We start from the raw sequence: 57671 nt of genomic DNA, 5'->3' as shown, positions 1-57671 counted from the left end.
CGCCATCTCGTCGACAACGCGCTTTGCCGTCTCAAGAACTGCAGGCGTGTCGCGACACGCTATGACGAGATTGCGGTCAATGTCCTGTCAGCGATGATTCTGGCGGCCATCATTACGTTCTGGATATGATTGATTCTGGAGTCTAGAAGAATTTTTGGCCACGGCGGCATACACTCCGGATACAGAGTGTTGACCACACGCCCCACCTATTCCCCTCACCCCACCGCCCGCCCACCCTCCGCCGTGGTGCGGAGGTAATCGCGCGGGCTGGCGCCCAGGATGCGGCGGAACATGGCGGTGAAGGCGCTGGGGCTGTCATAGCCGAGGTCGAGCGCGACATTGGTCACCGTTTCGCCCGAGGCGAGGCGCGGCAGGGCTTCGAGCAGGCGGATCTGCTGGCGCCATTCGGCGAAGGTGAGCCCGGTTTCGCGGCGGAACTGGCGGGTCAGGGTGCGCCGGGCCATGCCGCCCACCGCCGCCCAGTGGTCCAGATCGTGTTCGGCGGCCGGGTCTTTCAGCACCGCGCGGCAGATGCGCGCCAGGCGCCGGTCCTGGGGCATGGGGGCGTGCAGATCGACATCGGGCATGCGGGCCAGTTCGCCGATCAGCAGCTCGGCGATGCGCGCCTCGCGGCCGGCCAGATCATATTCATGCGGCGCGGCAACCATTTCCACGATCAGCGCGTGCAGAAGCTCCGACACCCGGAAGACGCGGCATTCGGCCGGCAGCGCGCCGCAGACGCTCATGTCCAGATAGAGCGTGCGCAGGGTGAGCGGCCCCCAGTTGCGCACCTGGTGCATGGTATGGGCCGGAATCCAGAGCGCGGTGCGGGTCGGCACCACCCAGGTGCCATGATCGGTGATCGCGGTCATCACCCCGGTCAGCGCGTATTCGATCTGCCCGCGCGGGTGATCGTGATGGCTGCCGACATTGCCGGCGGCAAACTCCGCCGCCATGCCGACCACCGGCCGGTCGATCGCCTGCAGGCGTTCCGCCGCAGACCGCGCGGCCAGATGGCCGACGATCCCGGTGACATAGGGTTCGGGCGACGGCAGGTCTGCCGCCGCGTCGAAAGCCGAAGATCCGGCATGTCCGAGCATATGGCCCATCCTCGACGATAAATGGCCCGGGACCCGGCGGAGGTCGGATGTGCCATCAGTATCCTTCGGGACGGCGCCGGATGCAACCGGCCCCCGAAAGGACGACCACATGCGGGAGCATCCATGCCCAAACTGATTCTGATCGGCGGCATCCTGGACCTCGGCTTCATGAAGGCGCCGCTGCTGGCGGCCGATCCCCGGCTCGACATCACCGTCTGGCCCGAGGATGACGGCGCCGAGGCCGACATCGCGGTCTGCTGGCGCCCGCCCGCCGGGCTGCTCGGCACCATGCCGAAGCTGAAACTGGTGCAGTCGATCGCCGCCGGCGTCGACGGCGTGCTGAACGATGCGGGCCTGGACCCCGCCCTGCCGGTGGCGCGGATCGTGGACGACAGCCTGCCGGCCGCGATGACCGAATTCGTGCTCTGGTCGGTGCTCTGGTTCCATCGCGGGCTGGACCAGGTGGTCCTGCGCGACCGCCCGGCGCTCCGCTGGCAGCGCCCGCCGCAGCGTGCCGCCACCGACCGCCGCATCGGCGTGCTGGGGCTGGGGGAGATCGGCGGCCGGGTGGCCCGGGCGCTCTCCGCACAGGGGTTCGATGTCGCCGGCTGGTCGCGCACCCCGCGCAGCCTGCCGGGCATCGCCGGCCATCACGGACCCGACGGGCTGGATGCCCTGCTGGCCCGCAGCGAAATCCTGGTCAACCTGCTGCCGCTGACGCCCCGCACCCGCGGCATTCTGGGGGCTGCAACCTTCGCGAAACTGCCCCGGGGCGCCGCCGTGATCAATGTCGGCCGCGGCGAACATCTGGTGCCCGAGGATCTGATCGCGGCACTGGACAGCGGCCATCTGCGGGGCGCCGTGCTCGACGTCTTCGCCGCCGAACCGCTGGACCCGGCCCATCCGCTCTGGACCCATCCGGGCGCGCTGGTGACGCCCCATATGGCGGCGATCGCCAGCGACGCGGCGGTGATCGGCCAGATCGTCGAGAACGCCTGGCGGATCGCATGCGGCCGTCCGCCGCTCAACCCGGTGGAACGCGACCGCGGCTATTGATCGGGCCGCGGACCGGAAATGGCCCGGACGCGACGAAAGATGGCCCATGCCGCGACGCGGGCCACCCGGGCCGGGCCCTACACTGATCGACGACAGAACGACAGGCCCCCGCCACGGGGGCAAACACGGCCGGGGAGGCCAGGGTGACGCCGGAAAACCGGCGCGCCGACGCATGCGGGACTATCAAGCCAAGGGAGTCAGGGCTCGCCATGAACCGTCGCGACTTCAACAAACTGATGCTGATGGCCGGGATCGTGGGATCGACCGGCATTCCGCTGGGCATCCGCCGCGCCGCCGGTCAGACCCGGGGCGGCACGCTGGACGTGATCATCCAGCCCGAACCGCCGGTTCTGGTGGCGGCGATCAACCAGCAGGCCCCGACGCTGACCGTCGCCGGCAAGATCTATCAAAGCCTGCTGAAGTTCAATTTCGACCAGACCCCGCGCCCGGGCCTGGCGAAGAGCTGGGAGATGTCCGACGACGGCCTGACCTATACCTTCCATCTGGAAGAGACGGTGAAGTGGCATGACGGCACGCCCTTCACCGCCGACGACGTGGTGTTCTCGACCACCAAGATCCTGCCCGAGACCCATGCCCGGGCGCGCGGCAACTTCGCCCGCTGCGACAGCATCACCGCCGCCGATGCCCATACCGTGGTCTTCAAGCTGAAGGAGCCCTTCGGCCCCTTCCTGCAATGCTTCGAAATGTCGTCCTGCCCGATCATGCCGAAGCACCTCTACGAGGGCACCGACTACCGCAACAATCCCCACAATGCGAAGCCGATCGGCACCGGCCCGTGGAAGTTCGCGGAATGGGAACGCGGCTCGCATATCCGGCTGGTCCGCAACGACGACTATTACAAGCCCGGCCAGCCCTATCTGGACGAGATCATCTATCGGATCGTGCCCGACGCCGCCTCGCGCGCGCTGGCGCTGGAGAACGGCACCGTCGATCTCACCCAATGGGGCGATGTCGAAATGTTCGACGTGCCGCGGCTGAAGCAGCTGCCCCATGTGGAGTTCACCACCAGGGGCTATGAATTCTACGCGCCGCTGCTCTGGCTGGAATTCAACAACCGCATCAAGCCGATGGACGACAAGCGCTTCCGCCAGGCGGTGATGCATGCCATCGACAAGGATTTCCTGGTCCGCAAGGTGCTGTTCGGCCTGGCCCGGCCCGCCACCGGGCCGATGTCGAAGGCGACGAAATTCTACGACCCCAAGGTCAAGATCTACGATTTCAACCCGGCCAAGGCGATCGCCCTGCTCGACGAAATGGGGCTGAAGCCCGGCGCCGACGGCAAGCGGGCGAAGATCACCTATCTGGTCCCGCCCTATGGCGAGGTCTGGATGCGCTTCGCCGAATACATCCGCCAGGCGCTGTCGAAAGTGGGCATCGAGGTGGTGCTGGAGGCAATCGACGTCGCCGGCTGGGCGACCCGGGTCGGCAACTGGGATTTCGAGGTCACCGCCCCCTGGCTCTACCAGTTCGGCGACCCGGCGCTCGGCGTGTCGCGGACCTATATCTCGTCGAACATCCGCAAGGGCGTGCTGTTCTCCAACACCTCGGGCTACAGCAACCCCAAGGTCGACACCCTGTTCGCCGAGGCCGCCGTGGCGGTCGACCCGGCGAAGCGCCAGGCGCTCTATTCCGAGGTTCAGCGCCTGCTGGTCGAAGAGGTGCCGGTGGGCTGGCTGGTCGAACTCGATTTCCCCACCATGTACGACAAGCGCTTCCATGATCTGGTGGTCTCGGCCATCGGCGTGAACGACGATTTCGACCAGGCCTGGTACGAGGGCTGAGCATGTACCAGGCCATCGCGGCGGCGGCGGCCCGGCTGGTGAAGATCGCGGTGATGATCCTGGTCATCGCGACCTTCAACTTCCTGCTGGTCCATGCCGCCCCCGGCGACCCGGCGGCCGTGATCGCCGGCCAGTCGGGCGCCTCGGATGAAAAACTGATCGCCCAGATCCGGGCCGAATACGGGCTGGACCAGCCGCTCCATGTTCAGCTGACCGACTATCTGGCCAAGGTGGCGAGCTTCGACCTCGGCTATTCCTACCGCCAGCGCCAGCCGGTTTCGGTGCTGATCGGCGAACGCCTGCCCGCCACCCTGCTGCTGACGGTGACCGCCTTCCTGCTGGCGCTGGCCATCGGCAGCCTGCTCGGCACGCTGGCCGGCATGCGCGCCGGCCGCTGGACCGACACGGTGATCTCGGTGCTGGCGCTGCTGTTCTATGCCATGCCGGTCTTCTGGCTGGGGCTGATGCTGGTGCTGATCTTCTCGGTTCAGCTGGGCTGGCTGCCGGCCTTCGGCTTCGCGACCATCGGCCCCAACCTCACCGGCCTCGATCTGGTGCTGGATGTCGCGACCCATATGATCCTGCCGGTCACCACGCTGGCGGCCATCTATCTCGCGATCTACGCCCGGCTGATGCGGGCCTCGATCATCGAGGTGGAGCATCAGGATTATGTAAAGACCGCCCGGGCCAAGGGAGCCTCGCGCGGCCGGATCATCCGCCACCACATGCTGCGCAACGCCTTGCTGCCGGTGATCACCTTCGCGGGCGTCCAGGCCGGCGCGCTGATCGGCGGCTCGGTGGTGGTGGAGACGGTCTTCGCCTGGCCCGGCCTCGGCCGGCTCACCTTCGATGCGGTGATGCAGCGCGACTATCCGGTGCTGCTCGGGATCTTTCTGGTCATGTCGGTGCTGGTGATCGCGATCAACCTGCTGACCGACCTGATCACCCGGATCATCGATCCACGGCTGGCCCGGGCCGGGTGACCGAAGACGGCCGGCAATGACAGCGCAGGACGGAAGCAGGACTGTCCGGCACTGTCATTTCAAGTACTCACACAACAATACCCACCGTCATCCCGGCGCAAGCCGGGATCCATGCAGGCATCTACGGGAATGAGCGGCTGATGTTCGGGGAGGGACGGGCCTGTCGGGCATCGCGGCGAATACCGCCATCCCGGCCGGACACCGCCTGTCCGACACCCTTTGTGCGGAGGCGAACCTGGATCCCGGCCTTCGCCGGGATGACGGTATCGGTGTCGTACAGAAGCCGGTCGGGACAGAACCGGACATGCGCGGCGCAGAACGGACCCGCCCTTTCGCCGGGATGACGGTATCGGTGTCGTACAGAAGCCGGTCGGGACAGAACCGGACATGCGCGGCGCAGAACGGACCCGCCCTTTCGCCGGGATGACGGTATCGGTGTCGTACAGAAGCCGGTCGGGACAGAACCGGACATGCGCGGCGCAGAACGGACCCGCCCTCGCCGCTGTCCGGCCCCATCATCCCGTCAGGCTCGGTGTCCGACATCCTCTGTACAACCTTTCCACCGTCATCCCGGCGAAGGTCGGCCAACAAGGTGAACAGAGTTTGGCAAGCACCGAATCAAAAACGAGGACTCGATAAACCCATGCGGGCCTTCTTCTCCGCCTTCTTCCGTCACCCGAGCGGGATCACCGGTGCGGTGCTGCTGGCGCTGGTGACGGGGCTCGCCCTCGGCGCGCCGCTGCTGTTTCCGGTCGATCCCTGGGAAATGGTCGGTGCCCCCTTCGAGCCGCCGCTGTCCGAAGGGCTGATCTTCGGCTCCGACACGCTGGGGCGCGACGTCGCCGCCGGCATCGCCTGGGGGGCGCGGGTGTCGCTGATCATCGGCATCGCCTCGGCCGTCTCTGCCGCCGGCATCGGGGTGATCATCGGCGCCGCCGCCGGCTATTTCGGCGGGCTGGTCGACGACGTGCTGATGCGGATCACCGAACTGTTCCAGACCATCCCGGGCTTCGTGCTCGCCATCCTGCTGGTCGCGATCCTCTCTCCCGGCATGGAAACGGTGATCTTCTCGATCGCGGTGGTCAGCTGGCCGCCGCTCGCCCGGCTGACCCGTGCCGAGTTCATGAGCCTCGCCACCCGCGATTTCGTCCATGCCGCCCGCTGCCAGGGCGAAAGCGCGCTGGCGATCATCATCCGCCACATCCTGCCCAATGCCGCCTCGCCGATCGTGGTTGCAACCTCGCTGACGGTGGCGACCGCGATCCTGATCGAAAGCGCGCTGTCGTTTCTGGGGCTCGGCGATCCCAACGACATGTCCTGGGGCTTCATGGTCGGTTCCGCCCGCACCGTGATCCGCCAGGCCTGGTGGACCAGCGTGTTTCCCGGCCTCGCCATCCTGCTGACGGTGGTGGCGGTCAATCTGGTGGGCGAGGCGCTGAACGATGCGCTGAACCCGCGCATCTCCCGCGCCCGCAGCACCCAGGGAGGGCAGTGACGGTGACAGAAACCTCCCTTCTCGACATTCGCGATCTTTCCATCGCCCTGCCCCGGGGCGGTGACCGGGCACGGGCCGTGGACGGGGTCTGGCTGTCGGTCGCCGCCGATGAAATCGTCTGCCTGGTGGGCGAAAGCGGTTCGGGCAAATCGATGACCGCCCATGCGGTTCTGGGCCTGCTGCCGCCCCGGGTGCGGCTGGCCGGCGGCGAGATCCGGTTTCGGGACAACGATATCGGCCGCCTGGACGAGACGGCGCTCCGCCGGATCCGCGGCGCCGATATCGGCATGATCTTTCAGGAACCGTTGAGCGCGCTGAACCCGCTGACCCGGGTCGGCGATCAGGTGGCGGAGGCGATGGTGATCCATGGCCGGCTCGACCGCGACGGCCGCCGCAACCGGGTGGTGGAGCTGTTCGCCGGGGTCGGCCTGCCCGACCCTGAGACCATCGGCCGGCGCTTCCCCTTCCAGCTGTCGGGCGGCCAGCGCCAGCGGGTGATGATCGCCATGGCGCTGGCCAATGATCCGGCGCTGCTGGTGGCGGACGAGCCGACCACGGCGCTCGACGTCACCACCCAGCGCCAGATCCTGGATCTGATCCGCGCCCAGCAGAAGGCGCGGGGCATGGGCGTGCTGTTCATCACCCATGATTTCGGCGTCGTCGCCGACATCGCCGACCGGGTGGTGGTGATGCGCCATGGCAAGGTCGTGGAGGCGGGCCCCGGCCGCACGGTGCTGGCCCGGCCCTCGCACGCCTATACCCGAAGCCTGATCGAGGCGGTGCCGGGCCGGGCCGGGCCGCGGGCCGCGGCCGATACCACAACCAAAGCTCCGGTTATTCTGGAACTCAACAACCTTCGGAAGCAGTACGCCAGCCGCACCGGCTGGCACGGCCGGCGGGTGGTGAAGGCCACCGACGATGTGACGGTCGCACTCCGTGCCGGGGAAAGCCTGGCGGTGGTGGGGGAAAGCGGCTCGGGCAAGTCGACACTCGCCCGCATGGTGATGGCGCTGACCCGCCCGGATGGCGGCGAAATCCTGTTCGAAGGCCGCAATGTCGCCGGGCTCGGCGGGGCGGCGCTCAAAACCTATCGCCGCCGGGTGCAGATGGTGTTCCAGGACCCCTTCGCCTCGCTCAACCCGCGCCACAAGGTGGGCGATGCCATCGCCCGCGGCCCGATCGCCTTCGGCACGCCCAGGGCCGAGGCGATGGCCATCGCCGCCCGGCTGCTGGAACGGGTGGGGCTCGACGCCTCGGCGGCGGCGCGCTACCCGCATGAATTCTCGGGCGGCCAGCGCCAGCGGATCTGCATCGCCCGGGCGCTGGCGCCGGACCCCGCGATCCTGGTCGCCGACGAGGCGGTTTCGGCGCTGGACGTCTCGGTCCAGGCGCAGATCCTGGCCCTGCTCGCCGATCTGAAACGCGAGCTGGGCCTCGCCATGATCTTCATCACCCACGACCTCCGCGTCGCCGCCGAGGTGTCGGACCACACCATCGTGATGCGCCATGGCCGCATCGTCGAACAGGGCCCGACCGCGGCGCTCTTCGCAAACCCCGCCCACGACTATACCCGCGATCTTCTGGCCGCCATTCCCGGCCGCACGATCTTCGCCGCCCGTCACGGGGCGGCATCGGATGCGCCATCCCCCGCTTGACAGGTACGCTCATGACCGCCTCTCCATACGATGTTCTCGACCCCGACATCGCGATCTTCGTGCGCCGGATGATCGCCGATGCCTCGGCCCACCCGCCCCGGGAACAGCTGACCCCGCCCGAGGCACGGCGGGTGGCCGAGATCGTCCGCAAGCCCTGGACCGAAGGCGGGCCGGTGATGGCCAGCCGCGAGGATCACATGATCCCCACCCGCCACGGCCCGGTCCGGATCCGTTTCCACCGGCCCGAAGGGCTGGCGGCACCGGCACCGGCGCTGATCTATATCCATGGCGGCGGTTTCGTGCTGTTCAGCCTGGATACCCATGACCGGCTGATGCGCGAATATGCCGCCCGCGCCCGGATGGTGGTGATCGGCATTGACTATTCCCTGGCGCCGGAAGCCCGCTTCCCGCAGGCGCCGCAGGAGGTGGTGGATGTCGTGCGCGCCATCCATGCCCGCGCGGCCGAATTCGGCCTCGATCCGGACCGGATCGCGCTCGGCGGCGATTCGGCCGGCGGCAACCTGACCGTCTCGGCCTGCCTGACCTTCCGCGATGCCGGCGAGGCGCCGGTTGCGGCCATGGTGCTGAATTACGGCGGGTTCTCGATGGATCTGGTGAGCCCGTCGGTGTTGCGCTGGGGCGGCGGCAACTATCTGCTGACCACCCATATGATGCTCTGGTTCCTGATGAATTACGTGTCGGACCCCGAGCAGCGCTTCGACCCGCGGCTGCGCGTGCTGGATGCCGACCTGACCGGGTTGCCGCCGGCCTGGATGGTGATCACCGAATGCGACCCGCTTTATGACGAAAACCTGGAGATGCGCGATCGTCTGGCGGCAGCCGGGGTGCAGGTGGGGGCGAAGGTCTATCCCGGCACGGTGCACAGCTTCCTTGAAGCGGTCTCGGTGGCGAAAGTGGCCGGCGAGGCGCTGGACGACACCGCGCACTGGCTGGGCCAGACGCTGGGCCTGAACTGACGCCCGGCCCGGGCTTTGAGGGAGACACCGCCGATGTACACCCCCGCCGCCTATCTGGAAGAGCGGCCAGAGGTCATCCACCAGGCGATGCGGGCCTGGAGCTTCGCCACCCTGGTCTCCACCGGCGCCGAGGGGCCGGTCGCCACCCATCTGCCGATGCTGGTGGACGAACGCCCGGATGCGCCGCCGCGGCTCGTGACCCATATGGCGCGGAACAACGAGCAATGGCGCCATTTCATCGACGGGGAAACCCCGGCCCTCGCCATCTTCCAGGGGCCGCACGCCTTCATCTCGCCGTCCTGGTACGAAGACCGGATGACCTTCCCGACCTGGAACTATGCCGCCATCCACGGCATCGGCCGGCCGCTTCTGGTGGAGGAGCCGGAAGAGATCCTGGCGGTGCTTCGCCGCACCGTCGCCCTCTGGGACACGCCGCTCGGCGGCCCCTGGTCGTTCGCGGCCATGCCCGACGCGCTGATCCTGCCCAGGCTGGAACGGATCGTGGCGCTCGACATTCCGCTCGACAGGGTCGAGGCGAAGTTCAAGCTCAACCAGGACAAAACCGCCGCCGACCGCGCCGGGGTGATCGCGGCGCTGGATGCCGCCGGTGACGATCAGGCCCGGGCCATGGCCGCCATGCTCCGCGCCTTCGAAACCGAGGGTGCCGACGCCCCCGGCGGTGCCACATTGTCGGGGCGATGAGCCCCTGATTTCCTCCTTCTCCCAACCTGCCGGAGGGTCCTTCATGACGACGGAGACATCACTGCCGACCACGCCGCTCTGGCAATGGGATGCGACCGATATCGCGGCCGGCATCCGCAGCCGGGCGATTTCGGCACGCGAGGCGCTGACCGCCTGTTTCGAGCGGATGGACGCCGTGAACGGCCGGATCAACGCCGTGGTGATCCGGCTGGACGAAAGCGCCTTCAAGGCCGCCGACCGCGCCGACGCGGCGCTCGCCGCCGGAGAGGAAGCCGGGCCGCTGCACGGCGTGCCGGTGACGATCAAGATCAACATCGATCTTGCCGGTTCCGCCACCACCAACGGCCTGCCGGCGCTGGCCGGCAATATCGCGGCCGAGGATGCGCCGGTTTCCCGCAACTGGAAGCTGGCCGGCGCCGTGCCCTTCGGCCGGACCAATGCGCCGGGCATGTCGCTGCGCTGGTTCACCGACAACCCGTTGCACGGAGCAACGCTGAACCCGCACGCCCCCGGCCGGTCGGCCGGCGGGTCGAGCGGCGGCGCGGCGGCGGCGCTGGCCGCCGGTATCGGGCCGCTTGCCCATGGCAATGATCTGGGCGGATCGGTGCGCCTGCCGGCCTTCTGCTGCGGGGTGACCGGCATCCGGCCGACTCTGGGCCGGGTGCCCGCCTTCAACCCGTCGCTGGGCGTGGAACGGATGATCGTCTCCAACCTTGCCGCGGTGCAGGGGCCGCTGGCGCGCAGCATCCGCGATCTGCGGCTTGGCCTGGGCGCCATGGCGGCACGCGATCCGCGCGACCCCTGGTGGGTGCCGGTGCCGGAACGACCCCGGCGGCATGCGGCCCCGATCCGGGTCGCCCTGTTCGTGCCTGAAGGCACCACCCCGCCGATGGCCGATGCGCTGCGCCTGGCGGCCACCTGGCTCAGCGAAGCGGGCTATGTGGTCGAAGAGGCGAGCCCGCCCAATTTCGCCGAAGCCCATCAGCTGTGGCTCGACCTGCTTGCCACCGAAAACCTGTTCGGCGCCCGCGAGACCGCCCGGACCTATGGCGATCCGGTGCTGAACAACATGGTCGACGCCATGGCGCTGGCCGGGCGGGAACTGGACCTGACCGGCTTCATCGCCGGCCTTGCCCGGCGCAACGCCATCCTGCGCAACTGGCTGGCCTTCTTCGAGCACACGCCCCTGATCCTGATGCCGGTGTCGCTGGAACCAGCCATGGACCGCGAGGCCGACCGCAGGCCCGCGGCAGAGCTTCGGCCGCTGATCGACGCCTTCGCGCCGCTGAACGCCACCGCCATTCTGGGCCTGCCGGGACTGTCGGTGCCGGTGGGCTTCATGCCCTCGCCCGACGGCAGGGGCCGGGTGCCGCTGGGCGTGCAGATCGTCGGCGGCCGCTATGAGGAGGCGACCATGCTGGATGCCGGTGCCGCGATCGAGGCCAGGCTGGGCCCGACCCTCCCGGTGGATCCTCTCTGAAGACGAGAGGCGGAGGTCGTTGAACTCTTCAACAAACCTTCCATACCTCATCTCCGAAATATTATGACGATGTGATGACGACACCGATTTCTTAAGACATCGCCCGCATTCTGTCTTCAGAGATGCCAGGCGGCCCGGCTCCCTCGGCGAAGCCGGGCCGCATGTCGACCTGGAGATGATCGGGATGTCCCTTTTCCGACACTTACGCCTGTCCGCCAGAATTCCCGGGCTGGTGGCCGCCGCCGCCCTGATCGCCGTCGTCGCGGTGGGAAGCGCCGGCTATCTCGCCGCCGCCTCGGCGGTGCGCCAGGCGGCGGAGGAAAAGCTCTCGGTCGCGGTCGAAGCGCGATACGACACGCTGCAGGCCTATCTCAGCACCATCCGGGAAGACCTTCTGCTGACGGCAGGCCAGCCGACCACGATCAAGGCGCTGAACGATTTCCGTTCCGCCTATGCCACGTTGAACGTGCGTGGTGGCGCGCCGGATCTGCTGCAGCGCCTCTACATCACCGACAACCCCTTCCCGACCGGCGAGAAGCAGAAGCTGGACGGCGCCAGCGACGGTTCGACCTACAGCTTCAATCATACGCGGTATCATCCGGGCTTCCGGGATTTTCAGCAGACCCGCGGCTATTACGACGTCTTTCTGATCTCGCCGCAGGGCGAGGTGGTCTATACCGTGTTCAAGGAGAATGATTTCGGCACCAGCCTGGAGCAGGGCCCGTGGAGCCGGACCGGGCTGGCCGGCGTGTTCCGCGCCGCCCGGGATGCCGGGGCGCCGGGACAGGTCGCCTTGGTCGATTTCGAAGCCTATGCCCCCAGCGCCGGGGCACCGGCCAGTTTCATCGCCACCCCGGTCTTCGACGGCCCGCGCCTGGTCGGCGTGCTGGCCTTCCAGATGCCGATCGGGCGGATCAACGACATCATGCAGGCCACCACCGGCATGGGCCGGACCGGCGAAACCTATCTGGTGGGCGCCGACGGCCTGATGCGGAGCGATTCGCGCTTCGGCACGACCTCGACCATCCTGGTGACACAGGTCGACAGCCCGACAACCCGGGCGGGCCTGGCCGGCAAAACCGGCATGGCGGAGATCATCGACTATCGCGGCCACGAGGTGCTTTCGGTTCATCGTCCGATCGATTTCGAGGGGGTGCGCTGGGCGATCATCGGCGAGGCCGATCTGGCCGAAGTGCTGGCCCCGGTCCATCGCCTGCGGGACCGCAGCCTGATCACCGGCCTGATCATCCTGGCCGTGGTGACCACGGCGGGCATCGCCGTCGCCCGCCGGATCACCCGGCCGATCAACGCCATGACCCTGGCGATGGACCAGCTGGCCGGCGGCCGCGACGATGTCGACATTCCGGGCACCGACCGGCGGGACGAACTCGGCGTCATGTCGAAGGCGGTGCGTGTCTTCAAGGACAGCATGGTCGAAGCCCGTGAACTGGCGGCACGCGAGGCCGAGGAACTGCGCCGGCGCGATGCCCGCGCCCGCACGGTCGAAGAGCTGATCGCGGCATTCGAGCGCGACATCGCCCGCGCCCTGGACACGGTTGCCACGGCCGCCGACGGAATGACCGCCACCGCCGCGGCGATGGCCGGCACTGCCGAAGAAACCGAGCGCCGCTCAGGCGCCGTGGCGGCCGCTTCCGAGGAAGCCTCGGTCAATGTCCAGGCCGTGGCCGGTGCCGCAGAGGAATTGAGCGCGTCGATCGCCGAAATCGGCCATCAGTCCGGCCATTCGGCAAGCCTGGCGGGCCGGGCCGTGGCCGATGCGACGGAAACCAGCCGGCGCATGCAGGAGCTGGCGGAGGCGGCGGGCAAGATCGATCGGGTGGTGGCGCTGATCAACGATATCGCCGCCCAGACCAATCTTCTGGCACTGAATGCGACGATCGAGGCGGCGCGCGCCGGAGAGGCGGGCAAGGGCTTTGCGGTGGTCGCATCCGAGGTGAAAGCCCTGGCCGGCGCCACCGCCCGGGCGACCGACGAAATCACCGGCGAGGTGACCGGCGTGCAGCAGGCCACCGCAAGCGTGGTCAAGGCGATCGACGGCATCGGCGGCACGATCCGGCGGATCGATGAAATCGCCACCGCCATCGCCTCCGCCGTGGAAGAGCAATCGGCTGCGACACGCGAAATCACCCACAATGTCGCCCAGGCCTCTGCCGGCACCAGCGAGGTTTCTACCAATATCGACGAAGTCGCCAAGGCCGCAGCCACCACCGGATCCGCCGCCGGCCGGGTGCAGGACGCCGCCCATGCCCTGTCTGAAGAGGCGCAGATCCTGCGCCGGCGGGTGGAAGACTTCCTGGCCGGCATCCGCGCGGCCTGACGCGGATCCCGGCCGGGAATTTTCCATGCGGCCACAAAACGACGCGGATGGGCGGATGGACGGATGGCGGCCGTTCGCCTAGCATGGGGCGAGTTCACCCCACGAACGGCACACCAGCTGTCGCGGAGCGGCCGATGATCGACCCGGATTCGCCTGATTTCGTCGCCTCCTTCGCCCGCGGCCTGAGTGTCGTGCGCGCCTTCGGTGCCGAGGCGCCACGCCAGACGCTGAGCGAGGTGGCCGACCGCACGGGGCTGACCCGTGCCGCCGCGCGGCGCTTTCTGCTGACGCTGGAGGCGCTGGGCTATGCCCGCAGCGACGGCAAGCATTTCGAGCTGACGCCGATGGTGCTGGAGCTGGGCTTCTCGTATCTCTCGTCGCTGGACATGACCGAGGCGATCCAGCCCTGGCTGCGCCGGGTGAGCGACACGCTGGGGGAAAGCTGCTCCGCCGCCGTGCTCGACGGGATCGACATCATCTATGTCGCCCGTGCCGCCGCCCGCCACCGCATTCTGGCGATCAGCCTGAATGTCGGGGCGAGGCTGCCGGCCTGGTGCACCTCGATGGGCCAGGTGCTGCTGGCCAATCTGCCGCCGGCCCGGCGCAACATGCTGCTGCGCGACGTCTCCTTCGAGCCGCGCACCCCCCATAGCCTGAGCGACATGAAAAGCCTGGGCGACCGGCTGGCCCTGGTCCGCGACCAGGGCTATGCCATCGCCGATCAGGAACTGGAGCTGGGGCTGCGCTCGATCGCCGTGCCGCTGCACGACCGCAGCGGCGTGGTGGTCGCGGCCATGAATGTCAGCGCCCAGGCGGCACGGGTGAGCGTGGAGATGCTGGAGGGCGAATATCTGCCGGTGCTGCTGGATGCCGCCCGGCAGTTCGAGGCGACGGAGCGGGTGCGGGGATGACCGCCGCCACGGCCCCGGCACCGGATCGCTTCCGGCTGTGCCGCAGCTGGCTGTTCGTGGAAGGCGCCTCAGAGGCCGCGATCGCGGAAGCGGCGGCCTGCCCTGCCGATCTGCTGATCCACGAGCTGGAAGATTTCACCCCGCCGGAGCGCCGCCCCGAGGCACGGACGCTGGCGCCTGCGGCCTATGACCGCTGGCGGGCGGCGGGCAAGCGGGTGGCGGTGCGGGTGAATCCCCTCGACGGCGACGGCATGGCCGATCTGGCGGCCGTGATGCGCGGCCGGCCCGACATCGTGGCCCTGCCCAAGGTGAGCGGGCCCGACGATGTGATCCGACTTGCCGAGGCCGTGGCCGCGCTGGAAGCGGCACATGGCATCGCGCCGGGTACGACCGCGCTGCTGCCCAATATAGAGAGCGCGCGGGCGCTGAGGCTGACCTTCGAGATTGCGACCGCCAGCCCGCGCGTCGCCGGCTGTGTGCTGGCCTCGGAAGATCTGGCCGCCGATCTGGGCGCCGAACGCGGGCCGGATGCGACGGAGCTGGACCATGCCCGCGGCCGCTTCCTGGTCGATTGCGTGGCGGCGGGGGTGATCGCGGTCGACTGCCCCTATACCTGGCACGACCCGGCCGGCGCCGAGGCCGATACCTGCCGCGCAAGACGGCTGGGCTATGTGGCCAAAAGCCTGGTGGACCCCGCGCATGCCGCGGTGATCAACGCCGTGCTGACACCTTCGCCACACGAGGTGGCCCGGGCGGAACGCGTGGTCGCCGCCTTCGAAGCGGCGCGGGCGCGCGGCGAGGCCCGGGTCATGCTGGACGGGATCGAGGTGGAACTGCCCCGCTACGGCAATGCGAAACGGCTGCTGGCCCGTGCCGCGGCGCTGGCATCTGCGGGCGGGTCCCGGCATAGTCCCGTGCCATGACCCCGCCCGTGATCCATATCGATGCCGATGCCTGCCCGGTGAAGGCTGAAACCTACAAGGTGGCGCAGCGCCTGTCGCTGAAGGTGCGCGTCGTCGCCAATGCCTGGCTGAACGTGCCGCAGGACCCGAGGATCGAGCTGGTCACCGTCAGCGACGGCTTCGATGCCGCCGATGACCGGATCGTGGCCGATGTCACGCCGGGCGATGTGGTGATCACCGCCGATATCCAGCTGGCCGCCCGCTGCCTGGATGCGGGGGCGGCCGTGATCGCGCCCGATGGTCGCGAATTCAGCCGGGCCAATATCGGCCAGGCGCTGGCGATGCGCGCCCTGATGGCCGATCTGCGCGCCGGCGCCGACCAGGGCGGGCTGAAGGGCCCGAAGCCGATGACCCAGCGCGACCGGTCCAATTTTCTGCAAACGCTCGACCGGGTGATCACGCGACTGATGCGGGGCTGATCGCCGTCGGGAATTCAGGGTTGAGGACAAGATTTTCTGGCTTCATTTCGAGTATAGGACTCACATTACCATTCAGAATAAAAACCAAAAATTAAACATGCGCCTCCGTTTATAAATCTCTCCACCCTGAAATTTACCTCTCCTTAAATCAATATACCCCAATGTCTTCTCGCACCGATCGTGTATCGGAGCCGGAAGCGTCAGGGTGCAGAATCTTTTCGTTCGATCGAAATGATCGCCCACACACCTCGCCCGCGATCCGGAGGAATCAGCACCCTGTGTCGGAAATACCCAATGATCGCGATCCACAACCTGAAGATATCCCGCAAGATCCTGATGATCATCGCCGTGATGGCGGTGGTGTCGATCGTCATCGCCCTGGTGGCGCAGTCCGGCATGCGCGACCTGATCGGCGCGACCCAGGCACTCAAGGAAGCAAGTCTCAACGTCCGCGATGCCGCCCGGTCGAACCAGTCGGTCATCGACATGAACCGGGCGGAGTACCGCATCGCCGCCGATGCCCGCACCTTCGACCGGTCGAAGGAAGAGGCGCTGGCCGCCAGGACGCGGTTCGAGACCCTTCTCGCCTCGACGAAATCCCGCGCCACCCCGGATGAGCTGGCGCTGATCCAGCGGGTGGAAGAACAGTCCCGGACCTATTACGACCAGCTGGACGGCACCTTCCGGGTGGCCGTGCAGGCCGGCGACCGCACCCTTTCGGCAGCGCAGACCGCCGTCGTCGACGAAGTCAATGCCAGTGGCGTGGCATCGGCGGAACTGCGCAAGCGGGTCTCCGCCCTGGTCGACGCCACCGTGGATCGCGCCGATCAGACCTATGAGATGGCCGAGGATCTGGGTCAGCGCACCACGATGATCCTGATCGTGATCGCCGGGGCCGGTGTCGTGCTGGGTATCTCTCTGGGCCTGCTGATCTCCAGCCGGGGCATCGTGCAGCCGCTGATGGGCACGGTGAAGGGGCTGGAAGGCCTGGCTGCCGGCGATCTCGGCATCGAGGTGCATGGCACCGAACGCCGCGACGAGGTCGGCGACATCGCCCGCACCATGCTGGTCTTCAAGCAGAACGCCATCGAACGCAAGCAGCTGGCCGATGCCGAGGCGGCGGCGGCTGCCGCCAAGGTGCAGCGCGCCGAGCACATCAACGGCGTGATCCGCAGCTTCGATCGCGACGTTGCCGCACTGCTCGGCGTGATGCAGCAGTCGGCGCAGGAACTGGAGGCGACCGCTCAGCTGCTCTCCGCCGGTTCGGAAGAAACCTCGCGCCAGGCGGCGACCGTCAGCGCCGCCGCGGAACAGGCTTCGGTCAACGTCCAGACCGTCGCCGCCGCCACCGAGGAACTGACCTCGACCGTCGCCGAAGTCGCCCGGCAGATGGAAGAGGCGCGGATGGTCGCGACCGACGCATCGGGCGAAGCCGATCGCGCCAAGACCTTCGTCAACGACCTCAACCAGGCCGGCCGCGCCATTTCGTCGGTCATCACGCTGATCAGCGAAATCGCCGCCCAGACCAATCTTCTGGCGCTCAACGCCACCATCGAGGCCGCACGGGCCGGCGATGCCGGCAAGGGTTTCGCGGTCGTGGCTTCCGAGGTGAAGAGCCTCGCCAACCAGACGTCGAAGGCGACCGACGAAATCCGCACCCAGGTCGACGGCATGCAGGGCAGCATCGACAAGGCGGTCGACGCCATCACCCGCATCGCCACGGTCATCTACCGCCTGAACGACATGGCGACCACCGTCTCTGCCGCCGTGCAGGAGCAGTCGGCGGCCACTGCCGAAATCGGCCGCAACGCCAACGAGGCGGCCCAGGGCACGACCCATGTCACCGACAACATCACCGGCGTGAGCAGCGCCGCCGAGACCACCGCCGACGGCTCCACCAAGGTGCTCCGCGCCGCCCGCGAGGTGTCGGAACGCTCCACCCGCCTGCGCAGCACCGTCGACGGTTTCCTGCGCGAAGTCTCTGCCGGCTGATCAAGCCGATCCCCCGACACCACCTGCGCGCTGCCCGAATCCCTTCGGGCAGCGCGTCTTTTTTGCGCTTCATAATCATCATCATTCTCTACTAAATCATGTTGCCATTTTTTCTCAGAAAAATTGGACATCGTTTTACCGTAATTTAAACAGCCGCTTGGATACTGAGCAAAAACAAGCATCGTCCTTACGAGGTTATCATTGCCATGCTCAGCCGGTTTGTCTCCAACCTGAAGATGACCCACAAGGTCGCATCGATCGTCATCCTGATGTCGGCCGTGACCGCGGCGATCTCGGTCGTGTCGTATCGCGGGCTGGTGGTCTGCATCGATGCAACCACCCGGGTCGAAGAGGCCGGGATGGAGGTGCTGGACGGCACGCTCGTGACCAAGGCGATCAGCGATATCCGCCGGGCCGAATACCGGCTGGCGGCCGATCCGCGCGAGCTGAATGCAGCGACCGCCGAGATCGAGGAAAGCGTGCTGCGCTTCCGCGAACTGATGGACGACATGACCCATCATGCCGAACCCGGCGATCTGCCGCGCATCGCGCTGATCGAGCAGCATTTCGCAGCCTATATCGGGGAAGTCCACCACGCCCTGGAGGTGGCGCGCCGCCATGAGGGCCGCGAGATCGACGCCGCCCAGCAGGCCGTGGTGGAAGAAGTGGAGCGGGGCCGCGCCACCGCCCACGCCCTGTCCGACGAGGTGGCGCATCTCGTCGAGGAGATCGAGGCCCGGGCGCATGCGGTTGCCGACGAGGCCCGGACGCTGGGCACCGAAACCGAGACGGAGATCGTGGCGACGGCCATCGCCGGCACGCTGATCGGCCTGGCCGCCGGCTTCCTGATCGCGATCGCAACCATCGCGCGCCCCCTGCAGCGCACCGTGCGGCGGCTGAACGGGCTGGCGGCCGACGATCTGGATGCCGAGGTTCAGGGCACCGATCGCCGCGACGAGATCGGCGACGTGGCCCGCGCCATGCTGATCTTCCGCGACAATGCGCAGGAGCGCCGCCGCCTGCTGGAGGCGGAGGCCGCGCAGGTGGCGGCACGCGAACGCCGCGCCGCCGAGGTGGCACAGCTGATCCGCGATTTCGACCGCGAGGTGGCCGAAATGCTGGCGGTGATGAGCAGTTCGGCCGTGGAGCTGGAGGCGACCGCGCAGCTGCTGTCGTCGACCTCGGAAGAAACCTCGCGCCAGGCCTCGACCGTGGGCACGGCGGCGGAACAGGCATCGGCCAATGTTCAGGCGGTGGCGGCGGCAACCGAAGAGCTGACCGCGACCGTCTCTGAAGTGGCCCGGCAGATGGAAACCGCGCGCAGCGTGGCAAGCGATGCAAGCGATGAGGTAGAGCGCGTGAAGGCGCTGGGCGGCGAGCTGGACCGTGCGGGCAACGACATCGCCGCGGTGATCGCCCTGATCGAAGAGATCGCCAGCCGCACCAATCTGCTGGCGCTGAACGCGACGATCGAGGCGGCACGCGCCGGAGAGGCCGGCAAGGGCTTCGCGGTGGTGGCTTCTGAAGTGAAGGGGCTCGCCACCCAGACCGGCCGCGCGACCGGCGATATCCGCAGCCGGGTGGAGCATATGCACGGCAGCATCGGCGCGGCGCTCGATGCCGTCGGCCGCATGGCCGAGGTGGTGCACCGGGTGCAGGGCATGTCGGGTGCTGTCTCGGCCGCGGTGCAGCAGCAGTCGGCGGCCACGGCCGAAATCGGCCGCAACGCCGATCAGGCGGCCCGCGGCACCCAGGACGTCACCGACACGATCGGCGGGGTGAGCATGGCGGCGGAGGCCACCGCTTCGGGGTCGGCGCAGGTGTTGAGCACCGCGCGCACGCTCTCGGAACGCTCCACCCGGCTGCGCAGCACGGTGGACGGCTTCCTGAGGGCGGTGGCGGCGGCCTGACGCCGCGGATCGGCAATGGCGGAGGCCTGTTCAGGCCTCCGCCATCGCCGGCGCCGACGCCTGACGGAAGATGGTGTGGATCGGCAGGCCGGGCTTCAGGCGCAGGGTGACGGGCGTACGCTCGGCCAGATCTGCGAGTTCAGCCCGGGCGGCATCGGAGACCGGGCCGTGCAGGGTGATCACCCGTTCCACCGTCACTGCATCTTCTGCGGCTTCATCGCGAATGAAGCTCAACTCCACGTCGAGCGCCAGCAACGGCCAGTGCTTGTGATGCGCATACATCTTCAGCGTGATCAGGGTGCAGGACGCAAGGCTCGACAGAAGAAGGTCATGCGGTGTGGGCCCGTGATCGCTGCCGCCCATGACAACGGGTTCGTCCGATGACAGGCGATGGTTCCCGGTCGAAATCGAGACGGCGTAGGGAAGATTTCCGATACTTGCGGTGACATGTGACATGACGCATCCCCCGTCGGCTGTGTTGACCGATGACAGGCGAGCGGCTGCGGTCTCTGTTCAGTTCCGCCGCGCCTGTCAGATCATATGGGTCCGATGCCACAAAGATCCAGGCGGCGCCGTGTGGCCACATCCGGGGGCTCCGCGCCATTCCGGGCCCATCCGCCAGGGCTGACATCCCGAGGACATCTTCCGGCAATGTTTTTCACCCGGCAGGACAGATATCCGTTCGGGCATCTGCTGTTGCCGGCGACATACAGGCAAGAAAAACCGGTTCAGATACCCTCCTGCCCTGAAAATGACACAGATCCATACCCCATCCCCGATCGCAACCGGCGACATATCATGCAGTTTCCTGTCGCCGGCCGTGAAAAAACGATCCGCCTTCACGCCTCGTTAAGCAGCATGGCGATAATCTGATTTGGACATCGGGACGGACCGGGTCATCGGACCTTCGGCTCGTCATGGTCGTCTCCTTGCCCGCACTTTCCCTGTGCGATCCTCCACCGCGCCAGCCGGGATCCTGTTTCCCGCGGCGCGGTTTTTTTTGTGCGGGCCGGGCGATCAGCCCCGCGGTGCGGCCAGCAAGGCCCGGCAATGCGCCGCCACCGCATCGATCAGCGGCAGCGGCGTGCGCAGCCGGTCGCGGATCAGCGGCAGTTCGGTGCAGCCGAGCACGACGGCATCGGCCCCGCCGGCGACAAGATCGTCCAGGGCCGCCTGGACCGCGGCGATATCCTCCGGGGCCGGGCGCCCCGCCGAGATGCCGGTCTTGATCGCCCGGTCGAGCCCCGCCGCCACCCGGCCTTCGGGCCTGAGCACCCGGTGGCCGGCCGCGGCCAGGGGGCCCGAAAACACGCCCTGCTCCAGGGTTTGCGCCGTGCCGAGCACGCCCACCACCGCCCCCGGGGGCACAAGATCCGCGGGGGTGCGGAAGGGATCGGCGATGTGCAGGCAGGGCAGATCGACCGCGGCGGCGACGGCATCGAACGCCAGATGCGCCGTGGCGGCACAAAGGCCGATCACCCCGGCGCCGGCGGCATCCAGCGCCTGCGCCGCCCCCACGAAGGCGGCGGTGACCAGATCGAACCGGCCCTGTTCGGCATGGGCGAGCACGGGGGCGAAGGACAGGCTGGCGATCAGCACCGGCACGGTGCCGGGCTCCGCCAGCCGGTTGAGACGCTCGTAATAAAGCGCGGTGGAGGGCCAGCCGGTGCCGCCGATCAGGCCGATGGCGCCGGTCATGGGGAGGGTCTCGCGGGATCTGGGGGCGCGCATGGCTCAAGCGGCCTCGGCCAGCACCAGCACGATGCCGCCGGCCTCGGCCGCCGGCACGATCAGCCGGCTGCCCTCGTCCCGGAAGCTCACAGCATTGCGGGTAAGCACCGCGCGGGCGGTATCGGCCGAGGCGACGCGCACCTCCACCGCCAGCTCGGCGAGACTGCCATCGGCGCGGCGCGCGGCATCGCCCCAGCCGGCGGCGAAGCCCGCGGCATCGACCGCCGTCAGGGTCTGATCGCCCATGGTTACCGAGACAGGCCCTTCCGGCACCGGCTGAATGCCGTAGATCGCGCCGAAATGGCGACGCATCGCCGCCAGATCATCGCTCACCACGGTGGCCGCCGCCCAGTATTCGGCGCCGTTTTCATGCGCGATCCAGCCGGGCCGCAGATAATGGCTGCGGTCCATCACCTCGCAGGCATTGAAGGCGAGCGGGCCGCGCGGCGCATCGGGCACCAGAACGCGGAAATGGATCCGGTCGACCGTGCCGTCGTCGGGGTCGTGATAGTCGGTGTCGAGTTCGTAATACAGGCAGGGCGGGAAACCCGCCGCCTGCCAGCCCTCGTCGAGTGAGCGCAGATCGGTCGCCGCGTGCACGATCATCGCCAGCGCCGGCCGGCGACCCAGAAGATCGCGCATATAGGGCACGGCATGGGCCGGGTCGGCATAGGCGAATTCCAGAAAATTGGTCATGCGGTCATCGGTCGGGCGGAACAGCACCAGATGGTTGCCGCCGCGGCCGCCGGTTTTGCCGCCGCCCATCGGCTCGTTGGTCCGCCAGGGCGTCACCGAGAAACCCAGCCGCAGATAGCAGGCGCGGATCGCCGGCAGATCGGGGGTTGAAATCATCAGATGATCGAGACCGATCAATTCCTTACGCATATGCGGGCGTCCTTGACAGATGGCGGAGGGTATTCCACGATCCAGAATATCTTCCGCGATACAGGACATCAAGCCGGTCGCGGAGCGGGAGACGATGCACCGGGGGACAGAACCCATGACCACACTGACCAGACTGCGCCACGGGCTTGCCGCCGCGGCGATCTGCCTTGCCGCGGGTACGGCGGCCGACGCGGCGACGCTGACCTACGGCTCGCCGGTGCCGGAACAGGCGCTGTTCAATCGCGACGGCGTGGTGCCCTTCCTGAAGGGCATCGAGACGGTGACCGAAGGCCGGGTCAAATTCCGCGGCCTGTTCGGCGGCACGGTGGTGAAGATGCCGACGGTGCTGCCCTCGATCCGCGACGGGGTGGTCAATGCGGGTTTCGTGGTGCTGGCCTTCTATCCGTCCGACCTGCCCCATGCCTCGGTGATGTCCGAGCTGACCGGTTTCGGCGTCGACCCGGTGGCGACGATGGGGGCGATCAACGAAGCTTTCTTCCAGGGCTGCCCCGACTGCCTGGACGAGATGCGCCGCGAGGGCCAGATCCCGCTGTTCCTGAATGCGACCGCGCCGATGGCGATGCAGTGCACCAGCCCGGTTGCGGGCAAGGCCGATCTTCAGGGCCGCCGGGTCAGCGTGATCGCCAGCCCCGAGGCGCGCTGGGCCGAGGCGCTGGGCATGATCCCGGTCACCACCTCGATCACCGATCTGCTGATCTCGCTTCAGACGGGCAAGACCGATTGCGCGCTGGTGCCGATCAGCTGGGCGCAGAGCTATGGCCTGACCGATGTCGTCAAAGGCGTGATCGACATGCCCCAGGGCATCGTCGGCGGCGCCGTCCCGGTGTCCGTCAGCCTGGAGGCCTGGTGCCGGATCGGCGAGGCCGACCGCAAGGCGATCCTGGCCCATGCCGCCGCATCCGCCCTGCCCTATGTGCAGAAGGCCTATATCGATGCCGATGCGCAGGTGCGGCCGAAGCTGGAAGCCGTGGCCGGTTTCTCGGGCGGCGATGCGGCGATGCAGGCGGCCTGGCCCGCCTATCAGGCGGGCGAGGTGACGGCGCTCGCCGCCCGCGCGGCGGCGCGCGGCATTGCCGAACCCGACGCCTTCGCGGCCCGGATCGCCCGGATCTACCGCAAATGGCACGAGGAATATCTGCCGAAGATCAAGGCCGACCCGGCGGAGATGACCCGGCTGCTGACCGAGACCGTCTTCCCGGAAAGCCTGGCGGCGTGCCCCGGCTGATGCGCATCCTCGACCGGATGGCGGCGCGCGCCGCCGCGGCCACCGGTGCGCTGGGCGAACTGGCGGTGCTTGCCATGTTCGCCCATATGGCGCTGGATCTGATCATCCGCCTGATCGCCGGCGGCACGCCCGAGGGCATGCCCGAGGCGGTGGCGCGGATCTATATGGTGATGGCGGTGTTCCTGCCGCTGGCGGGGCTTCAGGTCACGGGCCGGCAGATCGAGGTGGGCGTGCTGGCGGATCGCCTGCGCGGCTGGCCGCGCCGGCTGCAAAGACTGGCGGCGGCGCTGGTGACGGTGGCGGTGGCGGGGCTGTTCACCTGGCTGTCGTTCGATGTCGCCTGGGTGGCGACGCTGCGCGGCGAACGGGTGGTGCTGACCGGCTTTTCCCTGCCGGTCTGGCCGGGGCGCTGGGCGGTGGTGGCGGGGTTCGGCGCGCTGGCGCTGGCGGCCGTCGCCCAGCTGGTCCGCGTGGCCGCGGGCCGCGAACCGGTGGAGCTGGCCCATGGCGGCTGACTATCTTGCCCCGGAATATCAGGCCTGCCTGGCCCTGCTGCTGTTTCTGGGGCTGGCGGCGCTGCGGGTGCCGATCGCCTTCGCCCTGTTCACCGCCGGGCTGGCGGGGACGGTGGCGATGATCGGCATCGGCCCGGGCTTCGCGCTGCTGTCGCGCGCGCCGCTGGAATTCGCCGCCAGCTGGGAACTTTCGGCCGTGCCGATGTTCCTGCTGATGGGCAATATCGTCGCCCGGGCCGGGCTTGCCGATGTGCTGTTCGCGCTGTTCCAGCACCTGACGCGGCGGGTGCCGGGCGGGCTGGCGGTTGCCACCAACATCACCTGCGCGGCCTTCGGCACGGCATCGGGGTCCAGCCTGGCGGCCACGGTGGGTGTGGGCCGCATCGCCGTGCCGCAGATGCTGAAGCGCGGCTATGATCCGGGGCTGATCGCCGGGGTCTGCGGCTGCGCCGGCACCATCGCCGCGGTGATCCCGCCCTCCATCCCCTTCATCATCTTCGCGATCCTGACCGAACAATCGGTGCTGACCATGTTCGCGGCCGGCCTGCTGCCGGGGCTGCTGACCGCCCTTGCCTATACGGTGATGATCATCCTGCGCGCCCGGCTGAACCCGGCGATCGCCGGCGGCGATGCCCGCGACGAGGCGGGCGGCCGGCCGGGCCTGCGGGATCTGCTGGGGGTGTGGCCGGTGGCCGCCATCGCGGCCATGGTGATCGCGGGGCTTTATGGCGGCTTCGCGACGCCGACCGAGGCGGGCGGGCTGGGCGCGCTGGCGGCGCTGATCGTGGCGCTGATCCGCCGCACGCTCGACCGGGCGGCGTTTCGTGCCGCCATCGCCGACACCGCCCGGACCACGGCCGCGATCCTGATCGTGGCGGTGGGGGCGAGCACGCTCTCCACCTATCTGGCGCTGACCGGTTTCCCCGAAGTCGTCGCCGGCCATCTGGCGGTCTTCGCCGACAGCGACATCGCCTTCATGCTGGTGCTGTCGGTGGTGCTGCTGGCGCTGGGCACGGTGCTGGACCCGATGGGGGTGATGCTGCTGGCCCTGCCGATCTTTCTGCCGGCGGTAGAGGCGCGCGGGCTCGACATGGTCTGGTTCGGGGTGATCGCGGTCAAGTATATCGAGATCGGGCTGATCACGCCGCCGCTTGGATTGAACTTGTTTGCGGCCCATGGTCTGATGCCGGCCAGCATCTCGTTCGGCCGTGTCGTGCGCGGTGCGTCGTGGTTTCTTCTCGCCGAAATGGTCGTCATGGTTCTGTTGCTCGCCTTCCCCGCCATTTCCCTCTGGCTGCCCTCGGTGATCCGATGAGCGGGGTGGAGATGGAGGACGACAAGGGGACAGAGGACGAAAAGGGGGGGGAGCGGCGATCCGGCACCATTCAGTCGGTCTCGATCGCGGCGCGCTTTCTCACCATTCTGGCCGATGCCGAAGGGCCGATGGCGCTGGGAGAACTGGCCCGCCGCGCCGGCACCGGCACCTCGACCGCCCATCGCTATATGCAAAGCCTGATCAAGGAGGGGCTGGCGGTGCAGGAAACCGCCAGCGGCCGCTATGATCTGGGCCCCACGGCGCTGGATATCGGCATCGGCGCGCTGCGCCGGATCGATGCGGTGGAGGTGGCGGCACGGCATATGAAGGCGCTGGCGATGCGCATCGCCGCCAGCGGCGGGGTGGCGATCTGGACCGATCGCGGCCCCACCGTGGTGCGCTGGTATCGCAGCGCCTATTTCTCGATCAGCGCCATCGGCCTGGGCGATGTGCTGCCGCTCGACAACACCGCCTGCGGCCTGGTCTTCCAGGCCTTTCTGCCGCCGGAGCGGATCGAGGTGGCGCGCAGGCTCCAGCCGGCGCCGTTCCGCGGCAAGCCGCCGGCCGCCCGCGATCTGGCGCGGATCCGCCAGACCTTCGGCCATGAACTCAGCGGCCATCTGCTGTCCGGCATCACCGGCCAGGCGGCGCCGGTTTTCGATGCCCAGCACGAAGTTGCCTGCGTGGTGACCACCACCACCACCACCGCGCTGTCGGAAGACGACCGCGCCCTGATCTTCGCCGCAGCGCGGGAGGCCTCGGCCGAAGCCGGCGGCGCCGGCGCCTATGGCCGGCCGTAAGATCTTTCAAACACCGTATATTTTGCGCTGCGGCGCGCAGCCGCTATGATCGCGCCTGCCCGCGGCAGACGCGCCGCGGGCGGCGGGTCCGCCGATCATGCCCCCATATGCCTGAGGCGAAGGTGTGCCCAGGGGTCATATGCCAAGAGGGTGGCCGGACCTGCAAAGCGGAAGACGACCGACAGGGAAGGTGGAGTTCATGAGCATGAGGTTCGACGGCCGCGTTGCCATCGTGACCGGGGCCGGCGGCGGTCTTGGCCGTTGCCATGCGCTGGCGCTGGCCGCGCGCGGTGCGAAGGTGGTGGTGAACGATCTGGGCGCCGACGGGCGGTCTTCGGATGCGGCCGCCCAGGTCGTGGCCGAGATCGAGGCCGCCGGCGGCGAGGCGATGGCGAGCGGCGCCTCGGTGACCGATGCGGCGGCGGTTGAGGCGATGGTCGCCGAGACCATGGCGCGCTGGGGCCGGGTCGACATTCTGGTCAACAATGCCGGCATTCTGCGCGACAAGAGCTTCGCGAAGATGAGCCTGGACGATTTCCGCCTGGTGGTCGACGTGCACCTGATGGGTGCTGTGATCTGCACCAAGGCGGTGTGGGAGATCATGCGCGCGCAGAATTACGGCCGCGTGGTGATGACCACCTCGTCCTCGGGCCTGTACGGCAATTTCGGCCAGTCCAATTACGGCGCCGCCAAGATGGCGCTGGTGGGGCTGATGCAGACCCTGTCGCTGGAAGGCGTTAAGAACGACATCCGCGTCAACTGCCTGGCCCCCACCGCCGCCACCCGCATGACCGAGGGCCTGATGACGGCCGAGGTTCTGGCGGCGCTGCGCCCCGAGACGGTCTCCCCCGGCCTGCTCTATCTGGTGTCGGAAGACGCGCCGACCCGGATGATCCTGAACGCCGGCGCCGGCAGCTTTGAACGCGCCTATGTGACGCTGACCGAAGGCGTCTACATCGGCGACGGCCCCGACGCCGCCGAGCAGATCGCCGCCCGCATCGACGAAATCGGCGACCGCGCCCGCGAAATCGTGCCCGAAAGCGGCACCGCCCAGGGCACGTTCGAAATCGGCAACGCCACGGCGGCGCTGAAGAAGAGCTGACCTCTGGCCTGCCCGGATACGGGCGGGGTGGAGGGGTGAGAACGGCCGCATCCTTGGGGGTGCGGCTGTTTTTTTGGGGGGGTGGTAGGGTCAGAGATCGGGGGGTGAGAGATCGGGCGGGAAATCGGGCTGGTCGCGGCCGTCGATCATGACGTCGTCGCTCAGGCCGCGGGCGATGGCGGCGCGTAACGCCGCCCGGCGCCGGTCGGCATCAATCTTCGGACGCAGCACCACGGCATCGCCCTCTCGCGTGATTTCAACCTCGTCAACATCGAAGCGGAAATCCTTCGGCAACCACACAGCCTGTGAATCGCCGGATTTGACTATCTTTGCGAGCTGGGGCATGTCGGGCCTCCCGTATACACCAGATCGAATATATACCGGGATGATCGTCAGAAAAATATCGGACGACATGCCCTTAGATAAAGGGATTTATGAGACAATAACTTCAACGTCAGTGTGTAGCCAGATGGCGCTGAAGGACTTGCAGACTGGCTCCAGAACCCGCCCATGCATTGGCTGAGCCGATCACGTACAGGTTCTGTTTCGCGCGTGTAACAGCGACATTGATAATGTTGGGCGGGTTCGCTGCCCACTGCCGGGCCCTGTGCTGAGCCGCGTTGGGTGCACCCAATAGCAGGATAACCGTATCCGCTTCCCGACCTTGGAACGTATGGATGGTACCGACGCGATCCCGGGCCCATTGATCCTTCTGTACCCCGAACTCTCGGAGCAAGTCTACTTCGCCAGCGACTCGTCTTCGCATTTCCGTCTCAATTATTTTAAATGGTGTAATTATAAAGAGATCAGGATTACGGACACCAGATGCAGCCAGCTGTATTAACATCCGGACAACGACCTCGCCCTCCTCGGGGCACCATTTAGTGTCGGCGTGACCATTAATATTGATCCATCGAGATGGCCCCCACACTGTGCCGATCGGGCCGGGACGCCTCGCCCCTGCTGCATGTACCATCTGGCGTGCGTAGGCGATGGAATTGGAAACGTCGAACATCGGATTCTGACACCGCCGATGTACGAGAAGAGGCAAACCGACCTCTCGGTCGCCGACATCCGCAACGAAGATTGATCGAAAACGCGATGCCTGATCGGCGAGTGTCTGTGCAGATGCCGATGGCGCGGACCATTTGGTTTCCTCAATATTGTAGTATTTGCAGATTTCAGACGTCAATCTCTCGGGCAGCGTGACTACCGGGGGAACTTGCAGCGGATCACCCACGACAATAGAGCGCTTCACCCGCATGATCGCGCCGACCGCTGCCTGAGGAAGTGCCTGCCCGGCTTCGTCAATCAGCAACCAACCCAGGCTCTCAGGGGGCAAATCGCCGAACATGGCTCTGACGGAAGCGAAGGTCGTTGAGACAACCGGCACTACCATGAACAACGTAGACCAGAGATCGGGCAGCAGTTCACGATGGGCCGGAGATTTGAACGAACCGGCGTTCATCGCTGACATCAGCAAACCCAGATTGTGCTGCAGACGACTTGCAGAGGCGTCGATGAACGCTTTGTGGACCGTCAGGGCCGCAGCAAACAGATCTTCACGCATACTGTGGAGGTTGTTGGGCAGCCACGGCGCTGTCAGATGAATTTCGTCATGCGCGCGCTTAAACAGCTGCTCATCGACAATTCTGCCACCCAGTTGGTTTCGTGCCTGCACCACAGCCGCATCAAGAGCGGATACATGCTGCCTTTTTTTCAAAGTTTCTTCCTCGACCGCCTGCAGCCGAGCTTGAAGTCGCATCAAGCCGGTCTCGGCTTTCTGCAGAGCATCCTGCGCCGTTTTCTGCTGTCGGATGGCTTGGTCGACCGATTCGGAAAGGTCCCGTTCAGTAGAGCGCCAGGATTTCCCCGCAGATCCGAGAACACGAGAAAAGAGTCCGGGCCTGTTGGCATTGTGAGCATCCAGCAGTGCCGTGCGCACCCCAACCTGTACCACGGCGTCTTCGTGCGCCTGACGGCACAGTTTTATTGTCTGAAGAGATTGCGCGACGGCCTGCTTCAGTTCAGAAAAAATTCGTTCAAGATTCAGCAGATCGTCTGAGGCTTTCTTGGCCGCCAGAACATCCTTGCGGATTTTCTCAAAGCCGGCAATTTCGGTGTCCACCGCCTCTTTGATCCGCAGGAAGGCAGCACGGGCCTGCCGCCAGGCAGCAGCAGCATCCGTACCATTATTGCTCGGGCGTTCGAGAGCGACCACCGGTGGCAACACCCGATCCAGAATTTTGCCGGTCTGCTGATCCTTGATCTCGCACAGGACGTCAAGGCCGCGCGCCGCTTTCAGATAGGTACGAAAGCCACCGTCATCGTTCCACCAGAACGCCCGCTGAAACGCCGCGCGGTTACCGCTGTTGCCGAGCACGGCAGCCATCAGTCCCCAGGTTTCGACCGGCTCGCGATAGGAGATGTCGTTCTCGCCATAAGAATCGATAGGATTGGGGTTCGCGATCAGATCGCTGATCGACCTGAAGTACGACATCCGGTCATGACGACCATTGGCGTCCTTCAGAGGCAGTTCCTTGCTGACGTTCTCAACGGCCCTATTGTTCGACGACGCAATGATGACCTCGTGGCCTTTCAGCGACGCATCCAACCGATAAAAGTGCAGAAACGCGTTCTGCCCCATTGCCGCCTTCTGGCCCGTCGCCTCAAACGCCTCCTCCGGCTGGTCGAACGCAACCATTGCGATGGCGCGATCGACAATGCATCCGACGACAATGTCCCTGAGAAGCGTCGTCTTTCCGGTTCCCGGCGGTCCATTGATGCCCAAGATACCGGCTGTTCCGCCAAGTTCCGCACGTGCAATATTGACGGCAGCCTGTTGCAGCAGAACCAGTGGGTGGCCGCCCGGCGACGGCCAACGTGCCGGCGGCATAAGCGACGGCGAGACGAAAGGTTCAATAGCCGCAGCGGGCGAGAGGACGTCGACTTTCTCGGCAGGCTGCCCGATGCCCATATAGCGCAGAAGGCCAAGCCCGCCCCGCCCCCCCTCGATCACTTTGACAGCCTGGCCAAGATCCTCAAGATAGAACGAATTCAGCAAAGATGGCTCAGGCGGCGTCTTTGCTTTATAGTAGTGAAACACCTTCAGTGCAAAGCTTGGCGGCTCGACAAGATGAGCGGGCACGCCAAACTGGGCCACGAGCCATCGATGCACCTGGTTTACGACATCCAGATCGAGCGGGATCGGTTTTCCGTCGCTGTCGTGATGTCGCACCATCCGGTCCAGTTTTTCGACGACATGCCGTTCTACCTGCGGCCATGCTCCCAATTTATCGAGTTTGCGATCAAGTGCTACCCTGAGTGCCCAGGCAAAACTGGAGACGGCAATGCCCTTCTCCTCAAGTACATGACCTTCTTTATTTACAAGAATTGAGCCGATCGCCGCCTTCTTGCCATCGGGACGAGAACGCTCGACGTCTTCGCCAAACGCCTGAGCCAGTTCATCCGATGCTCCGTCGAGCGCAATGGCGCCGAGAAAGACCTCGAAGTAGAGCTTATGGTTTGGCCTGCTGCGGACCGATGCTTCCCATGGAACACCACGTTCCAATGGCACGACCCGAGACCGCTCGCCGGCCGCAAGGTCCTGTGGACGTTTGTAACTCTGAGGAGACAGGGCCTCCAGGGCTGTCCACGCTGCCAGTATGGCGCGCGCATCATCCGGCCGACCTGACGGAGAGAAGGAGGGAAGAGCCTCCAGATCTATCGGGACATGTACGACTTCCGGCTGCAGGACTGGAGTATCGGGCACAGCCGGGATCTCAGGACCCCTCGGGGAGATCGACCTGCCCAAGCCGTGCGCATTACTCGGCGGAGTTGCAGAAAAAGGCATCGACGCAGCATCGGACCGATGCACCGCAACGGCAGGAGTAGGCTCGGCAACGGCCCCGCGCTTGACCAGTACCGCCAGCGCCTTGTCTACCTTTATAGCAAGTGCTCTCGCTCTGGGCGTCTTTCGATAAGACAATTCGTCGACCAGAACATCAAGTTCATTTACATCATCGCGCACGTGTCGAAAAATTTGTTCGAGTTGTGCAATATTTTTATTTATATACGGTCGGCTCGACATATGTCCGCTCCGCACTCCTGACTCTACATGAATGCCGATACCTGCGGTATCTGTTGACACCCACACGGCTCCTAAGGGTGCTCGCCTGCCCTCATCTCCGAAGGCTCAGCTACCGGAAGAGATCCGGCAATCATCAAGGCAGGGCACCCGGAAACGTCAATCCCCCGCATAGTCCCCCTCAGATACGATGCTTCCGATCGTCAACGCACGGATGAAAAGGATATGATGATACACTCGAATACCGGCAAAATGGAGGATATTCACATGGACAATCCAATCACTCCCGACCTCACCCCCCTCGACGCCGCCATCCTCCGCGGCCTCGCCGACGGGGCCGCCGGACGCACCCACCCTGCTGACGAGGTCTTCGACGAACTCGAAGCCCGCTACATCGCCATGGCTGAAGCCCGCAGACCCAGGTAGGCCCCCCTCGCCCCCTGCCCCACGCCGCCGCCCCCCACCGCACCGCACAATTCCTCCTAAAATTTCTCCCGCACCGCACAACACGATTTGATCTTGCGCACCGCCCCGGTTTCGGCGACAAGAATAATGACTCATGAATCATTAATCAGTTCGGAGCGAGGCATGCACGCCGAGTTCACGGCCGAAGAGCGGGCGTTCCGCGATCAGGTGCGGCGGTTCTGCGAGGAGCGGCTGCCCGAGGATATCCGGGCGAAGGTGCTGGAGGGGCGGCATCTTTCCCGCGCGGATCACATCCGCTGGCAGAAGATCCTGCATGAACAGGGCTGGATCGCCGGGTTCTGGCCGAAGAAATGGGGCGGGTGCGACTGGACGCCGGTGGAAGGCTATATCTTCCAGGAAGAAACCGCGCGCGCCGGTGCCCCCTGGCTGCTGCCCTTCGGGGTGAATTATGTGGGCCCCGTGATCTTCACCTATGGCAATGCCGATCAGCAGGAACGGCATCTGCCCGGCATCCTGTCGTCCGACGTGTTCTGGTGCCAGGGCTATAGCGAGCCGGGCGCCGGATCGGATCTGGCCGGGCTGAAGACCCGGGCGGTGCGCGATGGCGACCACTATATCGTCAACGGCTCCAAGATCTGGACCACCATGGCCCATTGGGCCGACATGATGTTCTGCCTGGCCCGCACCGACGGTGATGCCGCGCGGCCCCAGGAGGGGATCTCGTTCCTGCTGCTGGACATGAAGCAGCCGGGGGTGACGGTGCGGCCGATCATCTCCATCGACGGCGCGCATCATCTGAACGAAGTGTTCTTCGACGACGTCCGCGTGCCGGTGAGTGAGCGGGTGGGCGACGAGAACAAGGGCTGGACCTACGCCAAATTCCTGCTGGGGCATGAGCGCATGCTCTCGGCCGAAACCGGCAAGGCAAGGCGGCTGATCGGCAAGATCCGGCGCATGGCCGCCCGCCTGCCCCATGCCAACGGCCGCGGCGTGCTGGCCGACGATCCCCGCTTCCGCGACCGCGTCGCCCGGCTGGACATCCGCGTGCTGGCGCTGGAATGGACCACGCTGCGCATGCTGGATGCCGCCATGGACGGGGCCGCCCCCGGGGCCGAGGCCTCTCTGCTCAAGATCCGCGGCAGCGAACTGGTGCAGGCGATCACCGAACTCGCCACCGACGTGCTGGGCCTCTACGGCATCCCCTTCGATGTGCGGCTGCTGGAGGCCGAGGCGCAGGGCATCGAGATCGGCCCCGACGGCGCCGCCGGCATCCTGGCCGAATTCCTCTACCACCGCGCCCCCACCATCTGGGGCGGCTCCAACGAAGTCCAGCGCAACATCCTGGCCAAACACGCCCTGGGCCTCTGACCACAACGCCCGGTACCGGCCTGGATGCAGCGAATGCCGGATCAGTCGATGCCCGGCAGGCCCGCCGGGGCTCTTCAACTGCGGATGTCAGGCACAGCATCCGATCGCCATCGCACACCATCACAACCGTCATCCCGGCGAAGGCCGGGATCCAGGCAGGCATCTACGGGAATGGCACGCGCAGATGTGTAAGGACGGCGATGTCAGGCATCGTGAAGCACGCCGCCGTCCGGGCCGGCACCTGGATCATCGCGGTCCTTCAGATGGAAGCAAACCTGGATCCCGGCCTTCGCCGGGATGACGGTGGCGAGCGTGTGCAAGTGGGGCGGCGACGGAGTCGGACAGATGCCAATGGATCGGGGGCCAATGGATCGGGGGCCAATGGATCGGGGGCCAATGGGTCGGGGCAGATCGGGCGGGAGCGGCACGCAACGGATCACGGCTGTGCATGATGGATCCTGACCACAGCGCGGACCGAAAGACATGATGAAGACATAATGATGGACGGATCAGATGAACTTCCGCTTCACCGAAGAACAGTCGATGCTGCGCGACATGGCCAGGCGCTGGGTCGCGGAGCGCTATGACCTGAAGCGCCGCAAGGCCGCGGCGGCCGGCGGTTTCGATCGGGCCGCCTGGGCCGATATGGCGGAGATGGGCTGGCAGGGCGTGGCCCTGCCCGAAGCGGCCGGCGGCAGTGCCGGCAGTGCGGTCGAGACCATGATCGTGATGGAGGAGATCGGCCGCGGGCTGATGGTCGAGCCCTATCTGCCGGCCGCGGTGATCGCCCCCGCGGCGCTGATGCTGGCCGGGGCGGCTGCGGAGGATGCGCGGCTGGCCGCCATCGCCGAAGGCCGGCTGGTGATTGCCTTCGCCCATGACGAGCCGGGCCTGCGCGACCCGGCCGCCCCGCGCCGCACCCGGGCGGCGCCCGCGGGTGACGGCTGGCGGCTGGACGGGACCAAAAGCGTGGTCCGCGCCGGGGCCGAGGCGGATTGCCTGCTGGTTTCGGCCGCGATGCCGGGCGGCGCCACCGGGCTGTTCCTGGTGGATGCGACGGCACCGGGGATCACCCGCACCGGCTATCCCACACTCGACGGCATGACCGCGGCCGAGATCGTGTTCGACGGCGCCACCGCGCCGGCGGCGGCCCTGCTGGCCGGTGATGCGGATGCCATCCTGGCCGCACTGATCGACCGCGCGATCACCGCCGAACTTTCCGAGGCGGTGGGCGTGATGGAACGGCTGAAGGCGGCCACGCTGGACCATCTGCGCACCCGCCGCCAGTTCGGCCAGGAAATCGGCCGGTTCCAGGCCCTGCAGCACCGCATGGCCGACATCCACATCGCCTGCGAAGAGGCGCGGTCGATGGTCATCATGGCGACGGTCGCCCTGGCCGAAGACGACGTTCTGGCCCGCGCCCGCGCGGTATCGGCCGCCCGGCTGCATGTCGCCGAACTGGCGATGCATGTCGGGCGCGAGGCGATCCAGCTGCATGGCGGCATCGGCATGACCGACGAGATGATCGTCGGCCACGGCTTCAAACGCCTGAAGGTGATCGCCGCCGGCATGGGCGGCAACGACCTGCATCTGGACCGCTTCATCGCCACCACCGATCAGAGCAATGCCGCCTGATTGCCTCTGACATTGAAGACATCACCCAAGGGCGGCAGACGAACCGCCCCGCCTGAGAGGAAACCCACCCCGTGACCACCGAACCCGGCGCCTTCGAATTCCGCGACTATCAATGCTTCACCTTCGAACGCCGCAACCGCGTGTTGACCGCGACCATCAATCGCCCCGAGGCGATGAATGCGGTCAACGCCCGGCTGCACGAGGAATTCTCGCGGCTGTTCACCGACCTGGCCATGGATCCCGACAGCGACGTGGTGGTGCTGACCGGCGCCGGCCGCGCCTTCTGCGCCGGCGGCGACATCAACTGGATGCAGGAACATATCGATGTGCCGGGCGAGTTCGAGCGCACCGGGCTTGAGGCCAAGCGCATCGTGTTCAGCCAGCTGGATCTTGAAAAGCCGCTGATCTGCCGGCTGAACGGCCATGCCACCGGGCTGGGTGCGACAATCGCACTGATGTGCGATATCATCATCGCCTCCGACAAGGCGAAGATCGGCGACCCCCATGTGTCGGTGGGGCTGGTGGCCGGCGATGGCGGTGCCGTGATCTGGCCGCAGCTGATCGGCTTCGCCCGCGCCAAGGAATTCCTGCTGACCGGCGACCTGCTGACGGCACCCGAGGCGGCGCAGATCGGGCTGATCAACCGCGCGGTCGCGCCGGAGAAGCTGGACGACGAGGTCTACGCCCTGGCCGACCGCCTGGCCGGCGGCGCCACCAAGGCGATCCGCTGGACCAAGACCGCGACCAATATCGCGCTGAAGCAGCTGGCCCATTCGATGATGGATGCCTGCATCGGCTATGAAAGCATGTCGAACCTGACCGAAGACCATCGCGAGGCGGTCGCCGCCTTCCGCGAGAAGCGCAAGCCCGCCTTCACGGGTCGATAAGCTGACCGGTCGATCAGAGGGATCCGCCATGGCCGCCCCCACGCCCCAAGGACCGCTTGAAGCCGATCTCGCCCGCAGGATTGCGGAGACGGGCACGCTCGGCCGTCTTCTGCGGGCGCGGGCGGCGGAGCATGGCGCGGCACCCATGCTGATCGCGCCCTCGCTGCTGCACCCGGCAGAGGCGGACGGGCTGGCCGTGACCAGCTTCGCCGCCATGGCGGCCGGAGCGGAACGGCTGGCCCGGGCGCTGGTGGCGGCGGGGGTCGGGCCGGGTGACGGCGTCGGCGTGCTGGCCACCAACGCCGCCGTCACCGAGGCCCATCTGGTCCAGTATGCCACGGCGCTGGCCGGCGCGGTTCTGGTGCCGGTCAACCCGCGCTATGGCGACGAGGATCTGGACCACGCCATCGCCCTTGGCCGGCTGAAGATCGCCTTCGCCGAGCCGGGGCTGATGGCGCGGCTTCAGGCTGCGGTCAGGCGGATGGGGGGCGATGTCCGCTGCATCGACATGGCCGCGGAGCTCGCCGGGCTGATGGCGGATGCCGATGCCGGTCGCGCCCTGCCCGAGGTGGCGCCCGAGGCCATCGCCGATCTGATCTTCACCTCGGGCACCACCGGAAAGCCCAAGGCGGTGGAGCACAGCCACCGGTCTGCCGTGGCCACGGGGGCGATCTTCGGCACGGCGCTGGGGCTGACGCCGGATGACCGGCATCATCACGCGGTGCCGTTCTTCACCAGCTCGGGCGTGCATTTCAACCCGCTGGCCGCGCTCTGGGCCGGGGCGGCCATGATCGTGGAGCCCGCCTTCGAAGCGCCGCGCATCCTGGAGCGGATCGCGGAGCGGCGGAGCACGGTGCTGCTCTCGGTGCCCTCGGGCTTCCTCTATCTGCTGGACGCGCTGGCGCGGGCCGGCAACGACACCCCCGATCTTTCGAGCATCCGTCTCTGGAATTATGGCGGCGCCGCCATGCCCCAGGAGGCGGTGATGGCACTGACCCGGCGCTTCCCGGACGTCGACCAGCGCCAGAACTACGGCATGACCGAGACGGGCCCCACCGGCACCATGCTTCTCCCCGACGAGGTGCTGGTGAAGCCCGGCTCGGTCGGCCGGCCCATGCCGCTCTGCCGGGTGCGGATCACCGATGCCCAGGGCCGCGCGCTGCCGGCCGGGGCGGCGGGCGAGATCGAAATCCTGAGCCCTGCCAACATGATCGGCTATCGCGACGCGCCCGAGGCGACGGCGGAGACGATCAGGGACGGCTGGGTCCGCACCGGCGACTGGGGGCGGATCGACACCGACGGCCATCTCTATCACCTGGACCGGCTGAAGGATGTGATCGTCCGCGGCGGGCTGAAGATCGCCGCCCGGCGGGTGGAAGACGTGCTGCACCGCATCCCCGGCGTGTTCGAGGCGGCGGTGATCGCCCTGCCCCATCCACGCCTTGGCGAGGACGTCGCGGCGGTGGTGGTGCGTACCAGGCCCGACACAACCAAAGACATCGAAACTGATGAGAACTTCATCGTACGGCTGCGAACGGCCGCCGCGGCAGTGCTGGCCGATTACGAGATCCCGAGACGGATCTTCCTCACCGATGCGCTGCCCCGCAACCCGCTGGGCAAGGTGTTGAAGACCGAACTGCGCCGGCAGCATGCCGGGGCATCCCCACACAACTGACACGATCTGCACCAATCGCACGGATAAGGCATGAAGGCGCGGCCCGCGCCCCAGGGCGACGGCCATCAGAATCGCGCCATGCCAGGGAGGAGACAGAGATGACCCAGAGCTTCAAGGGCCCCAGGTTCAGCCGGCGCACCCTGCTGAAGACGACAGCCGCCGCGGCCGCGATCGCGCCGATGAGCCGGCTGTGGATCCCCGGCGCCCATGCCGCCGACAACCCGATCAGGCTGGGCCTGGTGACCCCGCTGTCGGGCGCGCAGGAAATGATCGGCAGCTTCGTGCGCCACGGCGCCGAGATTGCGGTCGAGAAGATCAATGCCGATGGCGGCGTCAACGGCCGGCCTCTGGCGCTGGAAATCCGCGACAGCAAGGCCAACCCGGCCGCCGCGACCGTGGCGGCGCGCGAATTGCTGGGCCAGGGCGTCAACCTGCAGCTCGGCACCATCTCGTCGGCGGTGGCGCTGGCCATGGGCCCGCTGATGCAGGCGGCCGGCGGCACGGTGCTGACCTGCGGCGCGGGCACCGAGAAGCTGAACCACGAGAATTACAGCCCCAACGTCTTCCGGGTGGGCGACAGCCCCTATTCGCGCCAGTACGGCCTGATCCGGCTGATCGCCGAGCGCTACCCGAACGTCACCAGCTGGGGCGGCATCATCCCCGACCATGAATACGGCCGCACCACCTGGGCGATCTTCGTGGATGCGATGCTGAACATCTTCCCCCAGGTGACCGGCAAGCAGCCCGAGATCCAGCGGCCGATCCTGGTGCCCTATGGTGCCGGCGACTACAAGAACTTCATCGCCGCCGCGGTGCGCCAGCCCTTCGAGGGGCTCTACACCTCGGCCTATGGCGGCGATGCCGTGACCCTGTTCCAGCAGGCGAAGCCCTTCGGCCTGTTCGAGAAGACCAAGGTGGTGGTGGACTCGGCCAATGAATTCCTGGTGCCGCTGGCAATGAAGGATCAGACCCCGGACACCTGGACCGGCACCCACTGGTATTTCAACGGCAACACCGACAACCCGATGTCCAAGCATCTCTACGATGCCTATGTCGCGCGCACCGGCAACAAATATCCGATGGGCTGGGCGGCGGAAGCCCATGCCGCGGTCTATGCCTACAAGGCCGCACTTGAGAAGACCGGCGGCGAGACCAAGGCCGATGCGATCATCGCCGCGCTGAAGGGCCTGACCTTCGACAGCGCCACCGGTAAGCGCACGCTGCGCGCTGAAGACAACCAGGCGATCAAGAACGTCGAGATCATGCGCATCAGCCCCAAGGCCGACAACCCGGATGGCTTCGCGGTCACCGACTTCGTCTCGGTGCCGGGTGACAGCGTGGTGGAGCCGGCGCGGCCCGGGCAGAAGCTGGAACTGAAGTCTCTCTGACGGTCTCTCGACTTGCAGCCACCGGGGCGCGGCCATGACGATCGCGCCTCCCCGGTGACCGGCCGCACCCCCTCCCCGGTGGCTGCACTTTTTTTTCGAGAGACAGTGTGCATCGGATTGCCAACGGTGCGCACCCCGACCTTCCGCATCCCGATGCGGCCTTACGGAGGCGATGATGACGTTCGCCGATCTGGCGCTGATCCTGTTCAACGGCATGGCCTGGGCGGCCGCCACCTTTCTGGTGGCGGCGGGGCTGACGCTGATCTTCGGCATCCTGCACATCCTGAACTTCGCCCATGGCGGGTTCTTCATGATCGGCGCCTATATCGCCTTCACCCTGCTGCAGCTGGCAGGCGGCGGCGGTGTGCCGCTGTGGCTGTATCTGGTGGTGGCGCTGGCATCTGGCATGGCGGTGGCCGTGCTGGGGGTGCTGGCCGATCTTGCCATCTTCCGGCGGCTGCGCGGGGTTGAGGACGCCTATGTGCTGATCGCAACCTACGCCCTGCTGCTGGTCTGCGACGGTGCGGTCAAGCTGATCTGGGGGCTGAACTTCATGTCGGTGCCGACCCCTGAAGAGCTGGGCGGTGCCGTGTTCCTGGGCGATGCGATCATGCCCGAATTCGCGCTGTTCGTGATTGCCTGCGGCCTGCTCGCCTTCATCGGCCTCGACCTGCTGATGGAGCGGACCACCTTCGGCAAGCTGATCTGGGCGGTCGCCATGGACAGCTGGATGGCGAAGCTGCTGGGCATCCGCGTCGGCCGGGTGCTGATGATCACGGTCGTGATCGCCTTCGCCCTGGCGGGCCTTGCCGGCGGGCTGCTCGCCGCCAATCAGAGCCTGTCGCCAAGCCTTGCCGGCGTGTTCCTGCTCCAGGCCTTCGGGGTGATCATCGTCGGCGGCATGGGCAGCATCCGGGGCGCTGCGATCGCAGCCGTGATGCTGGGGCTGATCGAAAGCTTCGGCACCGTCTTCCTGCCGGATTATCCCGGCATCCTCTTCTTCGTCGCCCTCGCCGCCGTGCTGCTGATCCGGCCGCAGGGGCTGATGGGACGCGCACAGGTGGCATGATGACGCTTGCGACCCGGACGACACCGCTTCTGGCGCTCTGGCCGCTGGCGGTGGGCCTGATCCTCTTCGCCCTGGCGCCCGCGCTGCTCAATCAGGGGCTGGTGTTCCTTGCGGGGCTGACGCTGGTCAACATCGTGTTTGCCCAGGCCTGGAACCTGCTGTTCAGCACCATCGGCCTGCTCTCCTTCGGCCAGGCGATGTTCTTCGCCATCGGCGCCTATGCCATGGCGGCCGGCCCCCAGCAGGCCGGCGGCGGGCCGTTCCTGATGTGGCTCGGCATCGCGACCGGGCTGGGCGCGCTGGCCGCGATCGTCTTCGGCATCGTGGCGCTGCGCCGCTCGGGCGGGATCTATTTCGCCGTACTGACGCTCGCCTTCGCCGAACTGGTCCATGTGCTGATCACCAAGACCGATTGGCTGGGCCGCAATGACGGGCTGACCGGCATCTATCGCCCCACGATCGAGCTTGGCATCGCCACCATCGATCTGACGCAGGGCGACGCCTATTACTGGTTCATGCTGGTCGCCTGCGGGCTGGCCTCTGCCCTGCTCTGGTGGGCCGGGCATGGCGTGCTCGGTCGCAGTTTCCGGGCGATCCGGCAGGATCCGGTGCGCGCGGCGTTCCTGGGCCTCGACGTCGACCGCCACCGCCTGGCCGCCTTTGCCATTTCGGGCGCCGCCAGCGCCTTCGCCGGCGCGGTGAGTGCCCCCTGGATGCAGATCGTCACCCCCGAACTCGCCCATTGGAGCATGTCGACCAAGCCGGTGCTCTATGCCCTGCTGGGCGGTGCGGGCAGCTTCTGGGGCCCGGCGATCGGCGCGATCCTGTTCGGCGCGGTCGAATACGCCACCCGCACCATGCACGGCATCGCCGACATCACCACCGGCCTGATGCTGCTGGCCGTGGTGCTGGCGATCCCCGGCGGCGTGATGGGGCTGGTGATGACGTTGCGCGCGCGGCGTGGCGCGACGGCACGCGCCACCCCCGCCCCGCATGCCCGCCGCCCGCAGGAGCAGACGCCATGAGCAGGACCGCTTCCCCGTCTCCGACGTCTTCCACCCCCACCTCTTCCGCGCCCCTGCTTGCGGCCCGCGGCCTGGTGAAGTTCTACGGCAAGACCCAGGTGCTGCACGATGTCTCGATCGATGTGGCGCCGGGCGAGGCCCATGTGGTGATCGGCCCCAACGGCGCCGGCAAGACCACGCTGTTCAAGGCGGTCTCGGGTGAATTTCCGGTCGATGGCGGCGAGATCCGTTTCGACGAGGGCGATGTCACCAGGCTTGCCGGCTGGCAGCGGGTGCGGCGGGGCGTCGGGCGCTCGTTCCAGGTGGCGCGGATCTTCGGCGAGATGACCACGGCCGAGAATCTGACGGTCGCGGTGGAATCGCGCGAGCGCCGCACCCGCGGCGGCTTCAGCCTCACCTTCCGGATCAGCCCGCGACGCAGCACGCTGGCCGAGGTCTCGCGCCTGCTCGACGGGCTGGGGCTGGGGCCGCGGGCCGACGACCCGGCCAAACTTCTCTCCCATGGCGACAAGAAGCGGCTGGAACTGGCGATGAGCCTGGCGCTGCGCCCCAAGCTGATCATGCTCGACGAGCCGACCGCCGGCATGTCGCCGGGCGACCGGACGGCGGCGGCGGAGCTGATCGCCGAAACCCAGCGGCGCCACGGCCTCGCCTTCCTGCTCACCGAACACGATATGGGCGTGGTTTTCGGCCTTGCCCAAAGGCTGACCGTGCTGCATCACGGCCGGGTCATCGCCAGCGGCGAGCCGGCTGCGGTGCGCGACGACCCGACCGTCAAGGAGGTCTATCTGGGCCATGGCTGAACCGCTCCTGCGCATCGAGGCGCTTCATGCCGGCTATGGCGATGCCGCCGTGCTGCACGGCATCGACCTTGCCATCGGCGAGGGCTCGGCCGTGGCGCTGCTCGGCCGCAACGGCGCCGGCAAATCCACCCTGCTCAAGACCATCCTGAATGCCGGCCCCCGGGTCACCGGCGGCCGCATCACCCTGGACGGCCGGGATATCGGCCCGCTCGGCCCCGATGCCCGCGCCCGGGCCGGGCTGATGCTGGTCCCCGAAGACCGGCGGATCTTCCCGCATATCACGGTGGCCGAGAATATCGCGCTGGGGGTGCATGCCGCCCGCGCGGGGGTGAAGCCGATGACGATGGACGAGATCTGGGCCCTGTTCCCGGCCCTCGTCCCCTTCGCCGCCCGCGCCGGCTATGCCCTCTCGGGCGGGCAGCAGCAGATGGTGGCAGTGGCGCGCGGCGTGATCGCCCGGCCACGCCTGCTGCTGCTCGACGAGCCGGTAGAAGGGCTGGCGCCGGTGATCGTGGACCAGATGGCCGAGGAAATCCGCCGCCTGCACCGCGATCACGGGCTGACGGTGCTGGTCACCGAACAGAACCTTTCCTTCGCCCGCGCGGTCACCGACCGGGTGCACCTGATCGACAGCGGCGAGCTGGTCTATTCGGGCAGCTGGGCGGAATTCGATGCCGATCCCAGCCTTAAAGCCCGCTACCTCGCCGTTTGAGTCTTTCAGGCCCTCGGCCCAAGCGGCCACTGCCGTGGCCTTGGCCGCCGCCTCAATGGCGGCTTGTGACGATCATCGCCGTTGTTCCGTGCCCTGTGCTCCTGAGGATCCCCGCGCCCCATGTCCACCATCCTTGTCGACGACCCGAGCGGTTTCCGCCTGCGTTACACCCCGGACGAGACCCGGCTGCGCCGGGCGGCGGGGGAATGGTCCGGGCGCACCCTGGTCGATGATGCCCGCGACCGCGCGCGCCAGACGCCCGACCGGATCGCGCTGCGCACCGAAACCGGCAGCCTGACCTATGGCCAGGCCCTGACCCGCGCGGTGAAGCTGGCGCGGCGGATGCGGCAGGCGGGGCTGATGCCCGGCGATGTGGTCAGCTTCCAGCTGCCCAACTGGGAAGAGGCGGTGGTGCTGAATCTCGCCTGCGCGCTGGGCGGGCAGGTGATCAACCCGATCGTGCCGATCTATCGCGACCGCGAAGTGGGCTTCATCCTGGGGGATGCGCGCTCGAAACTTCTGGTCCTGCCCGCGGAATGGCGGCGCTTCGACTATGCCGCCATGGCGCGGGGGCTGAAGCCCGGCCTGGCGCATCTGCGCACCGTCATCACCGTGCGCGGCGGGGCGGCCGGCTGCGATGCCTGGGAGGATTGGGGCGGGGCCGAAGACGACGGCGCCGTGGATTTCGGCGAGGATTTCACCCCGGCCGATGCCTCGACGCTGAAGATGGTGATGTACACCTCGGGCACCACCGGCCGGCCCAAGGGCGTGCTCTATGCCCACGAGACCTCGCGGCGGGCGCTGATGAATTCGATGGCGGCATGGGCCGTGCAGCCGGGCCAGGTGATCCTGATGCCCTCTCCCGTGACCCATGTCACCGGCTTTTCCTACGGCATGGAACTGCCCTTCTATCACGGCACGACCACCGTGTTCATGGAACGCTGGGACGGCAGCCAGGCGCTGGATCTGATCGAAGAACACGGCGTTTCGGTGATGATCGGCGCCACCCCCTTCCTGCAGGAGCTGACCCAGGCTGCGGAAAGCGCCCGCGCCGCCGGCAGGCCGCCGGTGGCGGCCAGCCTGAAGATCTTCGCCTGCGGCGGTGCCGCCGTGCCGCCCGAAGTGGTGCGCCGCGCCCGCGCCGCCCTGCCCGGCCTTGCCGCCTTCCGGGTCTACGGGTCGAGCGAATGCCCGATGATCACCCAGGGCTATCCCGGCACCGACCCGGTCTCGGCCGAAGCCGCCGCGGTCACCGACGGCGCGGTGAGCGGCTGGGAGGTGAAGGTGGTCGACGATGCCGGCCGCACCCTGCCGCCCGGGGCGGAGGGCGAAATCCTGGCCCGCGGCCCGGCGCTGTTCCGCGGCTATACCGACCCCGAGGCGACCGCGGAAGCCTTCGACCCCGAGGGCTATTTCAGAACCGGCGATCTGGGCACCGTCTCGGCCGCGGGCCAGGTGGTGATCACCGGGCGCAAGAAGGACCTGATCATCCGCGGCGGCGAGAACCTCTCGGCCAAGGAGATCGAGGATGCGCTGCACGAACACCCGCTGGTGCGCGAAGCCGCCGTGGTCGCCATGCCCCATGCCCGCCTGGGCGAAGGTGTCTGCGCCTGGCTGATCCCGACCCGGGCGGCCCGTGATGCGGAACAGGATGGCACCGCCCTGCCCGATCGCGCGGCGATTGCCGATTTTGTTGCATCGCGGGGGCTGGCACGGCAAAAACTTCCCGAACGGATCGAATGGGTCGAGGATTTCCCGCGCACCGCGTCGGGCAAGATCCAGAAGCATCTGATCCGCAGGATGGTGGCGGAGGCACTCGACGGCACCGCCTGACAAAATATCCGGCGCCGGGCATCCGTGGCCGGGCATCCGTGGCCGGACAGTCAACCGAAGGACGGAATTCATGGCGGGGCGCAGACGCAACGAGCGCGCGGAACAGGTGCGCGAGGCGATCATCCAGGCGGCCGCCCGGACCATCGGCGAGAAGGGTTACGACAAGACCTCGATCGCCCGGGTGGCCGAAGAGGCCGGCATCGCCCATGGCTCGGTCTATCTGCATTTCGAAAACCGCCAGGCCCTGTTCGACAGCCTGCTGCCGACGCTGGGCCGGCGGATGCTGGAGTTCATCCGCAAGCGCACCCGCAACGCCCGGACGGTGCTGGAACGCGAACGCGTGGGCCTGGAGGCCAATTTCGCCTATCTCTCCACACATCCCTATCTGCACCGCCTGACCAACGAGGCCGAATTCTTCGCCCCCGAAGCCCATCGCGAATTCTATGACCATCTGGCCGAAGGCTATGTCCGCGCGCTGCGCCGCGCCCATGCCGCGGGCGAACTGCCCGGCTATCAGGATGCCGATCTGGAACCGATGGCCTATATGCTGATGGGCGCGCGCGAATTCCTGCTCTCCCATTACTGCGTCACCGGCACGGAAGTCCGCCCCCTGCCGCAAGAGGTGGAACGCATCTACATGACCGTCGTCGCCCGCGCCCTCTCCGCCACCACCCCTCTGCCCGACGAGGCGGCACCGTCGCCGGAGCATGCGGCGGATGCACTGCGGGAGGCGGCGGAGACGGATTTCGGGAGGGGAGTGGGGTGAGTATTATTTCTGACTCCCCAAGCATTTAACAAATTTCGATCCGTCGAGCCTGATCAAGACCCTGCTCTCACCGTCTTGCCCGATGAGCAGATTCGGCATGATATGCACCCTTCCTGAGAAAATTTCTGTTTCCCCCTCTTTGACCTGGCAGTGGAGCTTCGATGGAGGCGAGAAAATCACACCGAGAAATAGAGACGAAATAATTGGCACAATAAATATTTTCGATACAAATTTTTTCTCAGGAGGAGACCCATTAAAGAAGATATAATTTATTGCAATATTCCCAAGTATAAATAAGATCGTAAACAAAAATGTATAACAAACCATATTGTTTCCAATCCCTGAATCATTCTCCTTAAAAGAAAAGACAAAAGAAAATAAAATTACCAATGCAATTTCCACATAAGTCTCTAACAAATAATAACCTCCAATTCTGGAGAGAAATTTCTTTTGCCCGAATGCGGAACAAATTGAGATATAGAGGCGCTCGTCCCACCTCTCTGCCTCTGCCTTTCTTTCCGCAAGATCGACGAATCTCAGCACGGAATTTTTATACCAACAATATCTGCAGAAGAAGAGGATCAGCATCATAAGAATACAGCCCGTCGGGGGAATTCCGATGTCAAGCGGCTGTATAAAGGGTAGAAATTCTGGTTCTACGGCCACAACGAACCCGAAAGTATAAGCCGCATAACATCCGATGAGAACAATCGGTAAGATTTTTATCAGTTCATCGATGGATGATCTCTCCGACATCATAGCGACCAGCCCTCTTGCATTGCTACACTACCTGTAAAAAAACTTACCGGTAGAAGTGTAGAATATGGGCCATCGCTTGCAAAGCCGTGGCAACGTGCAGTGGTAGGCTGAACTGTTACCTATCTTAGCGGTCTGGACCCCTGGCCCTCGTCCCCCTGGCCCTCGCCCCCTCGGCCATCGTCACCAGAGTGGCGATACCGGGACCTGCAGTCGCCGGACGGCTCCACCTGGCTCCCGCTGCTATTCCCGCTCGCCGCCAAGGAGACGATCATGACCACGCAGAACATGGCCGGCACCTTCCGCCTCGGCGATCGCCTGGTCAACCGCATGGGCCATGGCGCCAGGCCGCTGGCGCTGGCCTGGCTGCTGGCGCGCGCGCCCGACATCCTGCTGATCCCGGGCACCTTGCGCCTGGACCATCTGCAGGACAATCTGGCGGCAGCCGGGCTGGATCTGCCGCGCGAGATGCTGGCGGCGCCGGGCGCGCGGGTCGCGGGCGAGGTGGTCTGAACGGCCGTTCAGCCGCCGGCTTCCTCGCCGAAATAGCCCGCCGTCCGGATGTCGTGAAGCAGCCCCGGCCCGGTCGGCACCCAGCCCAGGCTGTCGCGGGTGATCGTGGCCGAGGCGGGCACGTCCATGGCGGCGAAATGGGTGAACCAGGTGAAATGGGCCGGCGCCTCCTCCGGCGTGACCGCACGCAGGGGCAGGCCAAGCCCCTCTCCGATCGCGGTCGCCACCTCGCGGAAGGCGATGCCCTGTTCGGCAACGGCGTGATAGCGCGCCCCCGCCTGCCCCGCCTCCAGCGCCAGGCGATAGAGCCGGGCGGCATCGCTGCGGTGCACGGCCGGCCAGAGATTGGCGCCCTCGCCGATCCAGGCCGAGGCGCCGCTCCGGCGGGCGATGTCGATCAGCATCGGCACGAAACCGTGATCGCCCGCCCCGTGGACCGAGGGCGGCAGGCGCAGCACCATGACCCTGGCACCGGCGGCCAGCACCTCGGCGGCGGCCTCTTCCGAGGCGACGCGCGGCAGGGCGCCCGCACCGGCGCGCGGGGCATCGTCTTCGGTGCAGAGCCGCCCCTGGGGCAGCACGCCGATGCCGGAGGTGACGATCAGCGGCCGGTCGGTGCCGGCCAGGGCCGCCCCCAGCGCCCGCACCGCGGCACGGTCGGTTTCGCAATGCGCGACATAATCAGTGAAGTCGTGGATGAACCCGGCATGGATCACCCCGTCGGCAGCCGCCGCTGCGGCGGCAAGGCCGGCGGTGTCGCGCAGATCCCCGCGGATGGGGGTAACGCCGGCCCGGGCCAGGGCCGCGGCCGCTTCATCGGACCGGGCCAGGCCCGAGACCCGATGCCCGGCCCCAAGAAGGTCGCGGACGACCGCCGTGCCGACGAAACCCGTGGCACCGGTGACGAAGACATGCATGGCAACCTCGCAAAGCTGCAGGATCGGTAAAACGTCGAGGCCGCAGGATAGGCCCGGCCCCATGGACGATCCATGCCGCAGCCTCCATAATATCTTCGCAATCGTCCTGAGATGGCGATCCCGCCACCCCAAAGGCCCGTGATGGACCCGCTCTCCGAGATCCTCTCCCTGCTCCGCCCGAAGAGCTATGTCTCGGCCGGCTTCGATGCCGGTGGCGACTGGGCCGTGCGCTTCGACGACCAGCAGGGCTATATCAAATGCTATGCCATCACCCGCGGCGGCTGCTGGCTGACGGTCGACGGCCTGGCCGATCCGCTGCGGCTGGAGGCGGGCGAAAGCTTCGTGATGCCGAGCGGCCGGTCGTTCACCCTGGCCAGCGGGTCGGGGCTGACGCCGGTCGCCGCCCGCGACATCTTCCCGCCGGCACGCGACGGCGGCGTGGTGCGGCTGGGCGGCGGCGGCGGCATGTATCTGGTCGGCGCCCGCTTCGCAGTCGACGGCGCCCGCGCCGGCCTGCTGCTGGCGGGCCTTCCGCCCGTGCTGCATGTTCATGCCCCGGCGGATCGCGAGGCGCTGCGCTGGTCGGTGGAGCGGATGATCGGCGAGCTGCACGACCCCCGCCCCGGCAGCCAGCTGATCGCCCGCCATCTGGCCCATATGATGCTGGTTCAGGCGCTGCGGCTGTGCATGGCCAGAGCGGCCCCCGGCCGCATCGGCTGGTTCTTCGCGCTGGCGGATCCGCGCATGGCGGCGGCGATCGGCGCCATGCATGCCGACCCCGCCCGCCGCTGGACGGTGCAGGACCTCGCCACCACCGCCGGCATGTCGCGATCGGCCTTCGCCGCCCGATTCCGCGACACCACAGGCGAGGCGCCGATGGCATATCTGACCCGCTGGCGCATGCTGCTGGCCGCCGACCGGCTGGAGACCACCCGCGATCCCGTTTCGGTGGTTGCGGCCGAACTGGGCTATTGGTCGGACAGCGCCTTCAGCACCGCCTTCAAGCGGGTGATGGGCCGCCCGCCCTGGGCGTGGAGCGGGGGCACCTGACGGCTGCTCAGACGAAGGTGGCGAGGCCGTTGCCGGTGGACCAGTTCTCCGTCGAAACCTCGACCAGATTGATGAACACATCCTGGGGCCGCAGCCCCGGATTTTCAGCCAGAAGCCCGGCCAGGCGGCGGTAGAGCGCCTTTTTCTGGTCGGTGGTGCGGGTGTCGTTCACCGTCAGCTGGATATAGACCAGATCGTCGCTGCGCTCTATGCCGAAGCACCGGGCGCCATAGCGGAAATTGGCGGGCGCGTGCTCGTGGATGGTCATGAACTGGTCGTCCTCGGGCACGTCGAACGTGTCCCGCAGGGCCTGATAGACGCCGTCGAAAATGGCCTGGCGCCAGGCGTCGGGCTTGCCGGCACGCAGAGAGATGTGAACCAGCGGCATCGGAACCTCCTGATCAGATGGGGTGAGGCCCCGAGGCTAGCCGTGCCCCGGTCATTTCGGTATCCTATGAATTCCGATATCAGAAATGATGATCTGAAATGACGGGACCGCATGTCCGACCGCCCGCTCGACCTCGACGCCGTTCAGGCCTTCGTGCGCATTGCCGATTACGGCAGCTTCACCCGTGCCGCCGAAGCCGGGCGCACGACGCAGTCGGCGATCAGCCTGAAGCTGAAACGGCTGGAGGAGAGGCTTGGATGCCGGCTGGTCGAACGCACGCCAAGGCATGTGGAGCTGTCGGCCCGTGGCCTGGTCTTTCTGGAGCAGGCCCGGGCCCTGCTCGCCGCGCATGACCGGGCCTGTGCGGCGGTGACGCCACAGCGGCGGCGGCTCACCATCGGGATCAGCGACCATGTCGCCGGGCCGGAACTGCCGCTGCTGATCGCGCGGATGAATGCCGAGGATCCGCAGCTGTCGATCGGCATCCGCATCGGATCTTCGGGCGAGCTGCTGCGCGCCTTCGACCGGCGCGAGATCGACACGGTGATCGTGCGTTTCCAGGACGGCCGCGACGACGGCGAGATCATCGCCCGGGAACGCTTCGGCTGGTTCGCCGCCGGCCGCTGGCAGCACCGGCCCGGCGAGCCGCTGCCGATCGCGACCATGCCGGAACCCTGCGGCGTGCGGGTGCTGGCGGGCGCGCTGCTGGATCAGGCGGGCATCGGCTGGACGGAGGTGTTCACCGGCGGCGGCGTGACCGCGGTGGCGGCGGCCGTCACCGCGGGGCTGGGCATCGCCGCCCTGTCGCCGCGCATGGTGCCGATGGGTGCCGTGGATGTGGGGAAACGGCTGGGCCTGCCCCGCCTGCCGCGGCTGCCGGTGGTGCTGTACAGCCGTGACCGCGAGGGCCGGAGCGGCCGGGCCGTCGCGGCACTGGTCGCCGCGTATCGCACAGCGATACGCGGCTGAGGCATGCCGGCAGAGGCTACTTCGTCTTCGTCACGCCCCAGAAGCGGTCGAAACCGGCCGACCACGGGGTGTAGCCCTTCAGATCGGGCGCCGTGGCGATGACGCGGACGTCGTTATAAAGGCCGATCACCGGCACCGCCTCGGCCATGCGGCTGTGGATGCGATCGAAGATCTTGCCCCGGACCGCCGGATCCATGGTCTGCCGGGCGGCCTCCAGCAGCTTGATGGCATCCGGATCGTCCCAGCTGGCGCTGGGCTGCTCGGTCTTGTCGCCGATGATCGAGGAATAGGCGAGCGCCGGGTCGAGCCTGGAGGAATAGACGAAGGACTGCATCTGATACTTGCCCTGCAGATAGTTCTGCAGCTGCGCCGCCCAGTCCAGCACCTCGATCTGGGCGTTGATGCCCGCCGCCTGCATCATGGCCTGCGCGGTGACCGCGGTTTCATGATAGCCGCCGGGGCGCATATTGGTCTGGATGCGGATCGGCTCGCCCTTGTAGCCGGCCTCTTTCAGCAGTTTCTGTGCCAGCGCCGGATCATAGGCCGGCCACTGGTCGTGGGTGGCGTTGTGATAGGGGCTGGCGGTGGCGACACCCGAGGGGTTGGCGGTGGCGACGCCTTCGCTCGCGACCGCCACAATCGAAGGTACGTCGATCGCGTGCGCAATCGCCTTTCGGATGCGGGGGTCCTTCAGCACCGGATCCTGGGTCTGGATCAGCAGCAGATGCCAGGACAGGATCGGCTGCTTATAAATCGATGCCCCGCGGCTTTCGGCTTCCGGGATCTCGGCGGCGCCGAGTTCGGGCACGAAATCCAGCTCGCCCGCATACAGCGCGTTCTTCATCACCGTGCCGTCGGGCGCGATCAGGAAGCGCAGATGATCGGCCAGCGCCGGCTTGGCGCCGGTCATGCCGTCGGCGGGTTCATCACGGCCGGTATAGCCGTCGAACCGGTCCAGCTCGACATAGCGGCCGGGCTTCCAGTCGCCGATCACATAGGGGCCGGTGCCGACCGGCGCCTTCCAGCTGCCGTCTTCGTTGACCGAGGACGGGTGCAGGATGGCGGCATTGCACTGCAGGTTCGACATGAACAGCGGCAGCATCGGGTTCGGCTTTTCCAGCCGGAACACCACCGCATAGGGCTCGGGCGTCTCGATCGCGGTGATCGCGGCACCCTGCTTGCCGTCGAAGAAGCGCTTGCACTGCCAGGCGGTCTCCGCCTTCAGATAGCGGTTCCAGCTCCAGGCGACATCGGCCGAGGTCATCTCGGCGCCGTTCTGGAAGCGGACCCCCTTGCGCAGCTGGAACCGCCAGGACAGGCCGTCGGCCGAGGGCTCGATGCTCTCGGCCAGCACCGGGCCCACCGACAGATCCTGACGATGGCCGACCAGGCCTTCGACCACGTGGTTCATGATCAGATCCGCGGTGCCGTCGCGTTGCACGCCGGGATTGGTGCTGCGCAGATCGGTCGGGATCGCGATGGTGATCCGCTCGGTGCGCTGCGCTTCATCGGCAGAAAAGGCAGTCTGCGGCAGGATCAGCGCCGCGGTGACGACGGCCGCGGCGCCAAACTGCCGCGTGGTCACGCAGGTCATGGGTCTTCCCCTTCCCTTCGCTGGGTGATGGTGAAGCGACGCCGGCAGCGCACTGCCGGTCCCCGTCACGGGCCGGCCGGACATTGTTTTCGGATCGTCCGGTCCGGGCGTATGTCGGGGCGGGGCGCATGCTCCCCATGCGCCCCGCCGGATTTCGTGTCTGCGTCAGCCCCTGGTGGCGGCCACGGCCCCGGCCAGGAAGTCCTGGACGGCGCCGACCACCTTCAGCCCTTCATGACGCACGCCCGGCAGCAGATCGAGCCGCACCGGAATGCCCTTCGCCTCGAACGAGGCCTTCAGGCTCCGGATCTTGTCGACCCGGGTGGCGCCGGCGATGTTGGCGTCGGGCATCCAGCCGGGCATGCCCGGCTTCAGCGTGATTTCCCAGGTGTCGAGATCGGCATCGCCCACGACCATCTGCACCGCCACCCGGCGCATCGCCTCGATATCCGGATCGGTGCCGAACACCTCGCGCAGATTGCGGATGCCGACCCACCAGTCGCGATCCTCATCCAGCAGGGTCACCCCGCCCGGCGCGCCGATCGACACCGCGAACAGCCGGTCGGCATGCAGATAAAGGAAGCGGTGGGTGAAATGGCCACCGCCCGAAAAGCCGAACAGGGCCACCCGCGAGACGTCGATGTCGTAGCGCCTGCCCACCAGATCGACCATGTCGAGCACCAGCCGGTCGAAGCGCATGTCGTGGAATTTGATGCGCTTGTAGTTCGACATCTCCCCCGGCTCGATCAGCCCGACGGGGAAGAGCGGCGCCAGCACGATGCAGTCATGGGCGTCGGCGAAGGCGGCGAAATGGTCGCGATAGGCCGCCGCGGTGCGGCCGGTGCCATGCATGGCGACGATCAGCCGCCAGTGCCGGCGGGCTTCCGCATCGGCCGTGGCGAAGCTTTTGGGCACATAGAGGCAATAGGAGACGCGCTGTTCGTTCGGCAGGGCAAAGAACGGCGTCGGCCCGAAATCGTAGAAGTTCAGATGCGGCTGGGCGAGGGTGATGCCGTCGGGGATCATGGGCACGTGCTCCGGCAAGGTCGGGAGGGCAAGGCGGGCGGGGGACGACCCTGGCTCGTCTTCGAGCATAGGACCGCCCGCCGTGGAGGCCAAGGGCAAAAACTGCTTTTATAACGGTTATAGTGCAGAATGATCATTGGCCGGGCCGGCAAGCCGCCAGCCGCCGCCGGCCACCGGTTCCAGCACCGGGGCCGCCGCCAGCAAGGCGCGGGTATAGGCGTGGCGCGGCCGGGCGAACAGCTCTTCGGTTTCCGCCGTCTCGACGATCCGGCCATCCTTCATCACCGCCACCCGGTGGGCGATGCGGCGCACCACCGACAGCGCATGGGTGATGAACAGGCAGGAAAAGCCGTGGCGCTGCTGCAGATCGCCGAACAGATCCAGCACCTGGGCCTGAACCGTCATATCCAGCGCCGAGACCGCCTCGTCGGCGACCACGAAAGCCGGGCGACGGACGATGGCGCGGGCGATGGCGACGCGCTGGCGCTGACCGCCAGAGAGCTCATGCGGCAGACGCTTCGCATAGGCCGATCCCAGCCCGACCTCTTCCAGCACCTCGTCGACCCGGCGGCGGGCCTCGTCGGCCGCAAGGCCCGGAACATGACGCAGCGGTTCCGCCACGATCCGGCCCACGCCATGGCGCGGGTCCAGCGACGAGAACGGGTCCTGAAACACCATCTGGCAGTCCAGCCGCCGCGCCCGCGCCTCGGGCCCGGTGGTGCGGGCAAGATCGGTGCCGCGGAACAACAGCTGCCCGCCGCTCGGCCGGGTGAGGCCGACCAGGCAGCGGCCGATGGTGGTCTTGCCCGAGCCGCTTTCGCCGACCAGCGCCAGGGTCTCGCCCGGCGCCACCCGGAAGCTGACCCCGTCGACCGCACGCTTGTCGGGCTGGCGCGTCAGCATCCGCCGCCGGCCCTTGTGGATGACCACCAGGTCGCGGGCTTCGACCACGGGCACATCCGCCCGGACGGGCGGTGCCAGCCGGCGCGGCCGCGGCATCGCCTCCAGCAGATTGCGGGTGTAATCATGCTGCGGGTCGAGCAGGATCCGCGCGGTGGGGCCGCGCTCGATCACCTGGCCGCCACGCATCACCACCACGTCATCGGCATAGCGCGCGACCAGCCCCAGATCATGGCTGACCAGCAGAATGGCGGTGTCGTTCTCGCGCGCCAGTTCCACCATCAGTTCCAGCACTTCGCGCTGGACCAGGGTGTCCAGGGCCGTGGTCGGTTCGTCGGCGATCAGCAGCCGGGGTTTCAGCAGCATCACCGAGGCGAGCATGATCCGCTGGCGCATGCCGCCCGAGAATTCATGCGGCCAGGCGCTGAAACAGCGGGCGGGATCGTCGATCCGGATCCGGGCGAGCATGGCCAGCGCCCGCTCGCGGGCCTCGGCGCGGCCGATCTTCTCGTGCAGCATCAGCCCTTCGACCAGCTGCGCGCCCACCGACAGGGCCGGGTTCAGCGACACCATCGGTTCCTGGAACACCATGCCGATCTGGCCGCCGCGGACCTTGCGGCGCGCGGCCCCTTCAAGCGTGGTGATGTCGCGGCCGTCGAACAGGATCCGGCCCGAGCGGCGGATCAGCGGCGCCGGCAGCAGGTCGAGAACTGCCCGCGAGACCACCGTCTTGCCCGAGCCGCTTTCGCCCACCACCGCCAGGATGCGGCCGCGCGCGATCGACAGGCTGGCGTCTTCCACAACCGTTGGTCCGTGTTCCAGGCCAACAGACAAGTTTTGGATGTCGAGGAGAAGCGGGTTGGTCATGCGTTGCGCATCCTGGGGTCAAGCCGGTCGCGCAGCGCATCGCCCAGCAGACAGATGCCGAGCAGGGCCATGGTGATGCAGGCGCCGGGGAAGATGGTGAGCCAATCGGCCTGGGCCAGATAGGGCCGGCCGGCGGAGAGCATCGAGCCCCAGGTCGCCGCCGGTGGCGGCACGCCGAGCCCCAGGAAACTGAGCGCGCTTTCCGACAGCAGCGCCCAGCCGAACATCGACGTGGCGAGCACGATGATCGGCGAGGCGGCATTGGGCAGCACATGCACCGCCATGGTGTAGAGGGTGGAATTGCCGGTGACGGCAGAGGCCTCGACGAATTCCCGGGCGCGGAGCGACATCACGATGCTGCGCACCACCCGCGCCATCGAGGGCGTATAGGCGATGCCGAGCGCCATCACGATGCTGGTCTCGCCCGGGCCCATCACCGCCATCAGCCCCAGCGCCATCAGAATGCCCGGGAAGGCAAGCAGCGCATCGATGACCACGGCCAGCAGCCGGTCGACCGCGCCGCCCAGAAAGCCCGCCAGCACGCCGATCGGTGCGCCCAGAAGGGTTGCCACCGCAACCGTGGCAAGGCCGATCGAGACGCTGGTGGTGGCGCCGCTCATCAGCCGCGAGAGCACGTCGCGGCCGAATTCATCGGTGCCCAGCCAGTGCAGTTCCGACGGCGGCTGCAACCTATGGGGGATATTCAGTGCCATTGGGTTGTAGGGGGTCCAGATCGCGCCGGTGACGGCAAGCATCAGCACGATGCCGACCAGGATCACCCCCAGCCACAGCCCCGGCTGAAGCCGGCGGCGCAGCGGTTTCATGCCGCGGGTATCGGCGGCGGAGACAGGTGCAGTGGTCATGCCGCAACCCTCGGATCGAACAGCGGGTGGAGCAGGTCGACGATCAGGTTGATCACCACGTAAAGCCCGGCGATGAACAGCAGCCCGCCCTGGACGACGGGATAGTCGCGGGCATAGATCGCATCCACCAGCAGCCGGCCCAGCCCCGGCAGCGAGAAGATGGTTTCGGTGACCGCGATCCCCCCCAGCAGATTGCCCAGGATCAGCCCGACCAGGGTCAGGGTCGGCGCGAAGGCATTGGGGAAGACGTGCCGCGCCATCACCATGTGTTCGGGCAGGCCCTTGGCGCGGGCATGGGTGACGTATTCCAGCCGCAGCACCTCGACCGTATTGGCACGCGCCATGCGGGTCAGGATGCCGATCTCGACGATGGTCAGCGTCAGCACCGGCATGACCAGATAGGCGAGCGCCCGGCCGGCATCCTCGGCGAAACCCACATAGCCCACGATCGGCAGCCAGCCGAGATTGAGGCCCAGCCACATCAGGATCAGCAGCCCCAGCCAGAAGGTCGGGATCGACATCAGCAGGGTGGCGCCGGCGGTGATGGCGAGATCCGTGCCGGCTCCGCGCCGCCAGGCCGCGATCATGCCCAGCGGCACGGCGATCAGGGTTGCGATCGCCACCGCCGGGAAAACGACACCGGCCGTCACCGAAAACCGGTCGGCGACCAGCTCCGCCACCGGCAGACCATTGGTGATCGACCGGCCGAGATCCCCTGAAATCAGCCGTTCGACCCAGAGTACGAATTGCCAGGGCCAGGGGCCGTCCAGCCCATAGGCCTGACGCAACGCCTGAACCGTGGCCGGATCGGCCTGATCGCCGAGCATGGTGGTGACCGGATCGCCTGGAATCGCGCGGATCAGCACGAAGACCGCAAGCGCCACCACCACAAGTGTCGGGATCGCCGACGCCAGGCGGTAGAGGATGAAGCGCAACATGGCGGGCTCCTGTTGGTTTCGGTGTTAGGGGTCTCGCCGGAAGCGGCCGGCATGTTCATGCTGCGGTGGGTTTAGAGATCCCTTGAGCATCCATGGACATGCACGGATCCCCGTCCGCCTCAACGGCAAATGTCGGGCAGGCAGAACGCAACGCCCGTGTCCGGCGCCACACCCACCGCCGCGGCGCCACCCCTGCCCGCCCCGGCACACCCCCTCCACCGTCATCCCCGCGAAGGCGGGGATCCACCTTTGCCGCCGCGTGAAGGACAGCGACATGGCGGGCGCCGGCCGGGAGGACGGGGGCGTCAGGGGGCTGACAGGGCCGTGGTCGCAATTCGTCATCGGTCATTCCTGTAGAGGCCTACCTGGATCCCCGCCTTCGCGGGGATGACGGTGTTTCTGTTGTGCGAAGACGGTCGACGACGGTGTCGGACAGGGGCTGCGGTGGTCGGGCGGTGCGGGGATGGTCGACGGCGGTGGCAGACAGCGGCGGTGATGGTTGCACGGTGCGGACGCGATCGACGGCGGTGTCGGACAGTGGCAGGGTGGCGGGCACGTTCGATCGTTCCCGCAGGGCCCGGCAGTCATGTCCGGCGCCCCCCTGCCCGCCCCGGCACAGCCCCTCCACCGTCATCCCCGCGAAGGCGGGGATCCAGGTTTGTCGCCGTGCGAAGAACACCGACAAACCGGGCACCGGCCGGGAGGACGGGAGCGGCAGGGGGCTGACAGGGAGGTGGTCGCGAGCGGTCATCGATCATTCCTGTGGAGGCCTACCTGGATCCCCGCCTTCGCGGGGATGACGGTGTTTCTTTTGTGCGAAGACGGTCGACGACGGTGTCGGACAGGGGCTGCGGTGGTCGGGCGGTGCGGGGATGGTCGACGGCGGTGGCAGACAGCGGCGGTGGTGGTTGCACGGTGCGGACGCGATCGACGGCGGTGTCGGACAGTGGCGGGGTGGCGGGCACGTTCGATCGTTCCCGCAGGGCCCGGCAGTCATGTCCGGCGCCCCCCTGCCCGCCCCGGCACAGCCCCTCCACCGTCATCCCCGCAAAGGCGGGGATCCAGGTTTGTCGCCGTGCGAAGAACACCGACAAACCGGGCACCGGCCGGGAGGACGGGAGCGGCAGGGGGCTGACAGGGAGGTGGTCGCGAGCGGTCATCGATCATTCCTGTGGAGGCCTACCTGGATCCCCGCCTTCGCGGGGATGACGGTGTTTCTTTTGTGCGAAGACGGTCGACGACGGTGTCGGACAGGGGCTGCGGTGGTCGGGCGGTGCGGGGATGGTCGACGGCGGTGGCAGACAGCGGCGGTGGTGGTTGCACGGTGCGGACGCGATCGACGGCGGTGTCGGACAGTGGCGGGGTGGCGGGCACGTTCGATCGTTCCCGCAGGGCCCGGCAGTCATGTCCGGCGCCCCCCTGCCCGCCCCGGCACAGCCCCTCCACCGTCATCCCCGCGAAGGCGGGGATCCAGGTTTGTCGCCGTGCGAAGAACACCGACAAACCGGGCACCGGCCGGGAGGACGGGAGCGGCAGGGGGCTGACAGGGAGGTGGTCGCGAGCGGTCATCGATCATTCCTGTGGAGGCCTACCTGGATCCCCGCCTTCGCGGGGATGACGGTGTTTCTTTTGTGCGAAGACGGTCGACGACGGTGTCGGACAGGGGCTGCGGTGGTCGGGCGGTGCGGGGATGGTCGACGGCGGTGGCAGACAGCGGCGGTGGTGGTTGCACGGTGCGGACGCGATCGACGGCGGTGTCGGACAGTGGCGGGGTGGCGGGCACGTTCGATCGTTCCCGCAGGGCCCGGCAGTCATGTCCGGCGCCCCCCTGCCCGCCCCG

Annotated in this window: 48 protein-coding genes; 34 read left to right on the top strand and 14 right to left on the bottom strand. The window is 67.3% G+C overall.

Features of this window, described 5'->3' with window-relative positions; translation table 11 throughout:
• Nucleotides 1–215: 215 nt before the first annotated feature.
• The gene (locus tag P7L68_RS01425; RefSeq protein WP_371999210.1) at nt 216–1100 is read right to left on the bottom strand and encodes a helix-turn-helix domain-containing protein; all 885 of its coding nucleotides are present in this window, start codon (nt 1098–1100) and stop codon (nt 216–218) included.
• A gap of 123 nt (nt 1101–1223) precedes the next feature.
• Here P7L68_RS01425 and P7L68_RS01420 point away from each other — a divergent pair, with 123 nt between their 5' ends.
• The 14 genes from P7L68_RS01420 to P7L68_RS01355 all read left to right on the top strand — a co-directional run bounded on the left by P7L68_RS01420 (nt 1224) and on the right by P7L68_RS01355 (nt 19782).
• Entirely contained in the window at nt 1224–2156 is a 933-nt protein-coding gene (locus P7L68_RS01420) for a 2-hydroxyacid dehydrogenase (RefSeq protein ID WP_371999209.1), read from the top strand.
• A gap of 209 nt (nt 2157–2365) precedes the next feature.
• Nucleotides 2366–3958, top strand: a complete 1593-nt coding sequence (locus tag P7L68_RS01415) for an ABC transporter substrate-binding protein (RefSeq protein WP_371999208.1) — start codon at nt 2366–2368, stop codon at nt 3956–3958.
• A gap of 2 nt (nt 3959–3960) precedes the next feature.
• A complete protein-coding gene (locus tag P7L68_RS01410) occupies nt 3961–4941 on the top strand; it encodes an ABC transporter permease (RefSeq protein ID WP_371999207.1) in 981 nt (326 codons plus the stop codon).
• 643 nt (nt 4942–5584) lie between these two features.
• Nucleotides 5585–6436 (top strand): ABC transporter permease, encoded by an 852-nt coding sequence (locus tag P7L68_RS01405; RefSeq protein ID WP_371999206.1) that lies wholly within the window; start codon nt 5585–5587, stop codon nt 6434–6436.
• Between the two features lie 2 nt (nt 6437–6438).
• Entirely contained in the window at nt 6439–8091 is a 1653-nt protein-coding gene (locus P7L68_RS01400; protein ID WP_371999205.1) for an ABC transporter ATP-binding protein, read from the top strand.
• An 11-nt stretch (nt 8092–8102) separates the two neighbouring features.
• Nucleotides 8103–9068 carry an alpha/beta hydrolase fold domain-containing protein gene (locus P7L68_RS01395; protein WP_371999204.1) on the top strand — a complete coding sequence of 322 codons (966 nt, stop codon included), beginning with the start codon at nt 8103–8105 and terminating at the stop codon, nt 9066–9068.
• 33 nt (nt 9069–9101) lie between these two features.
• Nucleotides 9102–9770, top strand: coding sequence for an FMN-binding negative transcriptional regulator (locus P7L68_RS01390; protein WP_371999203.1), 669 nt, complete (start codon nt 9102–9104; stop codon nt 9768–9770).
• Between the two features lie 43 nt (nt 9771–9813).
• Nucleotides 9814–11250, top strand: a complete 1437-nt coding sequence (locus P7L68_RS01385; protein WP_371999202.1) for an amidase — start codon at nt 9814–9816, stop codon at nt 11248–11250.
• 184 nt (nt 11251–11434) lie between these two features.
• Nucleotides 11435–13588 carry a methyl-accepting chemotaxis protein gene (locus tag P7L68_RS01380; protein WP_371999201.1) on the top strand — a complete coding sequence of 718 codons (2154 nt, stop codon included), beginning with the start codon at nt 11435–11437 and terminating at the stop codon, nt 13586–13588.
• A gap of 134 nt (nt 13589–13722) precedes the next feature.
• Complete coding sequence (locus P7L68_RS01375) at nt 13723–14499, top strand: IclR family transcriptional regulator C-terminal domain-containing protein (RefSeq protein WP_371999200.1); 777 nt, start codon at nt 13723–13725, stop codon at nt 14497–14499.
• Nucleotides 14496–15422 carry a CoA ester lyase gene (locus P7L68_RS01370; protein WP_371999199.1) on the top strand — a complete coding sequence of 309 codons (927 nt, stop codon included), beginning with the start codon at nt 14496–14498 and terminating at the stop codon, nt 15420–15422. Before P7L68_RS01375 ends, P7L68_RS01370 begins: the two co-directional genes overlap by 4 nt.
• The gene (locus tag P7L68_RS01365; protein WP_371999198.1) at nt 15419–15880 is read left to right on the top strand and encodes a YaiI/YqxD family protein; all 462 of its coding nucleotides are present in this window, start codon (nt 15419–15421) and stop codon (nt 15878–15880) included. Before P7L68_RS01370 ends, P7L68_RS01365 begins: the two co-directional genes overlap by 4 nt.
• A 294-nt stretch (nt 15881–16174) precedes the next feature.
• On the top strand, nt 16175–17872 hold the full coding sequence (locus P7L68_RS01360) for a methyl-accepting chemotaxis protein (RefSeq protein WP_371999197.1): 1698 nt from the start codon (nt 16175–16177) through the stop codon (nt 17870–17872).
• A gap of 206 nt (nt 17873–18078) precedes the next feature.
• The gene (locus tag P7L68_RS01355) at nt 18079–19782 is read left to right on the top strand and encodes a methyl-accepting chemotaxis protein (RefSeq protein ID WP_371999196.1); all 1704 of its coding nucleotides are present in this window, start codon (nt 18079–18081) and stop codon (nt 19780–19782) included.
• A gap of 30 nt (nt 19783–19812) precedes the next feature.
• Here P7L68_RS01355 and P7L68_RS01350 read toward each other — a convergent pair whose 3' ends face one another.
• The 3 genes from P7L68_RS01350 to P7L68_RS01340 form a co-directional block, all read right to left on the bottom strand.
• Complete coding sequence (locus P7L68_RS01350; protein ID WP_371999195.1) at nt 19813–20145, bottom strand: OsmC family protein; 333 nt, start codon at nt 20143–20145, stop codon at nt 19813–19815.
• Nucleotides 20146–20799: 654 nt separating this feature from the next.
• Nucleotides 20800–21480 carry an aspartate/glutamate racemase family protein gene (locus P7L68_RS01345; RefSeq protein WP_371999194.1) on the bottom strand — a complete coding sequence of 227 codons (681 nt, stop codon included), beginning with the start codon at nt 21478–21480 and terminating at the stop codon, nt 20800–20802.
• A gap of 36 nt (nt 21481–21516) precedes the next feature.
• On the bottom strand, nt 21517–22398 hold the full coding sequence (locus P7L68_RS01340; RefSeq protein ID WP_371999193.1) for a VOC family protein: 882 nt from the start codon (nt 22396–22398) through the stop codon (nt 21517–21519).
• 115 nt (nt 22399–22513) lie between these two features.
• Between P7L68_RS01340 and P7L68_RS01335 the strand changes: the two genes are divergently transcribed.
• The 5 genes from P7L68_RS01335 (at nt 22514) to P7L68_RS01315 (ending at nt 27376) form a co-directional block, all read left to right on the top strand.
• Nucleotides 22514–23644, top strand: coding sequence for a hypothetical protein (locus tag P7L68_RS01335; protein WP_371999192.1), 1131 nt, complete (start codon nt 22514–22516; stop codon nt 23642–23644).
• Nucleotides 23632–24159, top strand: coding sequence for a TRAP transporter small permease subunit (locus P7L68_RS01330; RefSeq protein WP_371999191.1), 528 nt, complete (start codon nt 23632–23634; stop codon nt 24157–24159). Before P7L68_RS01335 ends, P7L68_RS01330 begins: the two co-directional genes overlap by 13 nt.
• On the top strand, nt 24149–25474 hold the full coding sequence (locus P7L68_RS01325; RefSeq protein ID WP_371999190.1) for a TRAP transporter large permease: 1326 nt from the start codon (nt 24149–24151) through the stop codon (nt 25472–25474). The genes P7L68_RS01330 and P7L68_RS01325 overlap by 11 nt, the downstream gene beginning before the upstream one ends.
• Nucleotides 25475–25485: 11 nt before the next feature.
• Nucleotides 25486–26274 (top strand): IclR family transcriptional regulator, encoded by a 789-nt coding sequence (locus tag P7L68_RS01320; RefSeq protein WP_371999189.1) that lies wholly within the window; start codon nt 25486–25488, stop codon nt 26272–26274.
• 199 nt (nt 26275–26473) lie between these two features.
• Nucleotides 26474–27376 (top strand): SDR family NAD(P)-dependent oxidoreductase, encoded by a 903-nt coding sequence (locus tag P7L68_RS01315; RefSeq protein WP_345959761.1) that lies wholly within the window; start codon nt 26474–26476, stop codon nt 27374–27376.
• A 90-nt stretch (nt 27377–27466) separates the two neighbouring features.
• Here the strand turns inward: P7L68_RS01315 and P7L68_RS01310 are convergent, their stop codons facing one another.
• Together P7L68_RS01310 and P7L68_RS01305 are read right to left on the bottom strand one after the other, a co-directional pair.
• Nucleotides 27467–27721: an antitoxin gene (locus tag P7L68_RS01310; RefSeq protein WP_371999188.1), complete on the bottom strand. Its 255-nt coding sequence runs from the start codon at nt 27719–27721 to the stop codon at nt 27467–27469.
• A 109-nt stretch (nt 27722–27830) separates the two neighbouring features.
• Nucleotides 27831–31466: an AAA domain-containing protein gene (locus P7L68_RS01305; RefSeq protein WP_371999187.1), complete on the bottom strand. Its 3636-nt coding sequence runs from the start codon at nt 31464–31466 to the stop codon at nt 27831–27833.
• Nucleotides 31467–31730: 264 nt separating this feature from the next.
• Between P7L68_RS01305 and P7L68_RS01300 the strand changes: the two genes are divergently transcribed.
• The 12 genes from P7L68_RS01300 (at nt 31731) to P7L68_RS01245 (ending at nt 45050) form a co-directional block, all read left to right on the top strand.
• The gene (locus tag P7L68_RS01300; RefSeq protein ID WP_371999186.1) at nt 31731–31889 is read left to right on the top strand and encodes a hypothetical protein; all 159 of its coding nucleotides are present in this window, start codon (nt 31731–31733) and stop codon (nt 31887–31889) included.
• A gap of 162 nt (nt 31890–32051) precedes the next feature.
• Entirely contained in the window at nt 32052–33257 is a 1206-nt protein-coding gene (locus P7L68_RS01295) for an acyl-CoA dehydrogenase family protein (protein WP_371999185.1), read from the top strand.
• Nucleotides 33258–33770: 513 nt separating this feature from the next.
• The gene (locus tag P7L68_RS01290; protein ID WP_371999184.1) at nt 33771–34892 is read left to right on the top strand and encodes an acyl-CoA dehydrogenase family protein; all 1122 of its coding nucleotides are present in this window, start codon (nt 33771–33773) and stop codon (nt 34890–34892) included.
• A 71-nt stretch (nt 34893–34963) separates the two neighbouring features.
• Nucleotides 34964–35779, top strand: a complete 816-nt coding sequence (locus tag P7L68_RS01285) for an enoyl-CoA hydratase/isomerase family protein (protein ID WP_371999183.1) — start codon at nt 34964–34966, stop codon at nt 35777–35779.
• A 28-nt stretch (nt 35780–35807) separates the two neighbouring features.
• The gene (locus P7L68_RS01280) at nt 35808–37454 is read left to right on the top strand and encodes a class I adenylate-forming enzyme family protein (protein WP_371999182.1); all 1647 of its coding nucleotides are present in this window, start codon (nt 35808–35810) and stop codon (nt 37452–37454) included.
• 98 nt (nt 37455–37552) lie between these two features.
• Nucleotides 37553–38842 carry an ABC transporter substrate-binding protein gene (locus P7L68_RS01275; RefSeq protein WP_371999181.1) on the top strand — a complete coding sequence of 430 codons (1290 nt, stop codon included), beginning with the start codon at nt 37553–37555 and terminating at the stop codon, nt 38840–38842.
• A gap of 175 nt (nt 38843–39017) precedes the next feature.
• Nucleotides 39018–39911, top strand: coding sequence for a branched-chain amino acid ABC transporter permease (locus P7L68_RS01270; RefSeq protein ID WP_371999180.1), 894 nt, complete (start codon nt 39018–39020; stop codon nt 39909–39911).
• Nucleotides 39908–40936, top strand: a complete 1029-nt coding sequence (locus P7L68_RS01265) for a branched-chain amino acid ABC transporter permease (protein ID WP_371999179.1) — start codon at nt 39908–39910, stop codon at nt 40934–40936. Before P7L68_RS01270 ends, P7L68_RS01265 begins: the two co-directional genes overlap by 4 nt.
• On the top strand, nt 40933–41739 hold the full coding sequence (locus tag P7L68_RS01260; RefSeq protein ID WP_371999178.1) for an ABC transporter ATP-binding protein: 807 nt from the start codon (nt 40933–40935) through the stop codon (nt 41737–41739). The genes P7L68_RS01265 and P7L68_RS01260 overlap by 4 nt, the downstream gene beginning before the upstream one ends.
• Nucleotides 41732–42451 carry an ABC transporter ATP-binding protein gene (locus P7L68_RS01255; RefSeq protein WP_371999177.1) on the top strand — a complete coding sequence of 240 codons (720 nt, stop codon included), beginning with the start codon at nt 41732–41734 and terminating at the stop codon, nt 42449–42451. The genes P7L68_RS01260 and P7L68_RS01255 overlap by 8 nt, the downstream gene beginning before the upstream one ends.
• Before the next feature lie 120 nt (nt 42452–42571).
• Nucleotides 42572–44284 (top strand): AMP-binding protein, encoded by a 1713-nt coding sequence (locus tag P7L68_RS01250; protein ID WP_371999176.1) that lies wholly within the window; start codon nt 42572–42574, stop codon nt 44282–44284.
• Between the two features lie 70 nt (nt 44285–44354).
• A complete protein-coding gene (locus tag P7L68_RS01245; RefSeq protein WP_371999175.1) occupies nt 44355–45050 on the top strand; it encodes a TetR/AcrR family transcriptional regulator in 696 nt (231 codons plus the stop codon).
• 3 nt (nt 45051–45053) lie between these two features.
• Here the strand turns inward: P7L68_RS01245 and P7L68_RS01240 are convergent, their stop codons facing one another.
• Nucleotides 45054–45806 (bottom strand): hypothetical protein, encoded by a 753-nt coding sequence (locus P7L68_RS01240; protein WP_371999174.1) that lies wholly within the window; start codon nt 45804–45806, stop codon nt 45054–45056.
• A 273-nt stretch (nt 45807–46079) separates the two neighbouring features.
• Between P7L68_RS01240 and P7L68_RS01235 the strand changes: the two genes are divergently transcribed.
• On the top strand, nt 46080–46319 hold the full coding sequence (locus tag P7L68_RS01235) for an aldo/keto reductase (RefSeq protein WP_371999173.1): 240 nt from the start codon (nt 46080–46082) through the stop codon (nt 46317–46319).
• Nucleotides 46320–46327: 8 nt separating this feature from the next.
• Here P7L68_RS01235 and P7L68_RS01230 read toward each other — a convergent pair whose 3' ends face one another.
• Complete coding sequence (locus tag P7L68_RS01230) at nt 46328–47236, bottom strand: SDR family oxidoreductase (RefSeq protein ID WP_371999172.1); 909 nt, start codon at nt 47234–47236, stop codon at nt 46328–46330.
• Between the two features lie 141 nt (nt 47237–47377).
• Here P7L68_RS01230 and P7L68_RS01225 point away from each other — a divergent pair, with 141 nt between their 5' ends.
• Nucleotides 47378–48286, top strand: a complete 909-nt coding sequence (locus P7L68_RS01225) for an AraC family transcriptional regulator (RefSeq protein ID WP_371999171.1) — start codon at nt 47378–47380, stop codon at nt 48284–48286.
• 7 nt (nt 48287–48293) lie between these two features.
• On the opposite strand, the gene P7L68_RS01220 is transcribed toward P7L68_RS01225, so the two are convergent.
• Nucleotides 48294–48674 carry a tautomerase family protein gene (locus P7L68_RS01220; protein ID WP_371999170.1) on the bottom strand — a complete coding sequence of 127 codons (381 nt, stop codon included), beginning with the start codon at nt 48672–48674 and terminating at the stop codon, nt 48294–48296.
• Nucleotides 48675–48785: 111 nt separating this feature from the next.
• Here P7L68_RS01220 and P7L68_RS01215 point away from each other — a divergent pair, with 111 nt between their 5' ends.
• Complete coding sequence (locus tag P7L68_RS01215) at nt 48786–49643, top strand: LysR substrate-binding domain-containing protein (protein ID WP_371999169.1); 858 nt, start codon at nt 48786–48788, stop codon at nt 49641–49643.
• A gap of 16 nt (nt 49644–49659) precedes the next feature.
• Here P7L68_RS01215 and P7L68_RS01210 read toward each other — a convergent pair whose 3' ends face one another.
• The 5 genes from P7L68_RS01210 to P7L68_RS01190 form a co-directional block, all read right to left on the bottom strand.
• Nucleotides 49660–51237, bottom strand: coding sequence for an ABC transporter substrate-binding protein (locus P7L68_RS01210; protein WP_371999168.1), 1578 nt, complete (start codon nt 51235–51237; stop codon nt 49660–49662).
• Nucleotides 51238–51402: 165 nt separating this feature from the next.
• Complete coding sequence (locus P7L68_RS01205; RefSeq protein ID WP_371999167.1) at nt 51403–52263, bottom strand: alpha/beta hydrolase; 861 nt, start codon at nt 52261–52263, stop codon at nt 51403–51405.
• A 117-nt stretch (nt 52264–52380) separates the two neighbouring features.
• Nucleotides 52381–54030: an ABC transporter ATP-binding protein gene (locus tag P7L68_RS01200; RefSeq protein ID WP_371999166.1), complete on the bottom strand. Its 1650-nt coding sequence runs from the start codon at nt 54028–54030 to the stop codon at nt 52381–52383.
• Nucleotides 54027–54893 (bottom strand): ABC transporter permease, encoded by an 867-nt coding sequence (locus P7L68_RS01195; RefSeq protein WP_371999165.1) that lies wholly within the window; start codon nt 54891–54893, stop codon nt 54027–54029. Before P7L68_RS01195 ends, P7L68_RS01200 begins: the two co-directional genes overlap by 4 nt.
• Nucleotides 54890–55831 (bottom strand): ABC transporter permease, encoded by a 942-nt coding sequence (locus tag P7L68_RS01190; RefSeq protein ID WP_371999164.1) that lies wholly within the window; start codon nt 55829–55831, stop codon nt 54890–54892. The genes P7L68_RS01195 and P7L68_RS01190 overlap by 4 nt, the downstream gene beginning before the upstream one ends.
• Between the last annotated feature and the right edge of the window lie 1840 nt (nt 55832–57671).

It is taken from the genome of Tistrella mobilis, from assembly GCF_041468085.1.
Taxonomy (GTDB): Bacteria; Pseudomonadota; Alphaproteobacteria; order Tistrellales; family Tistrellaceae; genus Tistrella; species Tistrella mobilis_A.
Note: the sequence above shows the minus strand (reverse complement) of the source record. Positions and strands in the feature narration are given on the sequence as shown.

Bases quoted from the DNA above. Each gene is read 5' to 3' on its own strand.
- P7L68_RS01245 (WP_371999175.1), top strand. From the start codon at position 44,355: ATGGCGGGGCGCAGACGCAACGAGCGCGCGGAACAGGTGCGCGAGGCG.
- P7L68_RS01270 (WP_371999180.1), top strand. From the start codon at position 39,018: ATGACGTTCGCCGATCTGGCGCTGATCCTGTTCAACGGCATGGCCTGG.
- P7L68_RS01350 (WP_371999195.1), bottom strand. From the start codon at position 20,145: ATGGGCGGCAGCGATCACGGGCCCACACCGCATGACCTTCTTCTGTCG.
- P7L68_RS01390 (WP_371999203.1), top strand. From the start codon at position 9,102: ATGTACACCCCCGCCGCCTATCTGGAAGAGCGGCCAGAGGTCATCCAC.
- P7L68_RS01375 (WP_371999200.1), top strand. From the start codon at position 13,723: ATGATCGACCCGGATTCGCCTGATTTCGTCGCCTCCTTCGCCCGCGGC.
- P7L68_RS01220 (WP_371999170.1), bottom strand. From the start codon at position 48,674: ATGCCGCTGGTTCACATCTCTCTGCGTGCCGGCAAGCCCGACGCCTGG.
- P7L68_RS01260 (WP_371999178.1), top strand. From the start codon at position 40,933: ATGAGCAGGACCGCTTCCCCGTCTCCGACGTCTTCCACCCCCACCTCT.
- P7L68_RS01235 (WP_371999173.1), top strand. From the start codon at position 46,080: ATGACCACGCAGAACATGGCCGGCACCTTCCGCCTCGGCGATCGCCTG.
- P7L68_RS01405 (WP_371999206.1), top strand. From the start codon at position 5,585: ATGCGGGCCTTCTTCTCCGCCTTCTTCCGTCACCCGAGCGGGATCACC.
- P7L68_RS01370 (WP_371999199.1), top strand. From the start codon at position 14,496: ATGACCGCCGCCACGGCCCCGGCACCGGATCGCTTCCGGCTGTGCCGC.
- P7L68_RS01255 (WP_371999177.1), top strand. From the start codon at position 41,732: ATGGCTGAACCGCTCCTGCGCATCGAGGCGCTTCATGCCGGCTATGGC.
- P7L68_RS01415 (WP_371999208.1), top strand. From the start codon at position 2,366: ATGAACCGTCGCGACTTCAACAAACTGATGCTGATGGCCGGGATCGTG.
- P7L68_RS01360 (WP_371999197.1), top strand. From the start codon at position 16,175: ATGATCGCGATCCACAACCTGAAGATATCCCGCAAGATCCTGATGATC.
- P7L68_RS01335 (WP_371999192.1), top strand. From the start codon at position 22,514: ATGACCACACTGACCAGACTGCGCCACGGGCTTGCCGCCGCGGCGATC.
- P7L68_RS01195 (WP_371999165.1), bottom strand. From the start codon at position 54,893: ATGACCACTGCACCTGTCTCCGCCGCCGATACCCGCGGCATGAAACCG.
- P7L68_RS01240 (WP_371999174.1), bottom strand. From the start codon at position 45,806: ATGTCGGAGAGATCATCCATCGATGAACTGATAAAAATCTTACCGATT.
- P7L68_RS01310 (WP_371999188.1), bottom strand. From the start codon at position 27,721: ATGCCCCAGCTCGCAAAGATAGTCAAATCCGGCGATTCACAGGCTGTG.
- P7L68_RS01355 (WP_371999196.1), top strand. From the start codon at position 18,079: ATGCTCAGCCGGTTTGTCTCCAACCTGAAGATGACCCACAAGGTCGCA.
- P7L68_RS01395 (WP_371999204.1), top strand. From the start codon at position 8,103: ATGACCGCCTCTCCATACGATGTTCTCGACCCCGACATCGCGATCTTC.
- P7L68_RS01190 (WP_371999164.1), bottom strand. From the start codon at position 55,831: ATGTTGCGCTTCATCCTCTACCGCCTGGCGTCGGCGATCCCGACACTT.
- P7L68_RS01215 (WP_371999169.1), top strand. From the start codon at position 48,786: ATGTCCGACCGCCCGCTCGACCTCGACGCCGTTCAGGCCTTCGTGCGC.
- P7L68_RS01410 (WP_371999207.1), top strand. From the start codon at position 3,961: ATGTACCAGGCCATCGCGGCGGCGGCGGCCCGGCTGGTGAAGATCGCG.
- P7L68_RS01275 (WP_371999181.1), top strand. From the start codon at position 37,553: ATGACCCAGAGCTTCAAGGGCCCCAGGTTCAGCCGGCGCACCCTGCTG.
- P7L68_RS01345 (WP_371999194.1), bottom strand. From the start codon at position 21,480: ATGACCGGCGCCATCGGCCTGATCGGCGGCACCGGCTGGCCCTCCACC.
- P7L68_RS01425 (WP_371999210.1), bottom strand. From the start codon at position 1,100: ATGCTCGGACATGCCGGATCTTCGGCTTTCGACGCGGCGGCAGACCTG.
- P7L68_RS01230 (WP_371999172.1), bottom strand. From the start codon at position 47,236: ATGCATGTCTTCGTCACCGGTGCCACGGGTTTCGTCGGCACGGCGGTC.
- P7L68_RS01225 (WP_371999171.1), top strand. From the start codon at position 47,378: ATGGACCCGCTCTCCGAGATCCTCTCCCTGCTCCGCCCGAAGAGCTAT.
- P7L68_RS01300 (WP_371999186.1), top strand. From the start codon at position 31,731: ATGGACAATCCAATCACTCCCGACCTCACCCCCCTCGACGCCGCCATC.
- P7L68_RS01265 (WP_371999179.1), top strand. From the start codon at position 39,908: ATGATGACGCTTGCGACCCGGACGACACCGCTTCTGGCGCTCTGGCCG.
- P7L68_RS01385 (WP_371999202.1), top strand. From the start codon at position 9,814: ATGACGACGGAGACATCACTGCCGACCACGCCGCTCTGGCAATGGGAT.
- P7L68_RS01205 (WP_371999167.1), bottom strand. From the start codon at position 52,263: ATGATCCCCGACGGCATCACCCTCGCCCAGCCGCATCTGAACTTCTAC.
- P7L68_RS01320 (WP_371999189.1), top strand. From the start codon at position 25,486: ATGGAGGACGACAAGGGGACAGAGGACGAAAAGGGGGGGGAGCGGCGA.
- P7L68_RS01380 (WP_371999201.1), top strand. From the start codon at position 11,435: ATGTCCCTTTTCCGACACTTACGCCTGTCCGCCAGAATTCCCGGGCTG.
- P7L68_RS01210 (WP_371999168.1), bottom strand. From the start codon at position 51,237: ATGACCTGCGTGACCACGCGGCAGTTTGGCGCCGCGGCCGTCGTCACC.
- P7L68_RS01250 (WP_371999176.1), top strand. From the start codon at position 42,572: ATGTCCACCATCCTTGTCGACGACCCGAGCGGTTTCCGCCTGCGTTAC.
- P7L68_RS01420 (WP_371999209.1), top strand. From the start codon at position 1,224: ATGCCCAAACTGATTCTGATCGGCGGCATCCTGGACCTCGGCTTCATG.
- P7L68_RS01305 (WP_371999187.1), bottom strand. From the start codon at position 31,466: ATGTCGAGCCGACCGTATATAAATAAAAATATTGCACAACTCGAACAA.
- P7L68_RS01340 (WP_371999193.1), bottom strand. From the start codon at position 22,398: ATGCGTAAGGAATTGATCGGTCTCGATCATCTGATGATTTCAACCCCC.
- P7L68_RS01295 (WP_371999185.1), top strand. From the start codon at position 32,052: ATGCACGCCGAGTTCACGGCCGAAGAGCGGGCGTTCCGCGATCAGGTG.
- P7L68_RS01315 (WP_345959761.1), top strand. From the start codon at position 26,474: ATGAGCATGAGGTTCGACGGCCGCGTTGCCATCGTGACCGGGGCCGGC.
- P7L68_RS01290 (WP_371999184.1), top strand. From the start codon at position 33,771: ATGAACTTCCGCTTCACCGAAGAACAGTCGATGCTGCGCGACATGGCC.
- P7L68_RS01325 (WP_371999190.1), top strand. From the start codon at position 24,149: ATGGCGGCTGACTATCTTGCCCCGGAATATCAGGCCTGCCTGGCCCTG.
- P7L68_RS01200 (WP_371999166.1), bottom strand. From the start codon at position 54,030: ATGACCAACCCGCTTCTCCTCGACATCCAAAACTTGTCTGTTGGCCTG.
- P7L68_RS01280 (WP_371999182.1), top strand. From the start codon at position 35,808: ATGGCCGCCCCCACGCCCCAAGGACCGCTTGAAGCCGATCTCGCCCGC.
- P7L68_RS01365 (WP_371999198.1), top strand. From the start codon at position 15,419: ATGACCCCGCCCGTGATCCATATCGATGCCGATGCCTGCCCGGTGAAG.